We start from the raw sequence: 57,671 nt of genomic DNA on the forward strand, positions 1-57,671 counted from the left end.
CCGATCCGGGAGAGCGGAGTCCTGGAGCTGGCTGCCCACCAGCCGGCGCAGCCTCATCGCATCCGCGCCCGGGTCGAGCCCGAACACCCGGAGCCGGCCGGCGTCCGCCCGCCGCAAGCCCTGAAGGCACTCGACCGTCGTGGTCTTCCCCGAGCCGTTGGGGCCGAGGAGGCCGAAGATCTCGCCGGGCTCGACCTCGAAGGAGACGTCGGCGACCGCCACGGTTCGGCCGTACTCCTTGCGCAGCCCACTGACCTCGACGACAGCCGCCATGGCGCCAGCGTCGCGCCGAGGCGCTCCCCCTGTCCAGAGTCGAAGGTCGCGGCTGATCCGAGTGCGCGAGGGAAGTGTGAGGCGCACTCCGCGCTTGCGTGTCAGGCTGACCCCATGAACGCGCTGGTACGTCGTCCCTGCCGCCGCCGCGCCCGCGTGGTCGTCTCTCTCGTGGCGCTGATGGTGGCGCTCGCGGCCTGCTCCGACGGCGGCGGCGGGTCCGACGACACTCCAGAGGAGGTGCTCGCGGCGGCGAAGGAGGCCCTTGACGAGACCATCGGAGTGACGCTGTCGCTGAGCACCGAGGAGCTCCCCGACGATGTCGACGGCGTCCTGGACGCGACAGGTGTCGCAACGCACGCACCGGCCTTCGACGGTGACCTGACCATCACGGTCAACGGGCTGGACGTGGATGTGCCTGTGGTCTCGGTCGACGGCAAGGTCTACGCCAAGCTGCCCTTCACGCGCTCCTTCGCCGAGGTGAACCCCGCGGACTACGGCGCCCCGGACCCGGCCCAGCTCATGGACCCGGACACCGGCCTCTCCACCTGGCTCACGGGCGTGAGTGGCCTCGAGGAGGGCGACAGGGTCCGCGACGGCGAGACCGTGCTGAGCTCCTACACCGGCTCGCTGCCGGGAGAGGCGATCATCGCATCGATCCCGAGCGCGGACGCGGACGCGGAGTTCCCCACCACATTCCAGATCGACGAGGACGGTCGGCTCCGCTCCGTGAGGATCTCCGGTCCGTTCTACGGCTCGAAGGGCACGGTCGACTACACCGTCAGCGTGGACGACTACGGGACCGACACGGACATCAAGAAGCCGTGACCGGGCCCGACACCGCGCAGCATACGGTCGACCGGAGCGGCAAGCTCCTGCTCGGCCTGGCAGCGGTCGCGGTCGGGTTCGCGGCGGCGGACAACTACGTCGTCGTGCTCGCGCTGCCCGACATGATGGGGTCGGCCGGCCTGTCGGCGGAGGACCTGCAGAAGGCCGCGCCGATCATCTCCGGGTTCCTGCTCGGCTACATCGCGATGCTGCCGCTCATCGGGCGCATCGCCGACATCCGCGGCCGAGTCCCGGTGCTCGTCGGCGCGCTCGTCGTCTTCGGGCTCGGCTCGCTGGTGACGGCGGCGGCCTACGACCTGCCCAGCGTGGTGGTCGGCCGCCTCCTCCAGGGCGTGGGAGCCGGTGGGCTGCTGCCCCCGACGCTCGCCCTGGTGGCCGATCTGTACCCGCCCCGGCGCCGTGGGGTGCCGCTCGGCGTGGTCGGCGCCGTGCAGGAGCTCGGGAACGTCGTGGGGCCGGTCTACGGCGCGGTGGTGCTCGCGTTCGGGAGCTGGCGCACGATCTTCTGGATCAACCTGGCCGTCGGTCTCGTCCTGGCCGCGGTCATCCGGCAGCGGGCGGCCGGCACCGACGTCGAACCCGCTCCGCCCCGACGAGTCGACTGGCCGGGCCTGGTCCTTGCGGCCGCGGCGCTCGGTTGCCTGCTGCTGGTGATGGTTCAACCCGGGAGGCTGCTGGCGGACGTCACGGCAGGGCTCGCGTTCCTCCCGGTCGCCGGCAGCAGCCGGTGGCTGTCACCGTTGGCGCTGGCCTGCTTCGCACTGACGCTGCTGTTGGTGCTCCGGTGCCTGACGGCACGCCGTCCGTTGCTCGATCTCCGGTCCTGGCGGGGCACCCTGGGCAAGGTCGACGTGCTGAGTGCCGTCCTGCTCTCGGTGGTGCTCTCCGGTGTGATCCTCGCCTTCGCGACCGCCGACCCGGAGGTGCAGGTGTTCTCGCCCGCCGGCCCGTGGCTGCTGGTGCTGAGCGCGGCCGCCGCCGCGCTCTTCTGGCTCCGCAACCGGTCGGTCTCGAACCCTCTGGTGCCACCGCACGCGGTGTCCGCGACGCCAGCGTGGGGAGCACTGGTCGTCAGCTTCTTCGTCGGCGCGGCGGTGATCGCCGCCCTGGTGGACATCCCGATCTTCGCCCGGCTAACGGTCTACAACGACTCCCAGCTGATGGCCGCGTTGGTGCTGGTGCGGTTCCTCGTCGGTCTCCCCGTCGGGGCGTTCCTCGGCGGATGGCTGACCCACCGCATGAACGCCGGGGTGTTGACGGCCCTCGGGATGGCCGTCTCCGCGGCCGGCTTCGGGTGGATGTCGCAGTGGCCATTCGAGGCACTCGAGAGCCCGCTGGCCACGGTGCCGCTGGTCGCCGCGGGGTTGGGCGTCGGCCTGGCGATGGCTCCGGTGAACGCCGCGCTGCTGTCGGCCACCGAGCCTGCGGTCCACGGCCTGGCGAGCGCCCTGCTCATCGTGGCGCGCACAGTGGGCAAGCTCGTCGGCATCAGCGTGCTGACCACCATCGGGCTGCGCCGCTACTTCGCCGAGCAAGCCGACCTCCCCGAGCCGATGGAGGTGTGCGGGCAAGGGGACAGCCGGTGCGCCGAGTTCAGCCGGATCCTCCAGGACGCCGGGCTCGTCCAGCTGCACACGATCTTCCTGGGCGCGGCCGCCTGTTGCGTCGTCGCCGGGCTGGTCGCCCTGGCTGTGTTCTGCCACGCCGACACCCGCGAGGTGCGCACCTCCGCCCTCGAGTCGGGGATCGGTTGATCTCTCGGCCCCGTTCACGAGCGGATCAGAGGATCGAGAGGGGAGACCCCGGCAGCGTCAGCTGCCCTCGAGGGCCTCGCGCAGCGCGATGACCTCCGCGAGTGCCTGCTCGGCGGTCTCCGTCGCGATGCTCAGGGCCTTGATCAGCGTCGCGATGTCGACCTTCTGGCGTTGGCTGGGGCTGCGCTTCGCCTCATCCAGATCGAGGCCGAGATCCCCGACGGCGTGCAGTTGCTCCTTGAGCTCCCGGAGACTCCGATGGCCGCTTCGAGCTCCGATCTTCAGATCCCGTTCTGCCTGCGCCTGCGGACTTCTACTGATCTTGAAGAGACCCATGCGGCTCCCCCTCTCGGTCGGTGGTGCCCCGAAGGTCGGGAATGGGCAGCATAGGTGCTCACCCGGGGATCACCTCTCCAGTGAGCGGGGCGGCCCACGCCATCAGCTGAGCAGCAGGCCGTCCAGCCGGCGGCGTACGACCCAGAGCCCGGCGACCCCCATCACCACCAGGTAGACCACGGAGACGAGCGACGCGCTCGACACCGCTCCGGTGGTGAGCTCGCGACACAGCACGACACCGCGATAGAGCGGCGTGCACTCCACCACCCAGCGCAGCCAGCCGTCGAACGCCGTGATCGGGAAGAACGTCGCGGAGAACAGGAACAGCGGCAGCTGCACCAAGGTCACCTTGTCGAAGTCCTGCCAGCTGGTGAACCAGGTCGTGATCGCCATGAAGACCGCGGAGAACGCGAAGCCGAGCAGCAGCGCGGCGGGCAGGGCGAGCACCGCCCACCAGGTGTCCACGAGCCCCATCGCCGCCATCACGACGAGGAACATCGCGGAGTAGCTGGCCCCGCGGATCAGCCCCCAGGCGATCTCGCCCCGGGCGATGTCGGAGGTCGAGAGCGGCGTGGCGAGCATCTGGTCGTAGAGCTTGTTGTACTTCAGCTTGAAGAAGACGTTGAAGGTGCTGTCCATCATCGCGCCGTTCATCGCGGAGGCGGCGAGCATCCCGGGCGCCACGAACTCCGCGTAGGGGATCGGCTCGCCGTTGAACTCGAAGGTGTCGATGAGCTGCCCCACCCCGACACCGATCGAGAGCAGGTAGAAGAACGGCTCGAGGAACCCGGTGAGGAAGAGCTTCCACGCCTGGCGGTAGACCACGTAGTTGCGCAGCACCAGCAGGCGCGTGGCCCGCCAGGGACCGAGGGGCGCCGGCGGGGGGCCGGGGGCGAACTCCAGCATCAGCTCACCAACCTTCGGCTCAGCCCTGTCACCGAGAGCCGCCACCCCACGGCCGTGACCAGGCCCAGCACCACCACGTGGACCGCCGCGAGGGTCCAGTCCACCTGGTCGAAGGTCAGCATCCGCGAGAGGTTGACGCCGTGCCACAGCGGCGTGAGGCGGGCGACCCACTCCAGGGCACTGCCCAGGTTGGCGATCGGGAAGAACGCACCGGAGAACAGGAACAGCGGGAAGACCCCGAGTCGATAGATCAGGCCGTAGCCCTCCTCCGAGCGCATCCGCACGCTCAGCGCGTAGACCACCGTCGCGAAGGCCATGCCCACCAGCACCTGCGCGCCGAGCGCCAGCACCGCGCCCCACCAGGTGGCGAACACCCCGAACGGCACCAGCACGAGCAGGTAGACCAGACAGGTCGTCAGCAGCCGGAAGAACACGAACAGCTGGTGCCCCGCGACCAGGTCGCGCGGCTGCAGGGGCGTGGCGAGCATCGAGTCGTAGACCTTCTGCCACTTCAGCATCGACATCACCGGGTAGGTGACCTCGCCCACCGCCGTCTGCATGGCGTGGCTGGCCACCAGCCCCGGCACCACGAAGGCGAGGTACGACGTGGCGCCCTCGAGCCGGTCGGGATCCCCCTCGATGAAGTCCCCGAGCAGCACCCCCATCGCGACGACGTAGAACATCGGCGCCACGAAGGACGAGATGACCGAGCCCTTCCAGGTCCGCCGATAGACGGTGAACCAGTAGTCCGCCTGACGCGCGATGGCCTCGCGTCTGCTGAGCGTCTCCATCAGTCCACCAGCGTCCGTCCGGTCATCCGCAGGAACACGTCCTCGAGAGTCGACCGACGGACCAGGACCGCGACCGGCTGCAGCCCGCGCTCGTGCACCTTGGCGACGACCTCCTCGCCGTCCTCGGTGTAGACGAGCAGCCGGTCGGGCAGCACCTCGATCCGCTCCCCCAGGTCGGCGACCTTCTCGGTCAGCTGCTCGTGCTCGCCGATGCCGAAGCGCAGCTCGGCGACCTCGCGCGTCGAGTGGTCGCGGATCAGCGCCAGCGGCGCGCCCTCGGCGACGATCCGGCCCTTGTCCATCACGACCAGGCGGTCGCACAGCTGCTCGGCCTCGTCCATGTAGTGGGTCGTGAGCACCAGCGTCACGCCCGCCTGCTTGAGCCGGAAGAGCCGGTCCCACAGCACGTGACGGGCCTGGGGGTCGAGCCCGGTGGTGGGTTCGTCGAGCAGCAGCAGGTCGGGTCGGTTGATCAGCGAGCGCGCGATCGTGAGCCGCCGCTTCATCCCGCCCGAGAGGTCCTCGACCTTGCTCTTGGCCTTCTCGGTCAGCTGGACGAACTCCAACAGCTCGTCGGCCCGCTCCCGGACCTCGGCGCGCGGCAGGCCGAAGTAGCGCCCGTAGATGACCAGGTTGTCGCGGACGTTGAGCTCGGTGTCGAGCGTGTCCTCCTGAGGGCACACCCCGAGCCGAGCGCGCACCGAGGGGCCGTGGGTGGTCGGGTCGAGTCCCAGGATGCGCAGCGTCCCGCTCGTCGGCGGCGACACCGCGGCGATCATCCGCATCGTCGACGACTTGCCCGCGCCGTTGGGTCCGAGGAAGCCGAACGCCTCGCCGCGTCGTACGTCGACATCGACGCCGCGCACCGCCTCGAAGTCGCCGAACGACTTGCGCAGGTCACGCGCGTGGATCATCGACTCTGGGAGATCTGCCACGTCGCGTGACCCTAGTCCTCGGCACCGACAGCCCGGCAAGGGGTTTGTCCGGCCGGGCGGTCCGGCCCAGAGCACAAGCATCAGTGTCGGTGCCGTCCGGCAGGATGGTGGCGTGCCCGACGTACTCGACCGGTTCAGCGAACCGACCCGCACCTGGTTCGCCGCCGCCTTCGCCGAGCCCACGGCCGCGCAGGCGGGCGCGTGGGAGGCGATCGGCGCCGGTCGGCACGCCCTGGTGGTGGCGCCCACCGGGTCGGGCAAGACTCTGTCGGCGTTCCTGTGGTCGCTGGACCGGCTGATGACCGGTCCGCCGCCCGCCGACAAGCAGCACCGCTGCCGGGTGCTCTACGTCTCGCCGCTCAAGGCCCTTGCCGTCGACGTGGAGCGCAACCTGCGCGCGCCGCTGACGGGGATCCGGCACACGGCCGATCGCCTCGGCACGCCGGTGCCCGACGTGACGGTCGGCGTGCGCTCTGGCGACACCCCCGCCGCCGAGCGGCGCCGACTGGCCACGGCCCCGCCCGACATCATGATCACGACCCCGGAGTCGCTGTTCCTGATGCTGACCTCGCAGGCGCGGGAGTCGCTGCGCGGTGTGGAGACCGTGATCGTCGACGAGGTCCACGCGGTCGCCGGCACGAAGCGCGGCGCGCACCTCGCCGTCTCCCTGGAGCGCCTCGACGCGCTGCTGGAGCGTCCCGCCCAGCGGATCGGCCTGTCGGCGACGGTGCGCCCGCTCGAGGAGGTCGCCCGCTTCCTGGGCGGCTCCGCACCGGTCGAGATCGTCGCGCCCCCCTCGGAGAAGCGGTGGGACCTGAAGGTCGTCGTGCCGGTGGAGGACATGACCGCGCCCGACGAGTACGACGAGGAGTCCGGGGACCCGCAGCGGAGCAACTCGCTGTGGCCCCACGTCGAGGAGCGGGTCGTCGACCTCGTCGAGCAGCATCGCTCCACGATCGTCTTCGCCAACTCACGACGGCTGGCCGAGCGGCTGACGGCTCGGCTCAACGAGATCGCGGCGGAGCGGGCGGGGGGCGACGGCGCCGAGGGGGTGCCCGCTCAGGTCATGGGACAGGCGGGGGTTTCGAGACGTTTGCCAGAGCAACCTCCTCAACCGGCTGGGTCCGCGGGGGGTCCTGAGGTCGGGGTGATCGCGAAGGCGCACCACGGCTCGGTGTCCAAGGAGCAGCGGGCGCTGATCGAGGACGACCTGAAGCGCGGGCGGCTGCCCTGCGTGGTGGCCACCAGCAGCCTCGAGCTCGGCATCGACATGGGAGCGGTCGACCTGGTCATCCAGATCGAGTCCCCGCCCTCGGTGGCCAGCGCGCTCCAGCGGGTCGGAAGGGCCGGGCACCAGGTCGGGGAGGTGTCGCGCGGGGTGCTCTTCCCCAAGCACCGTGGCGACCTGGCCCAGACGGCCGTGGCGGTGGAGCGGATGCGGAGCGGGGCCATCGAGTCCCTGCACGTGCCGGCCAACCCCCTCGACGTGCTCGCCCAGCAGGTGGTCGCTGCCACCGCGCTCGAGGCGTGGGACGTCGAGGAGCTGTTCGAGCTGTTCCGGCGCAGCGCCGCGTTCACCGGACTGCCGCGCAGCGCCTACGACGCGACCCTCGACCTGCTCAGCGGCCGCTATCCCTCCGACGAGTTCGCCGAGCTGCGTCCGCGCATCGTCTGGGACCGGGTGACCGGCCAGCTCACCGGCCGGCCCGGCGCCCAGCGGCTGGCGGTGACCAGCGGCGGCACCATCCCCGACCGGGGCCTGTACGGCGTGTTCCTGGTCGGTGGCGAGGGCCCGGGACGACGCGTGGGCGAGCTCGACGAGGAGATGGTCTACGAGTCTCGGGTGGGCGACGTCTTCGCGCTCGGAGCCACCAGCTGGCGCATCGAGGACATCACCCACGACCGGGTCCTGGTCACGCCCGCTCCGGGCATCCCCGGCCGGCTGCCGTTCTGGAAGGGCGACGCCCTCGGGCGCCCGGCCGAGCTCGGGGAGGCGATCGGCGCGTTCACCCGCGAGCTGGCATCGATGTCCCCGGACGGCGCGACCAAGCGGGCCCGCGAGGGCGGGCTCGACGAGTGGGCCGCGGGCAACCTGGTCGCCTACCTCGCCGAGCAGCAGGAGGCGGTCAACACGCTGCCCAGCGACCGCGCCCTGGTCGTCGAGCGCTTCCGCGACGAGCTCGGTGACTGGCGTCTGGTCGTGCACTCCCCCTACGGCACCCCGGTCCACGCTCCGTGGGCCCTGGCGATCAATGCGCGCCTGCGGGAGCGCTACGGCGTCGACGGCCAGGCGATGGCCTCCGACGACGGCATCGTGATCCGCATCCCCGACACCGACGCCGAGCCACCGTCGGGCGACCTCATCGTCTTCGCCCCCGACGAGATCGAGGACCTCGTCACCAGCGAGGTCGGCGGGTCCGCACTCTTCGCCGCCCGCTTCCGCGAGTGCGCGGCCCGGGCCCTGCTGCTGCCCCGGCGCGACCCTGGCCGACGCTCACCGCTGTGGCAGCAGCGCCAGCGCTCGGCCCAGCTGCTCGAGGTGGCCGTGCGCTACCCGAGCTTCCCGATCGTGCTCGAGGCGGTCCGCGAGTGCCTGCAGGACGTCTACGACCTGCCCTCCCTCGTAGGCCTGATGCGACGCGTGGACCGGCGCGAGGTCGTGGTGTCCGACGTGGCCACGACGTCTCCCTCGCCGTTCGCCCGCACACTGCTCTTCGGCTACGTCGCGCAGTTCCTCTACGAGGGCGACTCCCCCATCGCCGAGCGCCGGGCCGCCGCGCTCTCTCTCGACCAGGGCCTGCTCGCGGAGCTGCTCGGCCGAGCGGAGCTGCGCGAGCTGCTCGATCCGGAGGTGCTCGAGGAGGTCGAGGCCGAGCTGCAGCGGCTGGCTCCCGACCGCCGTGCCCGCGACGCCGAGGGCGTGGCCGACCTGCTGCGCCTGCTCGGCCCGCTCACGACCGCTGAGATCGCCGAGCGAGCTGTCGCCGACGACGTTGCGCCGTGGCTCACCGACCTCCACGCCGTACGCCGTGTGGTCGAGGTGCGCGTGGCCGGCGAGGAGCGCTGGGCCGCGATCGAGGACGTGGCCCGGCTGCGCGACGGCCTCGGGGTTCCGGTGCCGCCCGGGACGCCCGACGTCTTCGCGGATCCGGTCGAGGATCCGCTGGGCGACCTGGTCTCGCGCTATGCCCGCAGCCACGGCCCGTTCACCGTCGAGGAGCTCGCAACCCGCTATGCCCTCGGGGTGGCGGTCGTGCGCCACACCCTGCAGCGGCTCTCCGCGGCGGGCCGGATCCTGGACGGCGAGTTCCGCCCGTCGGGATCGGGCACCGAGTGGTGCGACGCCGAGGTGCTGCGCAAGATCCGTCGCCGTTCCCTGGCCCGGCTGCGCAAGGAGGTCGAGCCGGTCGAGCCCGAGGCGCTGGGGCGCTTCCTGGTCGCCTGGCAGCACGTGAGCCCGGTGACCCGCGGTGCGCTGCGCGGCGTCGACGGGGTGCTCGCCGCGATCGACCAGCTCGCCGGCTGCGCCATCCCCGCCTCGGCGCTGGAGCCGCTGGTCCTGGCCGCCCGGGTGAGGGACTACGAGCCGTCCTACCTCGACGAGCTCACCGCCTCGGGCGAGGTGCTCTGGGCCGGCCACGGACCGCTGCCCGGCGCCGACGGCTGGGTCTCGCTGCACCTCGCCGACCAGGCCCACCTGACCCTGCCCGCGCCGGAGCCGTTGGAGGAGACGCCGCTGCACCGCTCCGTCCTGGAGGCCCTCTCTCCGGGGGGCGCGTGGTTCTTCCGCCAGCTGTCCGACGCCGTCTCCTCGACCGACGACAAGGCGCTCGCCGCCGCGCTCTGGGACCTGGTCTGGGCCGGGCACGTCAGCAACGACACTCTCACCCCGCTGCGTGCGCTGACACGAGCCGGCACACCGGCGCACCGCTCGCGGCGTCCCCCCGCACGAGCACGAATGGCCGGGCGCGGTGGCGCCAGCCGACTGCCGTCGCGGACCGGTCCTCCGGAGACCGCCGGCCGGTGGGCGCTGCTGCCCGACGTCGACGCCGACCCCACCCGACGTGCCCACGCCACGGCCGAGCACCTCCTCGATCGTCATGGCGTGGTCATCCGGGGAGCGGTGATGAGCGAGCGCGTTCCCGGCGCCTTCGCCGGGGTCTACAAGGTCCTCTCCGCGTTCGAGGAGCAGGGCCGTTGCCGTCGCGGCTACTTCGTGAGCGGACTCGGTGCCGCCCAGTTCGGCACCGCCGGCGCCATCGACCGGCTGCGCACCTTCTCCGAGCTCCCGTCGGGCGCGGTCCCGGTCGCCGTCGCGCTCGCTGCGACCGATCCCGCGAACCCGTACGGCGCCGCGCTGCCGTGGCCGGAGCGCGAGAGCGCCGCCGAGGGCGGCTCCGGCCATCGCCCCGGGCGCAAGGCAGGGGCCCTGGTGGTGCTCGTCGACGGCGCCCTCGTGCTGTACGTCGAGCGCGGCGGCCGCACGCTGCTCACCTGGTCCGACGACGTCGAGGTGCTCACCCCTGCCGTCCAGGCGCTCGCCGAGGCGACCCGTCGCGGGACACTGGGCAAGCTGACCGTCGAGAAGGCCGATGGCGCCGCCCTCCTGGGCTCCGGCCCGACGCCGCTGCGGGAGGCCTTGAAGAGCGCGGGCTTCGTCTCGACCCCGAAGGGACTGAGGATCCGTGCCTGAGGGCGACACCGTCTTCCGGGCCGCCCGGCGCCTGGATCAGGCGCTGGCCGGCCAGCGGCTGCTCAGCTCCGACCTGCGAGTGCCTCAGCACGCCACCGCCGATCTGTCGGGTGCGACGGTGCGCGAGACCATAGCGCGGGGCAAGCACCTGCTGACCCGCATCGACGGGGATGAGGAGTGGACGCTGCACACCCATCTCAAGATGGAGGGCAGCTGGCACGTCTACCGCGCCGGGGAGCGCTGGCGCCGCCCGGCGCACCAGGCCCGAGTGGTCCTCACTGTGCCGCGCTCGGTGGCGGTGGGCTTCTCGCTGGGCGTGGTCGAGCTGATGCCGCGCTCCACTGAGGAGGAGGCGGTCGGCCATCTGGGCCCCGACCTGCTCGGCCCCGACTGGGACGAGGACGAGGCGCTGCGCCGCCTGGGCGCGGACCCGGAGCGTCAGCTGGTCGAGGCGCTCCTGGATCAACGCAACCTCGCCGGCATCGGGAACATGTATGCCGCCGAGCTCTGCTTCGTCTCCGGTCTGAATCCCCACGTCGGCGTCGGCCAGGCCTCCGGCCTGCCCCGACTGGTGCGGCGGGCCCGACAGATGCTCCAGCTCAACGCCGAGCGCCCCACCCAGTCCACGACCGGCTCCCTGCGCAACGGAGAGCGGATGTGGGTCTATCGGCGCGACCAGCAGCCGTGTCGGCGCTGCGGCACGACGATCGCCGTGGAGATGCGGGGCGAGCCCGGCCGCGAGCGCGCGTCGTACTGGTGTCCGAGCTGCCAGCCCGCCACTACGGACTGAGTCAGGCTGGTTGGATCAAGCTGCGGAGGCCACGACATCGCCGCTGCGGCCGCGACGCGCGCCGACCGGTACGGCCGGGATCTCCAGGCGAGCGGTCTCCAGGGCGATCGCAGCCTCCTCGAGGGCGATGGCGTCACTGACGTCACGCAGCACCTCGGAGAGGGGCAGATCGAGTGCCGAGCACAGCGAGGCGAGGAGCTCCGAGGAGGCTTCCTTGTGACCGCGCTCGATCTCGGAGATATAGCCCAGACTGACCCGAGCCTCCGCGGAGACCTCGCGCAGGGTCATGCCGCGCTGCATCCGCTGAGTGCGGAGCACGTCGCCGAGCAGTCGACGAAACAGCACCATGAGCGCACATCCTCTCCGTGTCAGTGTGGCAACGCTACCCGAGGGGGGTTGATTCCCACTCAGTCGGTCGCCGCTTCCAGCAGCATGGCAGACAGCGCCGACAGCGCGGCGGCACAGGTGCCCTCGCGGATGGCGTGGCGGTCCCCATCGAGCGTGAGCGCGTCGACCGTGGTGCCGTTCGGTGCGGCGACGGCCACGAAGACGGTCCCGACGTCCTTGTCCTCCTGCTTGGTGGGACCGGCGACACCGGTCGTGGCCAGGGCGTAGGTCGAGCCGGTGATCCGTCGGGCGCCGTCGGCCATCGCGCTCGCGCACTCGGCGGAGACGACGCCGTGCTCGTCGACGATCTCCTGCGGCACGCCGAGAAGCCGCTCCTTCAGCTCGGTCGCGTAGGAGACCACGCCGCCGAGGTAGACCACCGAGGCCCCGGGGGCGTCGGTCAACAGGGAGGCGAGGAGTCCGCCGGTCAGCGACTCGGCCGTGGACAGGGTCTCCTCCCTGTCCTGGAGGAGCACGTGGAGGTTGGTCGCCAGGTCCGCGATGGCGACGTCGCGGGGTCCGTCGGAGTTGCTGCTCATGGCGCGCACAGTAGCCAGCCATCCCCGGTCGCAAACCATCGACTCCGACAGACGCAACAGAGGGCCGCCCCGAAGGACGACCCTCTGTCAGGAGCATCTGCTACTTGCGCACCACGCGGAAGGTGAACGACTTCTCGCTCCCGCCGGTGAACGAGTCACCGAGGTAGGTGACGGTCACCTGCTTGCGACCGGGCAGCTTGAACTTGCCCAACTTGAGGGTCCCCCGGCCATCGCGCAGGTTCAGCATGCGGACGCCCTGCCCGCTCACCTTGACCTTGACCTGGCCGGTCGGGGCAACACCGTCCGCAGCGACGGTGACGGCCAGGACCGCCCGGGTCTTGTTGCGCTTGACCTTCTGCTGACGGATCTTGGCACCCGTGGTCGACACGGCCTTGCCCACGGTGACGGTGAGGCTGGTGCTCTTCTCCGCGGTGGCGGCGTCGCCCGAGTAGTCGATGGTCAGCGTGTGAGTCCCCGGAGTGAGGCTCTTCGCAGCCAGCACCACCTCAGCCGCACCGGCGACCAGCGTGGCCCCGCCGAGCTCGGTGTCGCCGTTGAGCACGGTGACAGTCCCGGTCGGGACCTCCCCGTCTGCCTCGCCCGAGACGGTCACGGAGACCGAGCCGGCCGTTCCGTAGACGAGGCTCGAAGTGATGGCCTCCAGCGACGGCTCCTGGACAGGGTCCGGGGTCGGCTCGGGGTCCGGGGTCGGCTCCGGGTCCGGGGTCGGCTCCGGGTCGGGAGTCGGCTCCGGGTCGGGCACTGTCGGGGTCACCAGGTCGAGACCCAGGATCACCGGGTCGTGGTCGGAGGACCGGTACGGCGTGGGCTCGTGGAAGTCCGTGCCGTGGTAGTTGTACCGGCTGTACTCCAGCGCCAAGGACTCACCCGAGTTGATGTTCCAGATGTCGGCGCCCGTGGCCAGGTTCATGGCCGCTGTGTTCGCCAGGATGTGGTCCAGTGATCCTGAGAGTCCGGAGTACGAGTAGGAGTACTCGTCGTCGCCGAACTCCTGCTCGACGTTCCTGAACCCTGCCTCGTAGAGCACCTGCACCGGGTCCTCCATCGCGTAGGCGTTGAAGTCGCCCGCCAGCAGCATTGCCTGGACGCCGGTCACGGTCTGCACGCTGGGGATCCAGTCCCGCAACGCCTCAGCCTGCGCGACGCGGTCAGGGTTGGCGTTGCCCTGGCCGGTGCCGTCATCGGCGCCCGAGCCCTTGGACTTGAAGTGGTTGACCACGAAGAGGAACGCGGTCCCACCGCTCTTGGGAGTGAAGGCCTGCGCGATCGGCTCGCGGGCGTTGTCGAAGGCCTGCCCGGTGGCGCTCAAGTGGCCGAGCGCGTGGGCCTGGCCGAGGCGGTCCACCTTGGCCCGCTTGTAGATGATCGCGTTGGAGATCACGTCCATGTCGGCCGGGACTGGAAGATCGGCGGACGACGGGTTCGCCGCCCAGACATCGCCACCGGCGTCGGCGTTGAGCGCAGCCACCAGGGTCTCGGTGGCCTCGTCGGGCGTCTCGCCGAGAGCCGCGGAGTTCTCGATCTCCATCAGGCCCACGACGTCGGCGTCCAGGGCGTTGATGGCCTCCACGATCTTGGTCTGCTGACGCTGCAGGTCCTCGGGATCCCAGGCGCCGCGAGAGTCGCAGCCGGTCTGCACCGTCACGCCGTCGCCGGCGCGGTCGGTGTAGGGGCTGCAGGTTCCATCGGCGACACCGTCGTCGTCGGCGTCACCCAGGGTGGTGAAGTAGTTCAGCACGTTGAACGAGGCAACCTTGATGTCCGAGGTGCCCCGAGCGTCGATCCGGGCCTGGTCGGGCGCGGCTGTGCGGGTGTTGGCGAACACCGCCGGTGAGGCGGCGTTGTCCGGGCCGAGCACCGGTGCCAGAGGCTGGAACCGGTAGGTCGGGGCGGAGGTGGAGCCACCCTGGGTGAAGATGACGTCGGCGCCGAAGGTGGCCTTCGCGCCCACGCGCACCGGCTCGGTGTTGGAGATGTACGGCGGGGTGAGGTCGCCGTTGGTCAGGCACGGCGTCGGCCGGGTGCCACAGACGGTGGTGCTCGTCGAGGTGGCCGTGTAGTTGGTCGACGCAGCGTCGTCGAGGACGATCGCCCGGGCCAGGTTGTCGGCCGTCACCTCAGCGATCGCGGCAGCGTCCTGCGCGTCGGCGACCTGGGTGGGCTGGATCAGCGGCTTGTTCCCGCGGGCCAGGCCGACCTCGCCGTACTGGTTGGTGGAGTAGGTGTTGGAGACCGTGAAGTCGCCGCTCGGGGTGTAGAGCATCCCCTCGAGGGACTCCTTCTCCGCCACCGTGTCCGGCCAGTCCGTGACGACCGGCGCCACCGGCGCAGCCGGGTCCGTCAGCACTGTGACGTCCGCCGCGGCCACGCGCAGCTGGGTCTGTCCGGCGTACTCGGAGACAGCGCCCGTGACCTCGACGTACTGACCTGGCGTCACCGCGAGGGCGCCGCTCGGCTGGTACACGAAGATGCCGTCGGAGGCGGTGTGGGTGGCGAGGTCAAGCGCGCCACCGGTGCCCGGAGTCTGCAAGTAGTAGCCGTAGAAGCCGCCGGTGGGGTAGGCCGCGGTCACGACGCCTCGCGTGATGACGCTCTTGCCGGCCTCAGGAGAGACGAGGCCGGTGCCCTGGATCTCGGCGATCGTGCGGTTCTCCGGCGGCGGCGGCGGCGCGTAGACCGCGCCGGGCGTCGGCAGAGAGGCGACGAAGTCGGCGGCGTTGTTGTCGGTGTCCTTGTTGGCGACGCCGCCGACGGTCTGGCGCTGCAGGCTCGCCGCGACCGCGTTGCCGGTGGCGACGGCGGTCTCCGGCGCGTTGCTGGTGCCCCACCCGACGAGATCAACGATGGCACCGCCGGCATCCGCAGGATCGGGGTCGACCGCTCCGGTGGTGGACGCGAGGAACATCGTTCCGCCCCCGCTGCCGGGGTTGATCGCCGTGGAGGACTGGTCGGCCGACGGGAGGGCGGCCCCGTTGGCTCCGTTAGTGCCGCCCTGGATCACGAAATGACCCTTGGCCGGCACGGAGCCGGCAAGCGTCACCCGGTTGGGTGCCGTCGCCGTCTGCGTCGGAGGTCGGTACTGCAGCGACATCGTCGACAGGTCCACAGCGGTGTCACCCGGGTTGTAGATCTCGACGAACTTGTGGGTGTAGGTGGCGCCGGCAGACCCACCGTTGATGTACACCTCGCTGATGACGAGGTCGGTACCTGCTGGGTTGGCCGAGGCCGCGGGGGCCACGAGACCGGTGGCTGCGACACCGAGGGCGATGGCCCAGGTGAATCGCTTCCGGGATGAGGACATGAATGAGCCCTTCGGGAGATGGAGCGAGAGGGAGATGGTGCGGACAGCGCGGTGCAGGGAGTGCGTGCGCTGCCGAGTCACGTGGGGGCCCACCGTGATGGGCCCCCACGTGAGGTTCAGCGTCGGACGAAGATCTGGGCGATCTTCCGGCTCGACTTGGTCATCGCGTTTCCGGTGTACCGGATGACGACGCGCTTGACGCCGCGCGTGGCGTACGGGCCCACCTTGAGGGTGGCGACACCGTCCACGACGCGACGGACGTACTGGTTTCCACCCGTGCGCACCTTGACCCAGCCGGTGACCTGCTCGCCCTCGGCGGAGACCTGCACCTTCATGGTCGGGCGTGTCTTCTTGGCGTAGACCTTCTTCGGCGACCTGGTCACCTTCACCACCGAGGTGAGCTTGGGCATCCACTTGGTGGCGATCGGGATCTCCACCTTGGTGCCCGTCTTGGCTCCGACCACGGTCACGGAGTCGGGGTCACCGGCGTAGCGCGGAAGGACGGCCTCGATCGAGGCAGTGCCGTGCTCGTCGAACTGCGCGGTACCGATCGTGTTGTCGACCGCGAAGGTGCCGAGGGACTTGCCCTGGAGCAGTACCTCGACCGCGTCGTCGCGGACGTCGGCGGGACCGGTGAAGGCGAGCGAGGAGAGGTCGAACGCGACCGTGTCGCCGGGGCTGTACGACGCGGGCGCCTCGGCCGGGAAGCTCACGCCCACGGCGTGCTGGGCGTAGTCGACCGGCAGCGGAGTCTCGCTGGCGAAGGTGTCCATGTAGTCGACGACGGCGCTCAGGTCGATCCGTCCGGTGTCCTTGGGGTTGGAGCCCTCGGCGAGCGTCGCGAAGTTGTCACCGCCGGAGGCAAGGAACGAGTTCACGGTGACCGAGTAGGTCACGTCATCCTGCACGGGCGTGCCGTTGAGCCACATCCCCGTGATCTCCTGGGCGGCCGCGTCGTAGGTGTACTCGAAGCCCTTCGAGGTGCCCAGCTTGAGGAACGGACGCGACGAGCCCGCGGGCTGCCACTGCTCCTCGAGCACGGACTCGATCTGCGCACCAGTCAGCCCCATGTTGACCAGCGTGTTCGCGAACGGCTGCGCCGTCGCGGCCTGCTTGTAGGTCAACGTCGCCGGGAACTCCAGAGGAGTCGCGGGGTCGCTGTCCTGGAGGCCCACCATGTCCTCGCGGAGGCCACCGGGGTTCATGAACGCGATCTGCGCGCCCCCGAAGGTCGGGGCCTCGGTGGCCCAGCGCTGGATCTCGGCGACCAGGTTGCCGACAGTCGACTCGCCACCGCGGCTCACCGTGCCGTCAGCGACACGCGCCAGGTAGAGCGGACCGGCCAGCTCGCCGAGCGGCTCGGCTCCGAGCACATCGGCCTCGGCCTTGGCCTCGGCGACGAGCGTCTCGACATCGGCGTCGGCGGGGTAGGCCCCGGCGCCGCCGGCTACCAGCGGCAGGATGTTCTGCTCCAGCGAGACGAGGTCGCCCGTGGCCGGGTCGACGTCGAAGAGGAGCTGGTTGAGGTTCATGCCGTACTGGCCGGCGGAGACCACCGGACGCGTAGTGACCGCGCGACCCTCGGTGACCCAGGCGGGGACCGGCACGGCGTGGTTGTACGCCTTGTGGGTGTGACCCGAGATGATCGCGTCGACGTCGGTGTTCACGCCGTTGACGATCTTGCCGAACTTGGACGCCGCGTCCGTCGCCGAGGCGAGGCTGGTGTCCGTGGCGCCCTCGTGGACGAGCAGGACGATGATCTCGACCCCGTCGGCCGCAAGCGCGGTGGCCTCGGCGTTGACCGCCGCGACGATGTCGGTGACCTGGAGGTCCTCGATGCCGGCCGGGGAGACCAGTGAGGGCAGGTCCTCGGTGACGGCGCCGACGAAGCCGACGTCCACTGCGCTCTCACCGGTCCCGAAGGTCTGCACGTAGGTCGGGTCGAGCGCGGGGTTGCCGCTCGCCTTCATCTTGACGTTGGCCGCGATGTACTCCCAGTTCGCGCCGCCGTAGGGGTTCTCCGCCGACTCGGGAGCCATCACGCGGTTGATCAGGTCGTCGTAGCCCTGGTCGAACTCGTGGTTGCCCGCGGCCGACACGTCCAGACCGGCCGCGTTGAGGGCGTCGATGGTCGGCTTGTCCTGGGCGATGAAGGACTCGAACGTCGAGGCCCCGATCAGGTCGCCGGCAGCAGCGAACACCGAGTTGGGGTGCTCGCTCTCCAGCTGGTCGACCGCTCCCGCGAGAACAGCGGCGCCCCCTTCCAGGTTGCGGCTGCCGAAGTTCGGCAGGATCCGGCCGTGGAAGTCATTGATGCCGAGAACCTGGATCTCGACGGGGTCGGCCGCCTGAGCAGGCGCGACGACGAGCGTCAGCGGAGCGGCGACGAGGCTGAGCCCCACCCCCGCAGTCAGGACCCTCAGGCCCCGTCGTACCGGGGAGACCCCGGGTGATGTGTGGCTGGGATACAAGGCACATACCTTTCGGAAGGACTGTTCGCGAAGGTGGAGCCGGGTCACCATAACTCCGCCCGACCGACAGAGAAGGGCGTTTCTTGTGACGATTGAATGACGGAAATCTCGGGCCATTCGTTTCGCGGACGCGCCGAAATCCCGGGGGGCGCAGGCCCTTCCGGGAGACATCCGAAGACATCACGAATCGCTCACCCAGTGGAGCAATTCGCACCGGGACACCCCAGGGCCGAAAGACCCTCGCCGTACGACGTGCACAGCGGTCGGCGTCGGTCGAAGGACTCGCCTCAGCGGGTGCGGATCGCGTCCCGCTGACGCCACACGTCGCGGAAGAACTCGTAGCCGGACCACAGGGTCATCGCGACGGCGCCGGCCAGGCACACCTGGAACCCGTAGAACAGCACCTCGCCGACCGTATCGAGCGAGCCGTCGACCTGCAGGAGCGGCAGCGAGAGCCCGCCGAGGGCGATGGCCTGCAGCGTCGTCTTGATCTTGCCGCTCTGCTTGGCGGCGATGACCACGGACTTGAGCACCGAGAGGCGCAGGAGCGTCACGCTCCACTCGCGCAGCAGCACGACGATGGTCACCCACCACCACACCTCGCCGACGATCGAGAGGGCGATGAGGGCCATCCCGGTGATCGCCTTGTCGGCGATGGGGTCCGCGATCTTGCCGAAGTCGGTGACGATGTTGCGAGCGCGCGCGATGTCCCCGTCGATCTTGTCGGTGATCATCGCCAGCCCGAACAGGACGAAGGCGACAGTGCGCCACAGCACCGAGTCACCGCCGTCGACGAGCAGCGCCCAGCCGAAGAAGGGCACCATCACGATGCGCAGGGTGGTGAGAGCGTTCGGCAGGTTCCAGTTGCTGGTCCCGCTGCTGACCTCGCTGCTGGGCGTCACGAGACGGCTCCGTCCGCCTCGGCGATGAGGTCGACCCCCTCGGTCCCGATCACCGTGCCGGTCACCAGGTCGCCGATGCGCACGCCACTCGGCACGCCCTCCACGAGCGTGGTCCCGTCGACCTCGGGGCCCTGGTGGGCGGCCCGTCCCTCGACAGCTCCGTCCTCCAGCGACTCCACGAGCACCATGACCCGCTCGCCGATGCGCTCCTCGGCCCGCTGGGCGTTGAGCTCCTCGACGAGACCCGTCACGTGCTCGGTGCGAGCGCGGACCTCGTCCTCGTCCAGCTTCGCGTCGTACGTCGCGGCCTCGGTGCCGTCCTCGTCGGAATAGCCGAACACGCCCGTCACGTCGAGGCGCGCCGCCTCGAGGAAGTCGCACAGCGTCTGCAGCTCGTCCTCGGTCTCGCCGGGGAAGCCCACGATGACGTTGGAGCGGATGCCCGCCTCGGGAGCGAGCGCACGGATCTGCTCGAGCAGGCCGAGGAAGCTGTCGGGGTCGCCGAAGCGGCGCATGCGTCGCAGCACCGTCGCACTCGCGTGCTGGAAGGAGAGGTCGAAGTAGGGCACCACGCCGGGCGTCGTCGCGATCGCCTCGATCAGGCCCGGCCTGGTCTCCGCCGGCTGCAGGTAGGACACCCGCACCCGGGCGATGCCCTCGATGGCCGCGAGCTCGGGCAGCATCGTCTCGAGCAGACGCAGGTCGCCCAGGTCCTTGCCGTAGGACGTGGAGTTCTCACTCACCAGGAACAGCTCGCGCACGTCCTGGGTGGCCAGCCACTGCGCCTCCTGCAGCACGTCGCTGGGCCGACGGCTCACGAACGAGCCCCGGAAGCTCGGGATCGCGCAGAACGTGCACCGGCGGTCGCAGCCGCTGGCCAGCTTGAGCGGCGCCATCGGGCCACCGTCGAGGCGGCGGCGGACGGTGCGCGGACCACTCACCGGAGCGACGCCGGCGGGTAGGTCGGCGACGCCGTGACCGGGGACGCTCAGCGTGCTGGCGTCGCGCTCCACCGGCGAGATCGGCAGCAGGCGCCGACGGTCCTGCGGCGTGTGCGCGTGATGGGTCTCCCCCGCCACGATCGAGCGCAGGCGGGCGGCGATGTCGGGGTAGTCGTCGAAGCCGAGCACGGCGTCGGCCTCGGGCAGCGACTCGGCGAGCTCGTTGCCGTAGCGCTCGGCCAGGCAGCCGACGGCGACGACCGCCTGGGTGCGTCCGGTCTCCTTGAGGTCGGCCGCCTCGAGGAGCGTGTCGACGGAGTCCTTCTTGGCGGCCTCGACGAAGCCACACGTGTTGACGATCACCGTGTCGGCCTCGGACGGGTCCTCGACCAGGCGGAAGCCGTCGGCCTCCAGCCGGCCGGCCATCTCCTCGGAGTCGACCTCGTTGCGGGCGCAGCCCAGGGTCACCATCGCGACCGACAGCAGCGGTCGGGCCGGCACTTCGGCATCGCCGGCGGAGAGCTGGTCGGAGGAGGGCACGGGGAGGGCGGTCGCTTCAGTCGTCATAGTCGCCTCCGAGTATGACGGTCGGGCGCGGCCGCGTCGAAACGCGCGCCGCACCCGACCGTGTGACAGGTGTCGCGTCGTCTACGGACGGACGACGAACACGCCCTCGCCCGACTGCCCGGGCTTGCCCAGGGTGCCGCGCCTCTCACCGTCGACGAGGACCGAGATGGCGCCCGCGTCGGACGCCTCGATCCGCACGGGCGGGGCCACCCGCAGTCGCTTGCTCTCCCCCATCGCCAGGTCGTTCTCCCACACGATCGCGCCGCCGGCGCCGGTGACCTTGAGGTGAGCGCCTCCCTTGGTGGCGCGCAGCACCACCGGGACGGCCGGGACCGAGGCCGGTCCCGTGCCCTCGACGGAGCCGATGGAGCCGTTGAGCCCGGGCGCCTGCTGCAGCTCGACCGGGGTGTCCATCACCAGGCGGGCGATCGACCAGGCCAGCACGACCACCATGATCGCGGCGATCAGCACCGACCAGTTCGGACCGCCGCGCGTGCCCCGGATGGAACCGTGGGCCCCGGTGGCCAGCTCGGCCTCGAAGACCCGGCGTGCGTTGATCGGGGCGTCGGCGTAGCGCTCGTCGTACGTCGCGAGCAGCGGCGTCACGTCCACCCCGAGCACCCGGGCCAGCGTGCGGAGGTGACCGCGGGCATAGAAGTCGCCACCGCAGGGGGCGAAGTCGTCGACCTCGATCGACTCGATGACGTGCGGGCGGATCCGGGTGCGCTCGGCGAGCTGGTCGACGCTCAGCGACAGCCGGGTGCGAGCCGCACACAGCTCGGGCCCGATGACAGGGTCCGCGGCCGGCTCGACGGCGAAGTCGTCGATGACCAGGGGCTCGACGGAGTCGCCGCCGGTGGCGATGGGGCGGACCCGGTCGCCCCAGACCTGCGTCTCCTCGACCAGGTTGACGCTGCCGTTGCGCCGCAGCTCGCGGGCCTCGGGCAGCTCGGCGGCCGTGGACGTGGCGACCTCGTGGCGGATCTCGGCGCGCGCGCCCGAGCGCGTCTCGCGCAGCGGGGCCGGCGTGGCGCTGGCCGTCAGGGGTGACGTCTCCTGGACGTCGTCGACGGCGGCCGCCTCGGCGGGCTCGTCGCTCGGCTCGTCGTCGTACTCGACCTCCGAGTCGGTGCGGGCGGGCAGCTTCGGGAGCCGTGAGGCCACCAGCGTGATGCCGTGCGCCACGACCGGGCCGACCCGTCGCCAGCGCGGGAGCGGCGCGTCGCCGTCCTCGACATCCAGATCCTCAGGCAGCTCTTCGGTGGACTCGGCCTCGACGGCCGACCACTCCTCGGCCGACCGCTCGTCGGCGGTGTCGTCGCTGTCCGGCACCACGACCTCGGGCACCAGCTCGACGACGTTGACCGACGCGCCGGCGAGACGCTCGAGGGCGACGGTCAGGTCGCCGTCGGCGCCGACGACGCGCGTCGCGAGGCCGAGGGGTACGGCGAACGGCGCGCCGTGCAGCCGGGTCGCCACCCGGGTCTGGCGCCGTCCGGCGGCGTCGAGCTCGCCGAGGAAGCGCTCGGGGTTGCGGGCGACCAGCGCGAGCCGGCCGTCGCGCAGGATCCCGCGCCGGGGCGAGTGCTCGACGCGGTCCAGCGCACCCCACGGAAGCCCGCGCCAGGTGCGGCCGAGCCGGATCCGCACGCCGTGCGCGTCCGCGACCAGCAACGGCGTGCGTGAGTCGACGAGGTTCCACAGGTGGACGGAGCCCAGGGCGCCCATCAGCGCCACCAGTGCCCAGTCGAGCCAGGCGCCGGTCTGGGCGGCCCGGCCGAGGTAGGCGATCGCCACGGCGGAGGCGGTCGCCCCGACGAGTGCGGAGACGCCGGCGTTGCGTCGTACCTCCACGATGGCGGGAGCCTCGCCATGTCCGAGCACGGGAGTCTGGTCGGTCACGTCGTCGGAGTCGGAGTGGGGGCGACCGTCGACGGCCACCAGCGGCTCCGGGACGAAGACGCGGTCGCTCCGGTTTGACGGTCGGTGGTCACGGGCCTGCGCTGCACTCACTGTTCCCCCTGGATGATGGCGATGACGCCGTCGATCTCGTCGGGCTTGACCAGCACGTCGCGTGCCTTCGAGCCCTCGCTCGGTCCGACGACGCCTCGGCTCTCGAGGATGTCCATCAGACGACCGGCCTTGGCGAAGCCCACGCGCAGCTTGCGCTGGAGCATCGAGGTGGATCCGAACTGGGTGGAGACGACGAGCTCGATGGCCTGGATCACCAGGTCCATGTCGTCGCCGATGTCGTCCTCGAGGTCGCGCTTGGCCGCGGCCGGGGCGGTGACGTCCTCGCGGTAGCTCGGCTCGAGCTGCCCGCGCACGTGCTTGACGACCTGCGCGATCTCGGCCTCGCTGACCCAGGAGCCCTGGACGCGCACCGGCTTGGAGGCGCCCATCGGCAGGAAGAGGCCGTCACCCTGGCCGACGAGCTTCTCCGCGCCCGGCTGGTCGAGGATGACCCGGCTGTCGGTGACCGACGAGGTGGCGAAGGCCAGCCGCGAGGGCACGTTGGCCTTGATCAGACCGGTGACGACGTCCACGGAGGGCCGCTGCGTCGCGAGGACCAGGTGGATGCCGGCCGCACGGGCGAGCTGGGTGATCCGGACGACCGCGTCCTCGACGTCGCGCGGGGCGACCATCATCAGGTCGGCGAGCTCGTCGACGACCACCACGAGATAGGGGTACGGCGCGAGCTCGCGCTCGCTGCCCGGCGGCAGCTCGACCTTCCCCGCACGGACGGCCTTGTTGAAGTCGTCCACGTGGCGGAAGCCGAAGTTGGCCAGGTCGTCGTAGCGCAGGTCCATCTCGCGCACGACCCAGGCCAGCGCCTCGGCGGCCTTCTTGGGGTTGGTGATGATCGGCGTGATCAGGTGCGGGATGCCCTCGTAGATGTTGAGCTCGACCCGCTTGGGGTCGACGAGGATCATCCGCACCTCGTCGGGCGTCGAGCGCATCAGCAGCGAGGTGATCATCGAGTTGATGAACGACGACTTGCCGGAGCCGGTGGCGCCGGCGACGAGCATGTGCGGCATCTTCGCGAGGTTGGCGACGACGAACCCGCCCTCGACGTCCTTGCCGAGCCCGACCACCATCGGGTGGTGGTCGCTGCGCGCGGTGTTGGAGCGCAGCACGTCGCCGAGGGTGACGATCTCCTTGTCGCGGTTGGGGATCTCGATGCCGATCGCCGACTTGCCGGGGATCGGGCTCAGGATCCGCACGTCCGCGGAGGCGACGGCGTAGGCGATGTTCTTCGACAGCGCGGTGACCTTCTCGACCTTCACCGCCGGGCCGACCTCGACCTCGTAGCGGGTGACTGTCGGGCCGCGGGTGTAGCCGGTCACCTGGGCGTCGATGCCGAACTCCTCGAACACCGCGGTGAGGCGGTCGACCACCTCGTCGCTGGCCTTGGAGCGCGGCTTGTGCGGCGAGCCGGGAGCGAGGACGTCGTTGCCGGGCAGCGAGTAGGCGATGTCGCCGGAGAGCGAGAGCTGCTCGACGCGGGCCGGCAGCGGCGAGTGCGGCGGCGGGACGAGGTCGTGCTTGTCCTCGACCAACGGCGTCTCCGGAGCATGGGGAGCGGGCGTGTCCGCGGTGAAGCCCGCCGGTGTGGCCATCACGTCGACGGCCGGGTCGGGACCCGTGCCCTCGGCGAGGGCCACGTCCAGGGCGTCCTTCTTGCGGCGGCGCTTCTTGACCTCGCGGTCCTCGAGCACCGGGGTGTCGTAGGCCGGGTCGCCGCGCTCGGGATCGATCTCGTCGTCCCCGTGCGCGCGCATCAGCTGCGTGGGGTGGTCGTCCTCGTCGTCGTGGGTGATGCCGAAGAGGCGGTCGCGAGACTCGCGGAGCCGGGCAGGCACCTGATAGACGGGCGTTGCTGTGATGACCAGGATCCCGAACACCGCGAGCAGCACCAGCAGCGGCACCACGACGTACGGCGTGCGGAGCAGGTCGAGCAGCAGGCTGGAGACGACGAAGCCCACCGCTCCCCCGGCCTCCTGCAGCGAGCTCGCGTCGCCGCGGACCGGCTGCGGGCTGCCGTTGGCGATGTGCACGATGCCGAGCACACCGAAGGCAAGGGCGGTCCAGCCGATGACCTGGCGACCCGCCGGGCCGTTGTGCACGGGGTCGCGCATGTTGCGCCAGCCGACGTAGACGAGCATCAGCGGGACCAGCCAGCCGACCTTGCCGACCGAGCCGGCGACGATCGTGCGGATGAACTCCATGAAGCCGCCGGGCGGCTGGAACCACACCGCGGCGGCCGCGACGAGCGCGAGGGCGACGAGCAGCAGCCCGACGCCGTCGCGCCGGTGCTCGGGCTCCAGGTCGCGTGCGCTGCGGCCGATGCCGCGGGCGACTGCTCCCACACCGTGGGCGACACCGAGCCAGGCGGCTGCGATCGCACGGGCGAGCGCGCTGAAGAGCCGGGCCACGGGGCCCGGCCCATTGCGCACCGCTCGGGGCGCTGGACGCGCCGGGGCGCGCTTGGTGGTCGCGCGGGGCTTGCCGCGCGACGCGGTGGATCGGGTGCTTCCGGTACTCCGGGATCGGGTGCTCGAGCTGCCCTTGGCGGCACTCTTGCTGCTGCCTCGAGACGTGTTCGAGCTCCGCGACCCCGGCGGGGAAGACGTACGGGTCGCCATGCTCTGACCCTAGGTGAAAGTCACACCTGCATCACGCTTCACATGGAGCGTGTCGCCCACGACCTGCCCCAGAGACCCCGCGACCCGTCACTGCCTCGACCAGACACGCCGTACGACGTGGAGGCAGTGACGGTTCGGCGCCTCAGGTCAGGGCAGCGAGCCAGGGCGTGACGATGAACGCGGTCGGAAGCGCCAGCACCGCGACCGCCAGTACGACGAGCGCAGCGGCCTGCAGGCGGTGCGGCCGCCCATCCGCCAGCAGCCGCACCCGGACGACCAGGCCCGCGGAGGCCGCCCCGAGCGCGGCGGTGGGCACCCGCCCCTCGGCCAGCGCGACGAGGGCCCGCGCAAGCGCCCGCGCACCGCACACCCGCGCCGCCGCCCGGTCGGCGAGCACCTCGACCAGCAGCTCGACCTCCCGCAGCGCCGAGGCGCTGGAGACCCAACGGGGGAAGGCCCGGTGCAGGACGCTGAACGCCTCGAGCACCAGGTCGTGGCGCGCCGCGAGGTGGGCCCGCTCGTGAGCCAGGACCGCCTCGACCTCGTCCGGGGCCAGCCGGTGCAGCGCCCCCGCCGAGAGCACCACGCGAGCACCGGTCACCCCGGGGAGGCAGTAGGCCACCGGCACGGCGTCCTCAAGGACCCGCATCCCCGGCTGCTCGCGACTCAGGTCCCGGCGCGCGACCAGGTCGAGGACCTCCCGGTGGCGGCGACGCAGCGCCCGCAGGCCGCGCCCCACCCGATGGCCACTGAGCAGCAGTCGGCCGAGCACCAGCAGCGTCACCACGAGCGCCAGACCCGCCGCTGCCCAGCCGGCCGGACCGGCCTCGGGACGCCAGGAGCGCCCGGTGGCCAACGACTCGGTGACCAGGGACAGCCCCGCCCCCAGCGCCGCCAGCACGGCCGAGAGCGCCACGCTCTGCCACAGCAGCATCGCCGCACGCGGCGTACGACGCAGCGCGGGCAGGCGGGCCAGCACGCCCGGCACCGGCCCGGCCAGGGCCATGGCGAGCAGGCCCAGCAGCAGGGGCGTCACCTCAGCGGTCGAGCGCGGCCAGCGCCTCACGCAGCGCGGCCAGGTCCTCGGGGCGCGCGTCGTCCACGAACGCGACCAGGGCGCGGCCCCGGTCCTCGGAGCTGAACCCGTCGAGAGCCTCGCGCATCAGGTCGGCGGTCAGCTCCCCGCGCGAGAAGGACGCGCGGTAGCGGTAGGCACGACCGGCCCGCTCCTGGGCGACCATGCCCTTGCGCGCCAGCCGGTCCATGACGGTCATCACCGTGGTGTAGGCGGCCGTGCGCGAGGCGGCGAGGACGCCGTGCACCTCACGCACCGTCAGCCAGGCCTCATCCTCGGCGTCCCACAGGACGTCCATGACGCTGCGCTCGAGCTCACCCAGTCGGGACGTTCGACCCATGAGGACGAGTCTAGGGGCCCTGCCAGAAAGTTACTACCGACCGTAGTATCTACTACCGCTTGTAGTAATTTACAGCCAGTCAGTTCCGCACGGGCCTGTCCCGCTCCCGAAAGTAGAAGCGCCTTGGACGTCCTCGAGATTGCCCGGTGGCAGTTCGGCATCATCACCGTCTATCACTTCCTCTTCGTGCCGATCACCATCGGACTCTCGGCGATCGTGGCGTCGTTCGAGACGATGTGGGTCGTCAAGAAGCGGCCTGAGTACCTGCGCCTCACGAAGTTCTTCGGGACGCTGTTCCTGATCAACTTCGCGCTCGGCCTGGTGACCGGCATCGTGCAGGAGTTCCAGTTCGGGATGAACTGGTCCGACTACAGCCGGTTCGTGGGCGACATCTTCGGCGCCCCGCTGGCCATCGAGGGTCTGCTGGCCTTCTTCCTGGAGTCGACGTTCCTGGGGCTGTGGATCTTCGGCTGGGACAAGCTCCCCCGCGGACTGCACGCCGCGACGATGTGGCTGGCCCACCTCGGCACCGTGTTCAGCGCCTACTTCATCCTCTCGGCCAACTCCTGGATGCAGCACCCGGTCGGCTACGAGTACAACCCCGAGAACGGCCGCGCCGAGCTCGTCGACTTCTGGGCCGTGATGTTCAACAAGGTCCAGCTGGTGACCTTCCCGCACGTGATGACCGCGGCCTACATGACCGGTGGCGCGTTCGTCCTCGGTGTCAGCGCCTGGCTCTACCTGCGCCGCAAGACCGCCGAGGGCGACCGACCGATGTACAAGATGGGCATCCGCGCCGGCGCGCTCGTGACGCTGGTCGCCGGGCTCGGCGTCGCCATCACCGGCGACCTCCAGGGCAAGGTGATGACCGAGGTCCAGCCGATGAAGATGGCGGCAGCCGAGGGGCTCTACGAGAGCGCGGACAGCTGCGCGCCGTTCTCGATCTTCACCGTCGGCACCCCCGACGGCAAGGAGGAGAAGTTCTCGGTCACGGTCCCCTGCCTGCTCTCCTACCTCGGGACGGGCAGCTTCGACGGCGAGGTCAAGGGCATCGACGAGCTGCGCGAGACCTACGCCGAGGAGTACGGCCAGGACCCGGGCGCGGCCTACTACCACGCGAGCGACTACGTGCCGGTGATCCCGGTGACCTACTGGAGCTTCCGCTTCATGATCGGTCTCGGCCTCTTCGCCGCGGCCGGCGCCGCCCTGATCCTGTGGGTGACACGCAAGGGCGCCGTGCCCGCGAGCGTGTGGTGGCTGCGCCTGGCCATCGCGCTGCCGCTGGCCGTGGTGTTCGCCAACTCGTGGGGTTGGCTCTTCACCGAGATCGGCCGCCAGCCGTGGGTGGTCTACGGGCTGATGACCGTCGGCAACGCCGTGTCGCCGGGAGTCAGCACCACCGAGGCCTGGATCTCGCTGCTCTCGCTGTCGCTGGTCTACGCGGTGCTCATGGTCATCGAGGTGGGGCTCACGCTGAAGTACGTGAAGGCGGGTGCCCCTGAGTTCCAGGAGCCGCCGGACCCCGGCAACACCCCGGCCGACGACGACGCTCCCCTGACCTTCGCCTACTGAGGACATCGCCATGGAACTCACCACTGTCTGGTTCATCCTCATCGCCGTCCTGTGGATCGGCTACTTCACCCTCGAGGGCTTCGACTTCGGAGTCGGCATGCTGCTCCCGGTGCTCGCCAAGAACGACACCGAGCGCCGCGTCATGATCAACACCATCGGCCCGCTCTGGGACGGCAACGAGGTCTGGGTGCTGGTCGCCGGCGGCGCGACGTTCGCGGCCTTCCCGGAGTGGTACGCCACGCTCTTCAGCGGGTTCTACCTGCCGCTGCTGCTCATCCTGCTCGCACTGATCGTGCGCAACCTGGGCTTCGAGTACCGCCACAAGCGCTCGGAGAAGCAGTGGCAGGGGCGCTGGGACGCGGCCATCATCGTCGGCTCGTTCCTGCCCGCCGTGCTGTGGGGCGTCGCGTTCGCCAACATCGTCGGCGGGGTCCCGATCGACGCCGACAAGGAGTTCACCGGCACGCTCTTCACGCTGCTGAACCCCTACGGCCTGCTCGGCGGCATCGTCACCCTGCTGCTGTTCCTCACCCACGGCGCGATGTTCATCGCTCTCAAGACCGACGGCGACATCCGGCACCGGGCACGCGCCCTCGCAGTCAAGCTCGGAGTCGCGGCCGCCGTGGTCGCGGTGGTCTTCATGGTCTGGACCCAGGCCGAGACGGGATCCGTCGCCTCCGCGGTCGCCTTCGTCGTCGCCGCCCTCGCCCTGGTGGGCGGGATCGTCTCGGCGCTCGCCGGCCGCGAGGGCTGGGGCTTCATCGGGACCTTCGCCACGATCGGGCTGGCCGTCGCCGGACTCTTCCTGGCGCTCTTCCCCGACGTGATGCCCTCGACGACCGACGTCGCGTTCTCGCTGACCACGACGAACGCCGCCGCCACGTCGTACACCCTCACGGTGATGACCTGGGTCGCGGCGATCTTCACCCCGGTCGTGCTGGGCTACCAGGCCTGGACCTACTGGGTGTTCCGCAAGCGCATCTCGACGCACCACATCCCCACCGCCGAGCTGGCGGCCAGCGGCAAGTGACGACGTCGGCGCCGTCCGCGGGTGGACCCCGCGGGCGGCGCCGCCTGTCACGCTGGCCCCAGACCGGACCTCGACAGACCAGGACCGCTGCGTGAAGCCCCTCGACCCCCGTGTCCTCCCCCACCTGCGCCCCGCGCGGACCTCCCTCGCCGTCGTCGTGGTGGGCAACCTGCTCTCCGGCGTGCTGCTCGTCGCCCAGGCCTTCGCGCTCGCGATGCTCGTGACCCGCCTGGTCACCGGCCCATCCGACGGGGGCGCCGGCGTCGGCTTCGACGACTGGCGCGGGCCGGCTCTCGCGCTCGTCGCCATCACCCTGGGGCGCGGGGTGCTCGGCGCACTCGTCGACGCCGCGGCCTCCCGCGCGGCCGGGCAGGTGGCCACCCACCTGCGTCGTACCGTCCTGCGCCGCGCGCTCGACCTCGACGCGGTCACCCTCGCCGAGCACCGCACCGGCGAGCTCGGACTCCTCGCGACCCGAGGCGTCGCGGCGGTCGAGCCCTACCTCACGCGCTATCTGCCCACGCTGGTGCTCGCGGGGGTCCTGCCCGCGCTGACGGTGCTGGCCATCGCCACGCAGGACTGGCTCTCCGCGCTGGTGGTGGTCCTGACGCTGCCGCTGATCCCGGTGTTCGCGATCCTGATCGGACTGAGCACGAAGGACCGCGCCGACAAGGAGTGGCGCATCCTCAGCCAGCTCTCCGGACACTTCGTCGACGTCGTGCGCGGGCTGCCCACGCTCGTCGCGCACCGCCGGGCCCGGGCCCAGGCCCCGCGGATCCGGTCGATCACCGACCGCTACCGCCGCGCGAACGCCGACGTGCTCAAGCTCGCGTTCGCCTCCTCGGCGGCGCTGGAGCTGATCGCGACGATCTCGGTGGCGCTGGTCGCCGTACTGGTCGGTCTGCGACTGGCCGCCGACGGCATGGAGCTGCAGACCGCGTTGACCGTCCTGCTGCTGGCGCCGGAGGCCTACTGGCCGCTGCGACGCGTGGGTGCGGAGTTCCACTCCGCGGCCGAGGGCTCCGCGACGTTCGAGGCCATCCACGACCTGACCTCCGCTCCCCTGCCCGGGCGCGGCTCGGAGCCGGCGCCCTCCGGGCCGGTCCCGCTGCGCATCGACCACCTGAGCGTCCGCTGGCCCGGGCGCGAGGTCGCCGCCCTGGACGCCCTCGACGCCAACATCCCCGCTCGGGGGCTGACCGTCGTCACCGGGCCGTCGGGCTGTGGCAAGAGCACGCTGCTCGCGGCCCTCATGCAGGAGGTGCCCCTCGCCGGTGGCCTCGTCCGCGTCGGCGGCGTCGACCTCGCCACCATCGACGTCGACTCCTGGCGCTCGCGCATCGCCCACGTGTCCCAGCGCCCCTGGCTCACCGACGGCACCCTCGCCGACAACGTGCGCATCGGCCGCCCCGACGCCGACGACGCCGCGGTCCACGACGCCCTGGCCCGGGTCGACCTGCTCGACGCGGTGACGCTGCTGCCCCAGGGGGTCGACACCCCGCTCGGCGAGGACGGTGCGGGACTCTCCGCCGGCCAGCGCGCCCGCCTGGCCCTGGCCCGGGTGATCGTCTCCGAGCGGCCGTTCGTGTTCCTCGACGAGCCCACCGCCCACCTCGACGCCACCACCGAGGAGGTGCTGCTGCGCACCCTGCGCGACCTCGCCCGCGACCGCTGCGTCCTCGCCGTCGCCCACAGCCAGGCCCTCGTCGACGCCGCCGACTCCGTGGTGGCGTTGGGTGCGTCGCACGAGTCCCACGCGCCCCTGGTTTCCCCGGTCCACACACGAAACCCGCACTTCCCACGTGAAGGATCGCGTGGGAAGTGCGGGAAGCGTGAGTTGACCGGGGAAACCGACAGCCCCGACCCCGCCCCCAACCACCCCCGCGCCCGCTTCGCGCTGGCGACGCTCCTGGGCGTCCTGGCGTCCACGTCGGGGATCGCGCTGACGGCGACGGCGGGGTGGCTGATCGTGCGGGCCGCCGAGCACCCGCCGGTGCTGATGCTGATGGTGGCGATCGTGGGGGTGCGCACGTTCGGGCTCGCGCGGCCGGCGCTGCGGTACGCCGAGCGGCTGGCGTCGCACGACGTGGCGCTGCGTGAGCTCGCCGAGCGGCGGGCCAGCGTGTACGACGCGCTGGTGCCGCTCGTGCCCGGGCGGCTCGGTCGGCACCGCGGCGACCTGCTGGCCTCCGTGGTCGACGACGTGGACGCGCTGCTCGACGACCGACTGCGGGTCCGGATGCCGCTGGCCACCTGGCTGGGCGCCGGCGCCGTGACGACGCTGGTCGCCGCCTGGTTCCTGCCCGCCGCCGGACTTCTCGTCGCCGGACTGGTGCTCGTCACCGGCTCGCTGGCGTGGGCCACCGCGCGCCTCGGTACGACGCGACACGCGGCGCAGCGGATCGAGGCGCGCGCCGAGCTGTCACGACGCAGCCTCTCGCTGCTGACCAGCGCGCGCGACCTCGTGCAGTGGCAGGCGGGCGAGCGCGCGCTGACCCACGTGCAGGAGGCAGGCACGGCGCTGGCCCGCGCCACCGACCGGATCACCCGCTGGCTCGCCCTCGCCCGGATGTGGCCGATGCTGGCCGCGGGTGGCGGCGTCCTGGCGATGGCCGCGCTCGGCGGCCGCGCCTTGAACGAGGGCACCGTCTCCGGCCCGGTCGTGGCGCTGCTGGTGCTGCTCCCCCTCGCGCTGGTCGACATCCTCAGCCCCGTCGCGGACGCCGGGGCCCTGCAGGTCTCCACCCGTGCGGCCACCCGACGCCTCGCCGAGCTGACCGCCATGGACCCGGCGGTCACCGACCCCGTCACTCCCACGCCCCTGCCTGCCCGCCTCGCCCCCGAGGACGTGGCGGTCGCGCTCCACGGCGTCACCGCCGCCTGGGAGGACCGCGACGTGCTCGGTCCCGTCAGCCTCGACCTGCCCGCCGGCCGCCGGATCGGCCTGGTCGGCCCCTCTGGCTGTGGCAAGTCCACGCTGGCGGCCGTGCTGGTGCGCTTCCTGACCCCGACGGCCGGACGCCACGAGGTCGGCGGGCGCGACGTGCGGGCCCTCGCCGCCGACGACGTACGACGCGTGGTCGGCCTGCTGGACGACGACCCCTATCTGTTCGGCTCCACGCTGGTCGAGAACGTCCGCCTGGCCCGGCCCGACGCCGACGACGACCAGGTCGAGGAGGCGCTGCGGGCCGCGCGGCTCGGCGACTGGCTCGATGCTCTCCCCTCCGGTCTGCAGACCCGGCTCGGCGACGGTGGAGCCTCCGTCTCCGGCGGTGAGCGGGCCCGGATCGGGCTGGCCCGGATGCTCCTGGCCGACCACCGGGTGCTCGTGCTCGACGAGCCCACGGCCCACCTCGACACGCCGACCGCACGCGCGGTGGCGGCCGAGCTGCTCGCGGTCACCAGCGACCGCTCGGTCGTCTGGATCACGCACGGCACCGTGGGGCTGGACGAGATGGACGCGGTCCTCCGCCTCGGCGAGGACGACCGGGTCAGGACTCCACGACGACCGGGATGATCATCGGGCGGCGGTTGTGGGTGCGGCTGACCCAGCGCCCCACGACGCGTCGTACGGTCTGCTGCAGCTGGTAGGAGTCGGTAGCGCCCTCGGCGACCGCACGGTCGAGGGCGTCGACGATCGGCTGCTTGATCTCGTCGAAGGTCGAGTCGTCCTCGGCGAAGCCGCGGGCGTGGATCTCGGGCCCGGCGGCCACCTTGCCGGTGACCGAGTCGACGACCACGATCACCGAGATGAAGCCCTCCTCGCCGAGGATCCGGCGGTCCTTGAGCGAGGACTCGGTGACGCCGCCGATGTTGGCGCCGTCGACGAAGACATAGCCGCACTCGACCTTGCCCGCGATCGAGGCGACCCCGTCGACCAGGTCGACGACCACCCCGTCCTCGGCGATCACCACGCGCTCGGGCGGCACGCCGGTGGCCCGCGCCAGCGCCGCGTTGGCCTGCATGTGCCGGATCTCGCCGTGCACCGGCAGCACGTTGCGCGGCCTGACGATGTTGTAGCAGTAGAGCAGCTCACCGGCGCTCGCGTGGCCGCTGACGTGCACCAGGGCGTTGCCCTTGTGCACCACGCGGGCGCCCCAGCGCGACAGGCCGTTGATCACCCGGTAGACGGCGTTCTCGTTGCCCGGGATCAGCGAGCTCGCGAGGATGACGGTGTCGCCCTCCTCGAGGTGCACGAAGTGGTGGTTGCGCTGCGCGATCCGGCTCAGCGCCGACAGCGGCTCGCCCTGGGACCCGGTCGAGATCAGCACCTGGCGCTCCGGGGCGAGCTGGGCCAGCTCCTTGGCGTCGACCAGCACCCCGGGCGGCACGTGGAGATAGCCGCGCTCGGTGGCGATCGCCATGTTGCGCACCATCGAGCGCCCGACATAGGCGACCTTGCGCCCGTGCGCGACCGCCGCGTCGAGCACCTGCTGGACCCGGTGCACGTGGGAGGCGAAGCAGGCCACGATGATCCGCTGCGTGCTCTGGTGGAACGTCCGGTCCAGGACCGGGCTGATCTCCTGCTCCGAGGTCGTGAAGCCGGGCACCTCGGCGTTGGTCGAGTCGGTGAGGAAGAGGTCGACCCCCTCCTCCCCCAGCCGCGCGAACGCGCGCAGGTCGGTGATCCGCCCGTCGAGCGGCAGCTGGTCCATCTTGAAGTCGCCGGTGTGCAGCACCATCCCGGCGCCGGTGCGGATCGCGACCGCCAGCGCGTCGGGGATGGAGTGGTTGACCGCGACGAACTCCAGGTCGAACGGGCCGAACGCGATCCGGTCGCCCTCGCGCACGACGTGGTGCACGGTCTCGCGCAGCCGGTGCTCGCGCAGCTTGGAGCCGAGCAGCGCGAGCGTCAGCTCAGAGCCGACCAGCGGGATGTCACCGCGCTCGCGCAGGAGGTACGGCGTGGCGCCGATGTGGTCCTCGTGGCCGTGGGTGAGGACCAGCGCCTCCACCCGGTCGAGCCGGTCCCGGATCGCCGCGAAGTCGGGCAGGATCAGGTCCACGCCCGGGTGGTGGTCCTCGGGGAAGAGCACCCCGCAGTCGACGATCAGCAGCCGGTCGTCGTACTCGAAGACCGTCATGTTGCGTCCGACCTCGCCCAGGCCGCCGAGCGGGATCACCCGCAGACCTCCCGGGGCGAGGGGCTCAGGCGCGGTCAGCTCCGGGTGCGGGTGGCTCATGGGACTCCTCAGTCGATCAGGCCCGATGCGGCGAGCCCGGCGCGCAGCGCGGCGACCTCGTCGTCGTCGAGGGCGACCAGCGGGCTGCGCACGTTGCGGTTGTCCAGCACCCCGAGCAGCTGCATCGTCGCCTTGGCCGTGGTCGCGCCGTAGTTGGGCACGCCCATCACCGCGTCGATGGCCGGGAGCAGACGGGTGTGGATCGCGAGCGCTCCGGCCGGGTCGCCTGCGCGGAACGCCTCCGACATCGCCTTGAGCTCCTTGCCGGCCGCGTGCCCGACGACCGAGACCAGCCCGGCCGCGCCGTGCGCGAGCCAGCTCAGGTTGGCGATGTCGTCGCCGGAGTAGACGGCGTAGCCGAGCTGGGTGAGGCGCACCCCGCGGGCGAAATCGCCGACGGCGTCCTTGACCGCGACGACGTTCTCGAGCTTGATCGCGGCCTCGTAGGTCTCCAGCGCGATCGTGGTCCCGGTGCGACCCGGCACGTCGTAGAGCATCACCGGCACGTCGGCGGACTCCACGACCTGGGTGAAGTGGTGCAGCACGCCCTTCTGCGAGGGCTTGTTGTAGTAGGGCGTGACCAGCAGCAGCCCGTCGGCCCCGGCCTTCTCGGCCTGCTGGGCCAGCTCGACGGAGTGGACGGTCGTGTTGGTGCCGACGCCGGCCACGATCGTGGCGCGCTCACCGACGGCGCTCTTGACCGCGCGCAGGATCTCGCCGTCCTCGGGCACGGTGGTCGTGGGCGACTCGCCCGTGGTGCCGGACACCACGAGGCCGTCGTGGCCGTTGTCGACGAGGTACGACGCGATGCGGGCGGTCGCGTCCAGGTCGACGGAGCCGTCGTCGTGGAAGGCGGTCGCCATCGCGGTCAGCACACGGCCGAACGGCGCCTCGGGGGCGTGGGAGCTCATAGGGGCAACATTATCGGGCGGAGCCGACAATCCTGACCATCGCCTCACACGTGCGGCATCACCTGCTCGGCCACCAGCGCGAGGTGGTCGAGGTCGGAGAGGTCCAGCACCTGCAGGTAGACGCGCTGCGCGCCGAGCTCGCGGTAGCGACCGATCTTGTCCACGACCTCGGCGGGGGTGCCGGCCAGGCCGTTCTCCCGCAGCTCCGCCTTGTCCCGGCCGATCGCCTGGGCACGTCGGTCGATCTCGGCCTCGTCGGCGCCGCAGCAGAGCACGAGCGCGTTCGACCAGACCAGGTCAGCGGGGTCGCGATCGGCGCTCTCGCAGGCCGCGCGCACGCGGCCGAACTGCTCGGTGGTCACCTCCTCGGAGACGAACGGGAGGTTGAACTCGTCGGCGTAGCGGGCCGCGAGCGCCGGCGTACGCCGCTTGCCGAGGCCGCCGATGAGGATCGGCGGACCCGACGGGCGGGTCGCCTTCGGCAGCGCGGGGCTGTCGGTGAGCTGGTAGTGCTCCCCGGTGTGGCTGAACGTCTCCCCCACCGGCGTGCGCCACAGGCCCGTGACGATCGCGAGCTGCTCCTCGAAGCGGTCGAAGCGCTCCCCGGTGTCAGGGAACGGGATGCCGTAGGCGCTGTGCTCCTGGGTGAACCAGCCGGCGCCGAGCCCCAGCTCGACGCGGCCGCCGCTCATCTGGTCGACCTGCGCCACCTGGATGGCCAGCGGGCCGGGGTAGCGGAACGTCGCCGACGTCATCAGCGTGCCGAGCCGGATCGTGCTGGTCTCCCGCGCGATGCCGGCCAGCGTCGTCCACGCGTCGGTCGGCCCGGGCAGCCCGTCGCCGCCCATCGCGAGGTAGTGGTCGGAGCGGAAGAACGCTCCGTAGCCGAGTCGCTCGGCCTCCTGGGCGACCCTGAGGAGGTCGTCGTAGGTGGCGCCCTGCTGGGGTTCGGTGAAGATGCGCAGCTCCATGCCCACACCCTGCCATCCCCGCGGTTGCTCGCTAGCCGCGGCGCTCCAGCCAGACCACGCGATAGCCCTCACGCTGCTCGCTGCGGGTCTCGGTCCACTGGCTCTCGTCGTACGGCGGGTAGAGCGTGTCGCCCTGCGGGGACAGCGGGACCCGCGTGAGCACCTGCTCGTCGGCGATCGGCATCGTCGCCGCATAGATCTGGGCGCCGCCGGCGACCATCACGTCCCCGTCGTACGACGCGGCGAGCGCGAGCGCCTCGTCGACCGAGTGGGCCACGACGACCCCCTCGTGGGACCACTCCGGGTCGCGGGTGACGACGATCGTCGTGCGTCCGGGCAGCGGCCGGCCGATGGAGTCGAAGGTCGCCCGACCCATCAGCAGCACGTGGCCCAGCGTGGTGGCCTTGAAGTGGGCCATCTCCCCGGGGATCCGCCACGGGATGTCGCCGGCGTTGCCGATCACGCCGTTCTCGGCGACCGCGACGACGTGGACGACGCGCTTGCCGGCTGCCGTGGTCATGAGGGGCTGGTCATACGGCGATCGGCGCCTTGATCAGCGGGTGCGGGTCGTAGCCCTCGAGGGCGATGTGCTCGAGCTCGAACTCGTCCAGCGCGGTCACCGACGGGTCCAGGCGCAGGGTCGGCAGCAGGCGTGGCTCGCGGGTCAGCTGGAGCCGGGCCTGGTCGAAGTGGTTGAGGTAGAGGTGCGCGTCGCCGAAGGTGTGCACGAAGTCGCCGACCCGCAGTCCGGTGACCTGGGCGACCATGTGCGTCAGCAGCGCGTAGGAGGCGATGTTGAACGGCACGCCGAGGAACACGTCGGCGCTGCGCTGGTAGAGCTGGCAGCTCAGCCGGCCCGGCCCGCCGTCGGCCGAGGGCGCGACGTAGAACTGGAACATCGTGTGGCACGGCGCGAGCGCCATCTTGTCGATGTCGGCGACGTTCCACGCGCTGACGATGTGGCGCCGGGAGTCGGGGTCGCGACGGATCTGCTCGACCACCTGCGCGAGCTGGTCGATGTGCCGCCCGTCGGGGGCCGGCCACGAGCGCCACTGGTGACCGTAGATCGGACCCAGGTCGCCGTCCTCGCCGGCCCACTCGTCCCAGATCGTGACGCCGCGCTCCTGCAGCCAGGCCACGTTGGTGTCACCGCGCAGGAACCACAGCAGCTCGGCGAAGATGCTGCGCGTGTGCACCTTCTTGGTGGTCACCAGCGGGAAGCCGGCGGCCAGGTCGAAGCGCATCTGGTGGCCGAACACGCTCAGCGTGCCGGTGCCGGTGCGATCGCCCTTCTCCACGCCGTCGTCGAGGATGCGCTGGAGGAGGTCGAGGTAGGGCTGCACGAGGGTGAGCCTAACGCCGTCCGGCGACTCCCTGCTCGACCACGTACGTCGTGAACGCAGCCGTGTCGCGCCCGCGAGCGCACGGGTCGTCGGCGAACTCGTCGGGCCCGCCCTCGCGCACCCGCAGCGCCTCGCGCAGCACCCGGGAGAACTGCTCGGGATAGAAGCCCAGCCCCCAGCGCCCGGCGCCGGACTTGGTCGTCAGCTCGCCCGTGACGAGCAGGTGGTGCAGCCGGGCGACCCCGAGCACGCACCAGCAGCAGGCGTCCTCGCGGGCGCCCTCAGCAGGCTGGGCGGCGAGCGCCGCGGCGGTGGCGCGCCAGTAGGTGTCGAGGTTGTCGCGCGTGAAGGCCTCGAGCGCCGCGGGGTCTGTCCGGATCCCGAGCGTCGCCACGTCCGGACCGCGCACGGTGACGCCGCGCTCGGCCAGCTCGTGCCAGGTCACCGGGTTGACGTCGTGGGTGGCCTCGGCCTCGAAGTGGTGGTGCAGCACGCACGGCACGTCCGGACACTGCGCCGGGGGCCGGGTGAGGTCGTCGGCCAGCAGGTGCAGACCGTCGAAGGGGACGCCGGGCAGGTCGTCCGCCAGCGACGCGTGCGAGTCCTCGAGCGCGTCCACGTCCGCGTCGCCGGGGCGGCGGCTCAGCGTCGCGACGAAGTCGACGTCGCTGCGTCCCTCCACCCACTCGCCGAACGCCAGCCCGCCGCGCAGGTAGAGCCCCTCGACCAAACCAGGCGCCCGAGCGTCGATGGCGGCGAGCCAGCCGTCGCAGACCCCTCGGACCGGCGCCGGCAGGTCGGCCGGCTGCACGTCAGGAGGCGTGCAGCGACATCGGGCCGTAGACCATCCGGTCGAGCTCGAAGAGCGTCACCGCGTCGACGCCGTGCTCGGCGAGGTCGGCCCAGATCTCACCGACCCACGACTCCGCGTCTCCCTGGCTCTCGAAGCGGGCACCGGCCAGCTCGTCGGGGACGGGGACCTCGTCGCCGGCGGCGTTCTCCATCCGCCACCACCAGGGCTGCTCCGCGGGGGCGGGCTGACGGAAGGTCGGGGGCTGCTCGGGAAGGTTCACCATGGCCCGAGCATAGGGCGGCCCGAGCACAGGGCGGCCCGGGGACAGTGCCGGCGAGCATAAGGTTCACGGGTGACCGTCCGCCTCCTGGGCACGGGCGCAGCCGACGGCTGGCCCAACCCCTTCTGCACCTGCGCCTCCTGCACCGCCGAGCGCGTGTCCGGTCGCACCCGCGCGCAGACCGCCGCGCTCGTCGACGACGTGCTGCTGATCGACTGCGGACCCGAGACCCCCTCGGCGGCCACCCGGCACGGCGTCGCGCTGGACCGGCTCCGGTTCGTGCTCTTCACCCATCAGCACACCGACCACTGCTCCCCGGCCTTCCTGCTGCACCGCTCCTGGGTGCACGACGGCCCGCTGACCGTCGTCGGCCCGCCGGACGTCATCGAGGCCTGCCGCCCCTGGCTGGCCGACGACACCGAGGTGCGCTTCGTGGCGGTCGCACCGGGCGACACCCTCGACCTGGACGGGTACGACGTGCGCGTGCTGGCGTCGTCCCACGTCACCGGGCTGGGCCGCGACGGGGCGCCGGACGCGGTGCTCTACGCCGTGCGCACGCCCTCGGGACGCAGCCTGCTGCACGCCACCGACACCGGACCGCTGCCCGAGGAGACCGTGGAGGCGCTGCGCGACGCCGCCCTCGAGACGGTCCTGATGGAGCAGACCTTCGGCGACCGCACCGACCTCTCCGGCACCGGCCACCTCGACCTCACGACGTTCCCCGAACAGCTGCGGCGGCTGCGCGAGGTCGGCGCGACCACGACGGCGACCGAGGTCGTGGCCGTGCACCTGTCCCACCACAACCCTCCGACGCCCGAGCTGGCCCGTCGTCTCGCCGACTGGGGGGTGCGGGTCGTCGACGACGGCACGCTGCTCGACCCGGTGACCCGCGCGGCGCCCGACCATCTCGGTCCCCTGCGGACGCTGGTGACCGGCGGCGCCCGCTCCGGCAAGTCCCAGGAGGCCGAGCGCCTGCTGGCCGGCTCGGCGCAGGTGCTCTACGTCGCGACGTCCTACCCGGTGCGCCACGACGGGGACGCGGAGTGGGCCGAGCGGGTCCGCCTGCACCGGGAGCGCCGCCCCGCCCACTGGGAGACCGTGGAGACCCTCGACCTGGCCGGACTGCTGCGCACGCCCGGCGCGCCGCTGCTCGTCGACTGCCTGACCCTGTGGCTCACCCGGGTGATGGACGCGCACGACGCATGGTCGGACGACGCCTGGCCGAGCGCCGAGAAGGCCGTGCTCGCCGAGGTCGACGAGCTCGTCGACGCCTGGCGGAGCACGGCGCGGCGCGTGGTCGCGGTCACCAACGAGGTCGGGCAGGGCGTGGTGCCCGACACCGCTGCCGGGCGGCGCTTCCGGGACCTGATGGGGATCCTCAACGCCCGCGTCGCCGCCGCCACCGAGGACGTGCGCTGGTGCGTCGCGGGCCGGGTCGTGCACCTGTGAGCCGTGACCCGCTCTGGCTCGCCCTCGGGACGCTGACCGCGCTGCCGGTCCCTCCGCCGGGCCGTGTCGACCGCCGTACCGCAGGGCGCGCGATGGCGCTCGCCCCGCTCGCCGGAGTGGTGCTCGGCGTCTTCGTCGTCCTCCCCCTGCTCGCCCTGGAGTGGTGGGGCGAGGCCTCGCCCCTGCTGATGGCCGCCCTGGTCGTGGGCGCGCTCGCCCTCCTCACCAGGGGGATGCACCTCGACGGCCTGGCCGACACCGCCGACGGGCTGGGCAGCGGACGGCGCGGCGAGGACGCGCTGGCGATCATGAAGCGCTCGGACATCGGCCCGTTCGGCGTCGCGACGCTCGTGCTCACCCTGCTCGTGCAGGTGGCGGCGCTCAGCGAGCTCTCCTGGTCGGGCGCGGGGCCGGCCGCCGTGGCGGTGGCGCTGCTGGCGAGCCGGGCCGTGCTGCCCGTGCTGTGCACGGCCCGGTTCGTCTCCGCACGTCCCGACGGGCTGGGCGCGACCGTCGCCGGCACCGTGTCGGCGCGGCTCGCCCTCACCTCGACTCTGCTCGCGGCTCTCCTGGCCGTGCTGAGCGTTGCGCTCCTGCAGCCGGAGGTCCCGCCCGGCGGACTGTTCGTGGCCCTGGCCGTGGCCGCGGTGGCCGGGCCGGTGGCCGGCGTGCTGCTGGCCGTCCACGCCGGCCGGCGGTTCGGGGGTGTGACCGGGGACGTCTACGGCGCGGCGGTGGAGACCGGGTTCACGGCCTGTCTGATGGTCGCCGCCATCGGCTGCTGAGCCCTGTCCGACCACTTCGTGAACACTGTTCTCGTTCGGGGCGTACGATGCCGCCATCCGACCTGTGGGGGCTCCCGTGTTCCGTCTGCGCCATCTCCGTGTGCTCGCGCTCTCGTCCTGCGCAGCGCTCCTCCTGGGCGCCCTCGCCCCGGCGGCACACGCCCATCCCGACGAGGCCGTCGACGCCCCTGCCGCGGAACTCAGCGGCACCGTGCGCGCCGCCGCGGACGACCGGCCCTTGGCGCGCGTCGAGGTGCGCGTGTCCGGGGCGCACACGCTCACCGACGCTGCCGGGCGCTGGGCCCTCGACGTGCCCGACGGCACCCACGTGGTGCAGGTCGCCCCCGATCCAGGGCCTGTCGCAGGGCCGGTGGAGTGGTTCCCGGAGTACTACCCGGACGCGGACAGCCCGGAGCAGGCCATCGCCGTCACCGTCCGCGACGGCGCGCCGGTCGAGGGCCTCGACGTCGCGCTCGATCCGGCCGGGCGGATCTCCGGCGAGGTGAACGGCGGCTGGCCCCCGAACGCACCGCCGCGGGCACCCCGCACCGACCTCGCGCCCGGTTGGGAGCTCTACACGCCCCAGGGCTCCTTGGCGCAGGTCCACCCGTCTCCCGGGGCCGGCTCGAACGACTTCTCGCTCCTGGTCCGCCCCGGCACCTACAGGCTGCTGATGAGCGGCACGACAACGGACGGTCGGGCACGGCGCTACCTCCCCCAGTGGTACTCCGCGGACGACTACGGCACCGACACGATCGAGTCGGCCGCCACGATCACGGTCGCCGCAGGCGAGGCTGTCGAGGGGGTCGACACCGAGGTCGCCTACGGGCTGTGGCCGGTGAACGCGACCTATCCCCAGGTGCTGGGCACCCAGCGCGTCGGTCAGCGGGTGCGGGTGACCCGCGGGGAGTACAACCTGACGACCGACATCCGCCACGTCTATCTCTGGCAGCGCGACGGCCGGACGGTCGGCACCCGGCCCACCTACCGGCTGCGCCGGGCCGATGTCGGCGGTGACCTGACCGTCACCGTGAGCGTGAGCACCCGGGGCCACGCCATGTCCAGCACCCAGGGTGTGACGGCGCAACAGCGCCAGCGTCGGGCCCGCCGCCGCTGACGCTCGCACCGGCGCCCTTGTCGTCGCGGCGTTCGTGTCGCGAGGGTCCGGGGGGCTGCTGGTTTCCCCGGCCGACCGGGGAAAGCGACAACGTCGGCCCGGACTCGTCGTACACCCGTGCGCACCGACTGACGAGCGGGACCGGCGGGACTGAAGTGGTTGTCGAGCAAGGTGAGTTAGTGCGCCCTGTCAATCACTGACGTTGTCGGGCGAAGTTTCGCCGGACAACGTCAGCTTTCCCCGGTCGACCGGGGAAAGCGACACCCCCCCTCAGCGCACGTGCGACTCCACGAACGGCAGCTCCACCAGCTGGAAGATCTCGCGGCGCCCGCGGATGTCGACGCCGAGCTGGGCGTCGGGGGCGACCATCGTGGGGACCAGCGCCAGGCCGATGCCGGTGCGCAGGGTCGGCGAGAAGGTGCCGGAGGTGATCTCGCACAGGGGCACGTCCTTGAGCAGACTCACCGACATCCCCGGTCGGGGGATGCCGCGGCCGACGGCGAGCAGGCCGCGCAGCAGACGCTCGGGGCCGCGCTCCTTCTCGGCGATCAGCGCGTCGCGGCCCCAGAACTCCGGCTTCTTCCAGCCGACGGCGAACCCGAGGCGGGCCTGGACGGGGGTGACGTCGATGCTGATGTCCTGCCCGTGCAGCGGATAGCCCATCTCCGTGCGCAGCGTGTCACGCGCTCCCAGCCCGCACGGCACGACGCCGAGGCTCTCCCCCGCCGAGAGCAGCGCGTCCCACAGGTCGACGGCGACGTCGTTGCCCGCGATCAGCTCATAGCCCCGCTCGCCGGTGTAGCCGGTGCGGCAGACCACGACGCCGCTGCCGGCGTAGTCGGCGACCGTGAACGACATGTAGTCGTGGCCCACAGGCAGGCCCACCGCGGCGAGCAGGGCGTCGGCCTCGGGCCCCTGGATCGCCAGCACCGCGTAGTCCCGGTGGTGGTCGGTGACGCTCACCCCCTCGGGCGCCTCCGCGACCAGCCGACGCACGACCTCGGCGGTGTTGGCGGCGTTGGGGACCAGCAGCACCTTCTCGTCGGAGTGCAGGTAGACGATCAGGTCGTCCACGATGCCGCCGGTCGCGGGGTCGCAGCACAGCGTGTACTGCGCCTGCCCCGGCTCGATCCGACCGAGGTCGTTGCTCAGCGTCCGGTTGACGTACGCCGCGGCGCCGGGGCCGCTGACCATCGCCTTGCCGAGGTGGCTGACGTCGAAGATGCCGACCGCGTCGCGCACGGCGGCGTGCTCCTTGAGCGTCCCGGTGGCGTATTCCAGCGGCATCTCCCAGCCGCCGAACTCCGCCAGCTTCGCCCCGAGGGCGACGTGTCGCTCGTGCAGCGGGGAGGTGAGGAGCGACGGCGGGTTCGTGTGCTCAGCCATGGCCGCAACCTACCCCAGCGAGCCGCTCGTTATCCTGCCTCGGTGACGTCCTACAACCTGCGCAGTGCCAGCCCCGCCAAGACCCGTGCCGACGCCGTGGTGGCGGGGGTGGTGCAGACCGCGAAGGGGCCGCGGCTCGTTCCCGCCGCTCAGGACGTCGCCGACGCCTACGGCCGCAAGCTGCGCCCCCTGCTTGCCACCCTCGGCGTGACCGGCAAGGCCGGCGAGGCGGTCAAGGTCGTGACGGCCGGGATCATCGCCTCGCCGCTGCTGGTGCTCGTCGGCCTCGGCCAGGAGGATGCCCTCGACCCCGTCGCCGTACGACGCGCGGCGGGCGCCGCCGCCCGCGCCGTACCCAACGCCGCCTCGGTCGCCCTCGCACTGCCCGCCGACTCCCCCGAGCTGGTCCGCGCGGTCACGGAGGGACACCTGCTCGGCGCCTACACGTTCACCACCTACAAGCAGGACACCGCGGCCGACCCGAGCGACGCCGGGACCGTGGTGGTGCTGAGCCCCATCGCCCGCCGTGACGAGGCGAGCGAGGCGTTCGAGGCCGCGCAGAAGGTCGCTGCCGCCGTCGCCGGCGTGCGCGACTGGGTCAACACCCCGCCCGGGGACCTCACTCCCCCGAAGTTCGCCGACGCCGTCGCCGAGGCCCACGCCACGCTGACCAAGGGCCGCGGCGCCCCCAAGGTGGGCCTGACCGTCCTGGACGAGGAGCGTCTCGCCGAGCTCGGCTGCGGCGGCATCCTCGGTGTCGGCGGCGGATCTGACGCCCCGCCGCGCCTGGTCGAGCTGACCTGGGAGCCGAAGGACGCCGTCGCCCACGTGGCGCTGGTGGGCAAGGGGATCACCTTCGACTCCGGCGGGCTGACGATCAAGCCCGGCTCCAGCATGGCGACGATGAAGAGCGACATGGCCGGCGCCGCCTCGGTCATCCAGGCGACGTTCGCGATCGCGGCGCTGGGTCTGCCCGTGCGTGTCTCGGCGTTCGCGCCGATGGCCGAGAACATGGTCTCCGGCGACTCGATGCGCCCCGGCGACGTCCTCACGATGTACGGCGGGCGGACCGTCGAGGTCACCAACACCGACGCCGAGGGCCGCCTCGTGCTGGCCGACGCGCTGGGCCGGGCAGGAGAGGTCGAGCCCGACGTCATCATCGACATCGCCACCCTCACCGGCCACATGGTGCTGGCCCTCGGCGACAAGGTCGCCGGAGTGCTGGGCGACGACGACGTCGTCGCGGCGGTGGTCGACGCGGGCGAGCGGGCCGGCGAGGCGATGTGGCCGATGCCGATCCCCGAGGAAATGAGCGAGCGGATCCGCAGCAGCAAGGTCGCGGACCTCGCCCAGCACGACTGGGTGCGCTGGGGAGGCGGGCTCTTCGCCGGCGCGTTCCTGCGCGAGTTCACCGGCGGCCTGCCGTGGGCCCACATCGACATCGCCGGCCCGTCCTGGAACGGCGGCGGCGCCTGGGGCCACGTGACCGCGGGCGGCACCGGCTTCGGCACCGCCACGCTCGTCGACTACGTGCGCTCGCTGGCCGAGGCCGAGGCCGGGGACCAGGACGAGGACCAGGACCAGGCCGGGGCCTGAGTCAGCGGTTCTTCTGGCGCCGGTTGTAGTCGCGCATCCGCTGCGGGATGCCGACGACGGCCGCGTCGTACGACGGGACCTGGTGCAGGTTCGCGAACTCGTGGGCCCACTTCACCGACGGCACCCGACGGCGCGTCCACTCCCCGTCGTGGGCCACCAGGAGCAGTGTCACATCGCTGACCGCGGTGCGCGGCTCGACGAAGCCCTCCACTCCACGGTGCTGCTTGACGAACTCGAGCAGGTGCACCTGGTCGGCGTTGTCCGACGCGCGCACGGTGGTCGACCCCGTGCGTGTCGCATCGGCAGCCGGACGACGCATGCGAGGGCGCGAGCCACGAAGTCGATCGAACAAACCCATGCCCCCAGTCTGCCCTGTCGCGCCAGAGACCCGGTGTGGAAAGACTGGGTGGAAGTGCAAAGATGGACCGCACTTCGACCAGGCACGACTTCACGTGCCCGAGATCTGGGGGAGGAAAGGACCACGGTGGCCGACGCCGACTTCGACGTACTCATCCTGGGAGCGGGCTCCGGCGGTTATGCCTGCGCCCTCCGCGCGGCGCAGCTGGGTCTCAGCGTCGGGCTGGTCGAGAAGAGCAAGGTCGGTGGCACCTGCCTGCACATCGGCTGCATCCCCACCAAGGCCCTCCTGCACGCCGCTGAGGTCGCCGACTCCGCGAGGGAGGCCGACCAGTTCGGCGTCCGCGCGACGCTGGACGGCATCGACATGGCCGGTGTGAACTCCTACAAGGACGGGGTCGTCGGACGGCTCTTCAAGGGCCTCACCGGCCTGGTCCGCTCGCGCGGCATCACGGTCATCGAGGGCGAGGGCCGGCTCACCGGTCAGCGCGAGGTCACCGTGGACGGCAAGGCCTGGACCGGCCGCCACGTGGTGCTGGCCTCCGGTTCGCGCTCCAAGAGCCTGCCCGGTCTCGACGTCGACGGCGAGCGGGTCCTCACCTCCGACCACGCGCTGTCGCTCGACCGGGTCCCCGGCTCGGTCATCGTGCTGGGCGGCGGGGTCATCGGCTGCGAGTTCGCCAGCGTCTGGCGCAGCTTCGGCGCCGAGGTGACGATCGTCGAGGCACTCCCCCGGCTGGTGGCCGCCGAGGACGAGGCGTCGTCGAAGGCCCTGGAGCGCGCGTTCCGCAAGCGCGGCATCACGATGCGCACCGGCACGCCGTTCCAGAGCTGCGAGCACACCGACTCCGGGGTCGCGGTCACCCTCGAGGGCGGCGACGTCCTGGAGGCCGACCTGCTGCTGGTCGCGGTGGGTCGCGGCCCGGTCACCGAGGGGCTCGGGTACGACGAGCAGGGCGTCGCCATGGACCGCGGGTTCGTGCTCGTCGACGACCGCTGCCGCACAGGCGTCGAGGGCGTCTTCGCCGTCGGCGACATCGTCCCCGGGCTGCAGCTGGCCCACCGCGGCTTCGCCCAGGGGATCCTCGTCGCCGAGGAGATCGCCGGGCTCTCCCCGCGCCCGCTCGACGAGGCCGGCATCCCCCGCGTCACCTACTCGCGTCCCGAGATCGCGTCGGTCGGCCTGACCGAGGCTGCCGCGCGCTCGACGTACGGCGAGGAGGCGGTGGAGACGCTCACCTACGACCTCGGGGGCAACGGCAAGAGCCAGATCCTCAAGACCCAGGGGTTCGTCAAGCTGGTCCGCGAGAAGGACGGCCCCATCGTGGGCATCCATCTCGTCGGGGACCGGGTCGGCGAGCTCATCGGGGAGGCCCAGCTGATCTATGGCTGGGAGGCCCACGCCGAGGACGTCGCCTCGATGCTGCACGCCCACCCGACCCAGAACGAAGCTCTCGGCGAGGCCCACCTCGCCCTCGCCGGGAAGCCGCTGCACGCCCACTCCTGACATCCAGACACGACGACCAGACACACGACGCGAGCGAAGGAACCTTCCATGGCCACCGAAGTCCAACTGCCGGCACTCGGCGAATCCGTCACCGAGGGAACCGTCACCCGCTGGCTCAAGCAGGTCGGTGACACCGTGGCGGTCGACGAGCCGCTGCTCGAGGTCTCCACCGACAAGGTCGACACCGAGATCCCCTCGCCCGTCGCCGGCACGCTCCTGGAGATCCGTGCCGACGAGGACGCCACCATCGAGGTCGGCGAGGTCCTCGCCGTCATCGGTGACGAGGGCGAGGGCGGCGGCGACTCCGGCGGCGGCGAGCAGCAGGAGGAGGCACCCGCGGAGCCCGAGCAGGAGTCGCAGCCCGAGCCCGAGCCGCAGCCCGAGCCGCAGCAGAGCCAGCCCGAGGAGCCCGCGGCCGAGGAGGCCCCGGCCCAGGAGGAGCAGAGCCAGCCCGCCGCCTCCGGCGGCGACAGCGGCGCCTCCGGCACGTCGGTCACCCTGCCGGCACTCGGCGAGTCCGTGACCGAGGGCACCGTCACCCGCTGGCTCAAGCAGGTCGGTGACGACGTCGCGGTCGACGAGCCCCTGCTCGAGGTCTCCACCGACAAGGTCGACACCGAGATCCCCTCCCCCGTCGCCGGCACGCTCCTGGAGATCAAGGTCTCCGAGGACGAGACCGTCGAGGTCGGCGCGGAGCTCGCCATCGTCGGTTCCGGTCAGCCCGCGCCTGCCCAGGAGTCCGCCCCCGAGCCGGAGCCGGAGCCCGAGCCGGAGCCGGAGCCGGAGAAGAAGCCGGAGCCAACCCCCGAGCCCGAGAAGAAGCCCGAGCCCGCCGCGCGCGCCTCGGAGCCTGCTCCCGAGCAGCCCCAGGCCGAGCCGAAGCAGCAGACGGAGTCGTCCGCCTCGGGCGGCGACAGCCGCGCCTACGTCACCCCGCTGGTGCGGAAGATGGCTGCCCAGCACGGCGTCGACCTCGACTCGCTGAGCGGCACGGGCGTCGGCGGCCGGATCCGCAAGCAGGACGTCCTCGACGCGGCGAAGGCCCAGGAGTCGCAGGCCGCTCCCGCTGCGTCCGCGGCTCCGGCCGAGAGCTCGGCCCCGGCCGCCGCGCCGGTCTCCCCCTCGCCGCTGCGCGGCAAGACAGAGAAGATGAGCCGACTGCGCAAGATCATCGCGCAGCGGATGGTCGAGTCGCTGCAGACCGCGGCCCAGCTCACCACGGTCGTCGAGGTCGACGTCACCAACATCTCCCGGCTCCGCGACCAGGCCAAGGCCGACTTCGCGGCGCGCGAGGGCGTGAAGCTCTCGTTCATGCCGTTCTTCGCCAAGGCCGCGATCGACGCGCTCAAGCAGCACCCGTCGCTCAACGCCGGCGTGGACATGGAGAAGGGCGAGGTCACCTACTACGACCGCGAGAACCTCTCGATCGCGGTCGACACCGAGAAGGGCCTGCTGACGCCGGTCATCAAGGACGCGGGCGACCTGTCCATCGCGGGCCTTGCCCGCAAGATCTCCGACGTCGCCGAGCGGACCCGGACCAACAAGATCACCCCCGACGAGCTGTCCGGCGGCACGTTCACGCTGACCAACACCGGCAGCCGCGGGGCGCTCTTCGACACCCCGATCATCAACCAGCCGCAGGTGGCGATCCTCGGCACGGGCACGGTCGTCAAGCGCCCGGTCGTGATCGACGACGCCAACCTCGGCGAGACGATCGCAGTGCGCAACATGGTCTACCTCGCCCTGACCTACGACCACCGGATCGTGGACGGCGCCGACGCCGCCCGCTTCCTCTCCGAGGTCAAGGAGCGTCTCGAGGCGGGCCAGTTCGAGGTCTGATCACCCGAACCACCCAGCACCACCACCGCCCGGTGGTCCTCCGATCCTGGAGGGCCATCGGGCGTCGTGTGTCACGCTGGCGGCATGCATGTCGTCGTCGCCGGCTCGTCCGGGTTCCTGGGATCCCACCTCGTCAGCGAGCTGCGCAGCCGCGGCCACCGGGTGACCCGACTCGTACGACGTGCGACGGGCGTGCCGGACGAGTCCGTCTGGGACCCCTACGCCGGTGAGATCGACGGCGACCTGATCGCCTCGGCCGACGTCGTCATCAACCTGGCGGGCTCCCCCACCGCCGGCAACCCGCACTCGAAGTCGTGGGCCGAGCAGCTGCGCACGAGCCGGGTGACCACCACCCGGCTGCTGGCCGAGACGATCGCCCAGTCCGGTGCCCAGACCGGCGACCAGACCGGCGACCAGACCGGCGCCCGGTTGCCCGCCTTCCTCGCGGGCAACGGGATCTCCTTCTACGGCGACCACGGCGCCGAGGAGCTCACCGAGCGGTCCGACAGCCGCGGCGAGGCGCTGCTGACCAGCGTGACCCGGGACTGGGAGGCCGCCGCGCAGCCTGCGGTGGATGCGGGATCGCGGGTCTGCATCCTGCGCACCGCCCCTGTGCTGGACCGGGCCAGCGCTCCCCTGCAGCCTTTGCTGCCACTCTTCAAGCTCGGCCTCGGCACCCGGCTGGGCAACGGCCGGCAGCACTTCCCGGTGATCTCGCTGCGCGACTGGGTGGGTGCCGTCGCGTTCCTGGCCGAGCATCCGGAGGCGTCCGGCCCGTTCAACCTGTGCTGCCCCGAGACCCCGACCAACGCGGAGTTCACCGACGCTCTCGCCGGTGCCGTGTCACGCCGCGCCTTCCTCGCCGTACCGTCGCCGCTGTTGCGCCGGGCCGCCGGGGCGATGGCCCCCGAGGTGCTGGGCTCCGTCAACGCCCGTCCGGCAGCCCTGACGGACGCGGGCTACACCTTCCACGACCCCGACGTGCGCGCCGTACTCTCAGCCGCCCTCGGGTGACCCGTCGGCACCTGACCGGTCTCCGGGCGCGCCAGGCAGGACCTCCTCGACCAGCCAGCCCTCCGCTGCGCGGACCAGCGTGACGGTGCGGGTCCGAGAGGCACCCTGGGGCAGGGCCAGGTCGGTGCCCTCCCCGACCGCTCGGCCCGAGGCCAGGCGCTCGGTCACGACGAGACGCCACGTCTCGCTGTCGCCCTCCAGCAGCCGCGCGCGGAGGACCTGGGTGCCGAGGTCACGGACGACGAGCCCGCGGGCGGCATAGCGACTCAGCAGGGCCACGTCCCGTCGCCCGGCCCCCGAGCCGGTGACGTAGAGGGCCCCCAGCGCCCCCACGTCGCCCTCCGCGTATGCCGCGGCACGCGCTGCGTCCCACCCTCGCAGCGCGGCGAGCGCCTGCTGCAGGGCCGAGCCGGGCCCCGTCTCCTGGGCCACCACCGTCGGGGCGTGTCGCGCCTCCAGCTTCCACAGCACACCCGTCAGCATCGTCGCCAGCACAGCGAGTGCCACGACGAGCAGGATGGTCCGGCGCACGGTCACCGCTCCAGCATGGCGCGTCGACGCCCGGGACGTCGGCGCTCATCCACAGGCGACCTCCGCAGGCGTAGGCTCGCCGGGTGGTTGACTTCACGATCGCCGGACTCGGACCTGACGCCCTCGACTATCGCGCCGCCTGGGAGCTCCAGCGTGAGGTGCATGCCGCCGTCGCCGACGGGGAGCGGCCCGGCACCGTGCTCCTGCTCGAGCACCCGCCGGTGTTCACCTGCGGCAAGCGCACCGACCCGCACGAGCGTCCCGCCGACCCCGGCACGGCCGACGTCATCGACGTCGACCGGGGCGGCAAGATCACCTTCCACGGCCCCGGCCAGCTGGTCGGCTACCCGATCGTTCGGCTGCCCGACCACGTGCTGGTCGTCGACTACGTGCGCCGGGTCGAGGAGGCGCTGATCGCCGTCTGCGCCGACCTCGGCGTCACCACCGCCCGGGTCCCGGGCCGCAGCGGCGTCTGGCTGGCGGCGGACGACACCGGAGCCGGCAGCCGGCCCGAGCGCAAGATCGCGGCGATCGGCATCCGGGTCAGCCGCGGCGTGGCCATGCACGGGTTCTCCCTCAACTGCGACGTCGACCTCGGCTGGTACGACCGGTTCGTGCCGTGCGGCATCGCCGATGCCGGCGTCACCTCGCTCTCGCACGAGCTCGGCCGGCGGGTGAGCGTCCAGGAGGTGCTGCCCAGCGTCGAGCGGCACTTCGCCGACCTGCTGGCCTGGGGGCCCTACGTGCCCACCCCCGACTACGAGCCCCGCCCCGAGCCGGGCCGCGCCCCGCGCATCGAGATCCTCACCCCCGGCGGCTGACTCCCGGCGGCTGACTCCCGGCGGCTGACTCCGACGGCTGACCGCGCGTCGGTCCCACCACCGCCTGCCGGCACCTGCCACGATCACGGTCCGGCCGCAGCGCGCGGCGGGTGACACGGGGGTGTGCTGGTGCTGGACAGCGTGGCGACGAGCGACGTCTCGGCGGGCGACCTGGTGATCGAGACCCACCAGCTCCGCAAGGAGTTCCGCGGCCGGGCCGGGCGCCGGGTGGCGGTCTCCGACCTGAATCTCGCCGTCCCGGCAGGGGGCGTGCACGGCTTCCTCGGGCCCAACGGATCCGGGAAGACCACGACCATCCGGATGCTGCTGGGACTCGCCTCGGCCACCTCGGGCAGCATGCGACTGTTCGGGACGCCGGTCCCCCAGCGCCTGCCCTCGGTCATCGACCGGATCGGCGCCGTGGTCGAGTCCCCGAAGTTCGCCCCCGGCTTCAGCGGACGGCAGAACCTCACCCTGCTTGCCCGCTCACTCGGAGTGCCGGCCACCCGCGTGGACGCCTCGCTCGAGACCGTCGGTCTGACCGGGCGCGACAAGGACCGCTACAAGGGCTACTCACTCGGCATGAAGCAGCGCCTGGCGATCGCGGCGACCCTGCTCAAGGAGCCCGACCTGCTGATCCTCGACGAGCCCACCAACGGGCTGGATCCAGCCGGCATCCACCAGATCCGGGAGACGATCCGCACGCTCGGCAGCTCCGGTGTCACCGTGCTGCTGAGCTCCCACATCCTCGCCGAGGTCCAGCAGGTGTGCACCTCGGCCACCATCATCGGGCGCGGGCGGATGCTCGCCTCGGGCAAGGTCGACGACCTGCTCGGCACCACCTCGCTGGCTCGTCTCCGCGTGCGTGTCTTTGACCCGGAGACCGCGACGCGGCTGCTGCGCGCGGCCGACTTCACTGTCGAGCCGGACGAAGACCACTCCGACGCGCCCGGCACGGCCCTGCGCATCGACACCGACCGGCCACCGCAGGAGGTCACTCGGGTCCTCGGCGACGGCGGCGTCTGGCTCTCGGAGCTGACGCCGGTGCGCGCCGACCTCGAGAGCGTGTTCCTCGAGCTCACCGCGCAGGACACGCTCGGCCAGGAGACGGTCCGATGATCCGGCTGATCGGCGTCGAGCTCACCCGGCTGCGTTGGCGGCGGGCCGTCCTGGTCCTGCTCGCGGCCGCGTTCGTCGTACCCCTCGTGATCGGTGCAGGTCTCGCCTGGCAGACCCGGCCCGTCAGCGAGGGCGACTACCAGCGCGCCGAGCAGCTGGCGGCCGAGGAGTCCGCGCTGCTCGAGGCCGACCCCTGGTTCATCAAGGAGGTGAACCGCTGCCTGGATCGACGCACCGAGGACGACGCGACGCCCACCCCCGAGGTGGAGAGCGCGTGCCGCGAGCGGCTCCTGCCGAAGGCCGAGTACTTCATCTACCGCTCGAAGCTCACCCTGATCGACCAGAAGCAGGAGACCGGCACCGCCGTCGTCCTGCTGCTCGTGGTGGTCACGATGCTGATCGGTACGACGTTCGCGGGCGCCGACTGGAACAGCGGCTCGATGAGCAACCAGCTCTTGTTCGAGGTGCGCCGCAGCCGCGTCTGGCTGGCCAAGGCGCTGGCCGTGCTGGTCACCACCCTGGTCACCTCGGTGATCGTGCTCACGGCCTACTGGACCGGCCTCTGGGCGGTGGCCGCCTCGCGCGACCAGGCGATCCACGACGACATCGTCGCGATCCTGGCGGGCTTCAGCGGCCGGGGGGTGCTGCTGGCCGGCGCCGCGGCGCTCGGCGCCTACGCGGTCACGATGCTCTTCCGCAGCACCGTGGCCACGCTGGGGTTGCTGTTCGCGGTCGCCGTGGTCGGCTCACTCCTGGTCGGAGTGCTGCCGCTGCCCTCCCCGGAGCGGTGGATGCTGCCCAGCAACGTGCTGGCGGTCCTCTACGACGGGATCCGCTACTGGGACCAGAGCAAGTGCACCGGCGCGACCCCCACCGTGAACTGCGGCGACGCGGTGCTCACCACGGGCCAGGCGAGCCTCTACCTGGGCACGCTGCTCGCGGCGTCCGTCACCGCCTCGCTGCTGGTCTTCCGGCGCCGCGACGTGCCCTGACGGGGGCCGTGGGGCCTGCCCAGCACCGGCGTAGAGTGGGCCAACGTGACCCAAGCTCCCGCCCCTGAAGGCCGCAAGCTCCTCCGTTTGGAGGTGCGCAACGCGGAGACCCCGATCGAGCGCAAGCCCGAGTGGATCAAGACCCGCGCCAAGATGGGTCCGGAATACAAGCACCTCCAGAGCCTGGTGAAGTCCGAGGGACTCCACACCGTGTGCCAGGAGGCGGCCTGCCCCAACATCTACGAGTGCTGGGAGGACCGCGAGGCGACGTTCCTCATCGGCGGCGACCAGTGCACGCGGCGCTGCGACTTCTGCCAGATCGACACCGGCAAGCCGCAGGCACTCGACCGCGACGAGCCGCGCCGGGTGGCGGAGTCGGTCCAGACGATGGGTCTGCGCTACGCCACCATCACCGGCGTCGCCCGCGACGACCTGGAGGACGGCGGCGCCTGGCTCTATGCCGAGACCGTCCGTGCGATCCACGAGCTCAACCCTGAGACCGGCGTCGAGAACCTGATCCCCGACTTCAACGGCAAGCCCGACCTGCTGCGCGAGGTCTTCGAGTCGCGCCCCGAGGTGCTCGCTCACAACGTCGAGACGGTGCCGCGGATCTTCAAGCGGATCCGCCCGGCCTTCCGCTACGAGCGCTCCCTCGACGTGCTGACCCAGGCGCGCGACTTCGGCCTCGTCACCAAGTCCAACCTGATCCTGGGCATGGGCGAGACCCGCGAGGAGGTCTCGCAGGCGCTGCAGGACCTGTACGACGCGGGCTGCGAGCTGGTCACGATCACGCAGTACCTGCGCCCCTCCGTGCGCCACCACCCCGTCGAGCGCTGGGTCAAGCCCGAGGAGTTCGTGGAGCTCAAGGACGAGGCCGACCAGATCGGATTCTCCGGCGTGCTGTCCGGCCCGCTGGTTCGTTCGTCGTACCGGGCCGGTCGGCTGTACCGTCAGGCCATGGACGCGCGCTCGGAGACGGTCGTCACGTCCGTCTGACGTCGCTCCACCGGGCGCCGTCGGCCCCCGTTACGATCACCCGTCACGATCACTCGCACGAAGCAAAGGCACTCGCATGTCGACCCCCGTCGCCCCGGCCAACATGAACCGGCGCCAGCAGTTCGCCCAGACCTACCGGATGACGAAGAAGTCCGACACGCGCATCGGGCTGTGGCTGCTCGGCACCTTCCTCGTCGGTGCCGCGGTCGGCTTCGTGCTCTTCAAGATCCTGCCCGGCAGCGGGATCATCGAGTGGATCATGAGCATCGTCGGCGCGATCATGATCGGCGTCCTCGCGGCGCTCATCGTCTTCGGCCGGCGCGCCCAGCGTGCGGCGTACAACCAGATGGAGGGCCAGCTGGGGGCCGCCGCCGCGGCGCTGCAGATGCTCAAGCGCGGCTGGAAGACCGACCCGGTGGTCGCGTTCACCAAGCAGCAGGACGTCGTGCACCGGGTCGTGGGCCCGCCCGGCATCGTGCTCGTCGGCGAGGGGAACCCCAACCGGGTCCGCTCGCTGATGATCAACGAGCGCCGCAAGCACGCGCGGGTGGTCGCGGACACTCCGATCCACGAGGTCATGCTCGGCAACGACGAGGGCCAGGTGCCGCTGCCCAAGCTGGTGCGTCACATCACCAAGCTCAAGCGCGCCGTGAAGCCGGCCGAGCTCACCGACGTGCTCAGCCGCCTCCGGGCGCTCGACGCCAACCGCTCGAACATCCCGCTGCCCAAGGGGCCGATGCCGACCAACATGAAGGGCATGCGCCAGAACATGCGCGGCCGCTGAGGCTTCGCATCAGCGGCCGCGTCGCTCAGGCGGCGGGGCTGCTCCCCATCTCCACGATCTCGTCCTCCGGCGGGGCCTCGATGCTCACCGGCTCGCCCCAGGCGTCCATCTCCACGGTGACCGAGCCGTTCGCCTCGCCCAGGTCCATCTCGGTGACGCGGGTGCGGCTCTCGTCGTCGAGCCAGATGTCGTAGGTCATCTCCTCGGGGAGGTCGACCTTGGGCTGGCCCGTACCCATCTGGCCCATCATGTCGCCGCCCAGCTCCTTGAGCGCCTCCGGGTCGAGGGTCATCGTGTAGTGGCGCAGCGACTCGCCGTCGACGTCCTCCTCACCGACGAAGACCACCTTCTCGATGCCCTCGGTCAGGCCCTCCATCGTCTTGCGCGGGTCGAGCTGCTCGGTGAAGAGCTGGCCCATCGGGTTGTTGGGGTCGTCGCTGTCCAGGGCGATGAACTTCCCGTTGGTCATCCCGGGCACGGAGGCATAGATGGTGCCGTCGACGAGTCGGATGTCCATCTCCTCCTCCCCCATGGCCGAGTTGGACATCGTCATCGCCATCGCCGGCGGGGTCTCGGTGTAGTCCACGTCGCCCTCGGCGGTCATCTCCATGGTGCCGCCCTCCATGGTCATCGTGAGATGGGCGGTGGTGACGTCGTCGAGCCCCGAGGCGATCTCGTCGGCGAACTCGGCAGGGTCGACCTCCTCGCCCTCCGCGACGTCGGCGACAGGGGCTGCGCCGGCACCGTCGGACTCGCTGGTGGAGGCGGAGGTGTTCGCGGTGTCGTCCGCGTCGTCAGAGCCGCAGGAGGTCAGCGTCACCAGCAGCAGGGGGGTCGCGGCGGCGATGGCCGCACGGCGTACGAGCGTGGTGCGTCGCATGGGTGAGCCTTTCGTGGTCGGCTGCCGAGCTGGCGCCCGGCAGGCTCCTCCAGCGTACGACTCCCCCGCTGACTCCGGCTGAGAGCGAGGTGAGATCTGGCTGTCAGTCAGACTTGCGTCCGCCGCGGGCGACGGCCAGCGGGACGGTCGCCGTACCGGCCACGATGTCGTGCAGGCCGCGGCCGTCCGGGCGGAAGACCAGCGGCGGGATGACCAGAGCCACCATCACCTGGCGCAGCAGCGCCAGCAGCGGCGAGACCGGCAGACCGCTGCCGTCGGTGCGTACGACGCGCAGCCGGGTGGCCAGCTTGCCGAAGGAGCCACCGGCGAGCACCGTCAGGATCGTCGACTCGAGGACGTAGATGGTCAGCGTCAGCAGTCCCGGCACCGGGTCGCCGGGCTCCCCGAAGTAGCCGTCGCCGCCCAGGATGAAGATGGCCACGGCCATCGAGGCGAACCAGTCGACGACCAGCGCGAGCATCCGGTGGATCCAGGACGCGGTCTCGAGGGAGGGGGCATTCACCGGCTCAGGCTATCGAGCGAATGTGAGCGGCTAGACCAGGCCCACCTGTTACATCGGCGAAACAATGTGGATATGGTCCAGAAACTGCCTCTGCGTAGTTTTCAGGCTTGTCTGGTGCAGCGCCGCACCAGAATCTCCCATCGCACTGCATGCCGGCCCGGACTGACCCAGCCGCGGCCAAGGAGGACGAATGTTCGCAAACAGCGACGAGCTGCTGAAGTACATCAAGGACGAGCGCGTCGAGATGGTCGACGTCCGGTTCTGCGACCTGCCGGGCGTGATGCAGCACTTCACGGTCCCCGTCTCGTCGTTCGACCAGTCGGTCTTCGAGGACGGACTGGGCTTCGACGGCTCCTCGATCCGTGGCTTCCAGGCCATCCACGAGTCGGACATGCAGCTGTTCCCGGACCCCAGCACGGCCTACATCGACCCCTTCCGGGTCGCCAAGACGCTGGTCGTGAACTTCTTCATCCACGACCCGATCACGGGTGAGGCCTACTCCCGCGACCCGCGCAACATCGCCCGCAAGGCGATGGCCTACATGGCCAGCACGGGCATCGGCGACACGGCGTACTTCGCCCCCGAGGCCGAGTTCTACGTCTTCGACAACGTGCGCTTCGAGACCAAGGCCAACGCCGGGTACTACCACATCGACTCCGAGGCCGGCGCCTGGAACAGCGGCTCCGAGGACAACAACCGCGGCTACAAGGTCAAGTACAAGGGCGGCTACTTCCCCGTCGCGCCGTACGACCACTTCGGCGAGCTGCGCGACGAGATGGTCATCGAGATGGAGCGCGCGGGTCTCCACGTCGAGCGCGCCCACCACGAGGTCGGCACCGCCGGCCAGGCCGAGATCAACTACAAGTTCGACGAGCTGCTCAAGGCCGCCGACGACGTCATGAAGTTCAAGTACATCGTCAAGAACGTCGCGTGGCGCAACGGCAAGACCGCGACCTTCATGCCGAAGCCGATCTTCGGCGACAACGGCTCGGGCATGCACGTGCACCAGTCGATCTGGAACAACGGCGAGCCGCTGTTCTACGACGAGACCGGCTACGCGGGCCTCTCCGACATGGCGCGCTACTACATCGGCGGCATCCTCAAGCACGCCCCGTCGCTGCTGGCCTTCACCAACCCGACGGTGAACTCCTACCACCGCCTGGTGCCCGGCTTCGAGGCCCCGATCAGCCTGGTCTACAGCCAGCGCAACCGCTCGGCCTGCGTCCGGATCCCGATCACGGGCTCCAACCCCAAGGCCAAGCGCATCGAGTTCCGCTGCCCCGACCCGTCGGCGAACCCCTACCTGGCGTTCTCGGGCCTGCTGCTCGCCGGCATCGACGGCATCAAGAACAAGATCGAGCCGCCGGCCCCCGTA

At 71.5% G+C, this 57,671-nt stretch carries 47 protein-coding genes (2 of these 47 cut by a window edge); 20 read left to right on the forward strand and 27 right to left on the reverse strand.

The annotated features are described in order from the left end of the window. On the reverse strand, positions 1-273 hold the beginning of the coding sequence (locus ACYU7L_RS16965; RefSeq protein ID WP_460799062.1) for an ABC transporter ATP-binding protein. 651 nt of this gene lie to the left of the window's left edge; only the first 273 of its 924 coding nucleotides appear in the window; its start codon is at positions 271-273; its stop codon lies beyond the left edge, outside the window. A 114-nt stretch (positions 274-387) separates the two neighbouring features. On the opposite strand from ACYU7L_RS16965, the gene ACYU7L_RS16970 reads away from it, so the two are divergent. Both ACYU7L_RS16970 and ACYU7L_RS16975 read left to right on the forward strand, forming a co-directional pair. Further along, positions 388-1,101 (forward strand): LppX_LprAFG lipoprotein, encoded by a 714-nt coding sequence (locus ACYU7L_RS16970; protein ID WP_460799064.1) that lies wholly within the window; start codon positions 388-390, stop codon positions 1,099-1,101. Next, positions 1,098-2,876, forward strand: a complete 1,779-nt coding sequence (locus ACYU7L_RS16975) for an MFS transporter (RefSeq protein ID WP_460799066.1) — start codon at positions 1,098-1,100, stop codon at positions 2,874-2,876. Before ACYU7L_RS16970 ends, ACYU7L_RS16975 begins: the two co-directional genes overlap by 4 nt. A gap of 57 nt (positions 2,877-2,933) precedes the next feature. On the opposite strand, the gene ACYU7L_RS16980 is transcribed toward ACYU7L_RS16975, so the two are convergent. From ACYU7L_RS16980 to ACYU7L_RS16995, 4 genes are all read right to left on the reverse strand, one after another. Next, positions 2,934-3,212, reverse strand: coding sequence for a hypothetical protein (locus ACYU7L_RS16980; RefSeq protein WP_460799068.1), 279 nt, complete (start codon positions 3,210-3,212; stop codon positions 2,934-2,936). A gap of 102 nt (positions 3,213-3,314) precedes the next feature. Continuing rightward, on the reverse strand, positions 3,315-4,118 hold the full coding sequence (locus ACYU7L_RS16985) for an ABC transporter permease (protein ID WP_460799070.1): 804 nt from the start codon (positions 4,116-4,118) through the stop codon (positions 3,315-3,317). After that, positions 4,118-4,909, reverse strand: coding sequence for an ABC transporter permease (locus tag ACYU7L_RS16990; protein ID WP_460799072.1), 792 nt, complete (start codon positions 4,907-4,909; stop codon positions 4,118-4,120). The genes ACYU7L_RS16985 and ACYU7L_RS16990 overlap by 1 nt, the downstream gene beginning before the upstream one ends. Beyond that, positions 4,909-5,844, reverse strand: a complete 936-nt coding sequence (locus tag ACYU7L_RS16995; protein ID WP_460799074.1) for an ABC transporter ATP-binding protein — start codon at positions 5,842-5,844, stop codon at positions 4,909-4,911. The genes ACYU7L_RS16990 and ACYU7L_RS16995 overlap by 1 nt, the downstream gene beginning before the upstream one ends. Positions 5,845-5,956: 112 nt before the next feature. Between ACYU7L_RS16995 and ACYU7L_RS17000 the strand changes: the two genes are divergently transcribed. Both ACYU7L_RS17000 and ACYU7L_RS17005 read left to right on the forward strand, forming a co-directional pair. After that, positions 5,957-10,537 (forward strand): ATP-dependent helicase, encoded by a 4,581-nt coding sequence (locus ACYU7L_RS17000; RefSeq protein ID WP_460799076.1) that lies wholly within the window; start codon positions 5,957-5,959, stop codon positions 10,535-10,537. Next, the gene (locus ACYU7L_RS17005) at positions 10,530-11,327 is read left to right on the forward strand and encodes a DNA-formamidopyrimidine glycosylase family protein (protein ID WP_460799078.1); all 798 of its coding nucleotides are present in this window, start codon (positions 10,530-10,532) and stop codon (positions 11,325-11,327) included. The genes ACYU7L_RS17000 and ACYU7L_RS17005 overlap by 8 nt, the downstream gene beginning before the upstream one ends. Before the next feature lie 15 nt (positions 11,328-11,342). Here the strand turns inward: ACYU7L_RS17005 and ACYU7L_RS17010 are convergent, their stop codons facing one another. The 10 genes from ACYU7L_RS17010 to ACYU7L_RS17055 form a co-directional block, all read right to left on the reverse strand. Continuing rightward, the gene (locus ACYU7L_RS17010) at positions 11,343-11,675 is read right to left on the reverse strand and encodes a helix-turn-helix domain-containing protein (RefSeq protein ID WP_460799081.1); all 333 of its coding nucleotides are present in this window, start codon (positions 11,673-11,675) and stop codon (positions 11,343-11,345) included. Between the two features lie 59 nt (positions 11,676-11,734). After that, positions 11,735-12,253, reverse strand: coding sequence for a CinA family protein (locus ACYU7L_RS17015; RefSeq protein ID WP_460799083.1), 519 nt, complete (start codon positions 12,251-12,253; stop codon positions 11,735-11,737). 100 nt (positions 12,254-12,353) lie between these two features. Continuing rightward, complete coding sequence (locus ACYU7L_RS17020; protein ID WP_460799085.1) at positions 12,354-15,575, reverse strand: ExeM/NucH family extracellular endonuclease; 3,222 nt, start codon at positions 15,573-15,575, stop codon at positions 12,354-12,356. Positions 15,576-15,691: 116 nt separating this feature from the next. Further along, positions 15,692-17,977, reverse strand: coding sequence for a bifunctional metallophosphatase/5'-nucleotidase (locus ACYU7L_RS17025; RefSeq protein WP_460799087.1), 2,286 nt, complete (start codon positions 17,975-17,977; stop codon positions 15,692-15,694). 356 nt (positions 17,978-18,333) lie between these two features. Further along, entirely contained in the window at positions 18,334-18,948 is a 615-nt protein-coding gene (pgsA, locus tag ACYU7L_RS17030) for a CDP-diacylglycerol--glycerol-3-phosphate 3-phosphatidyltransferase (protein WP_460799089.1), read from the reverse strand. Further along, positions 18,945-20,360 carry a 30S ribosomal protein S12 methylthiotransferase RimO gene (gene rimO / locus ACYU7L_RS17035; RefSeq protein ID WP_460799836.1) on the reverse strand — a complete coding sequence of 472 codons (1,416 nt, stop codon included), beginning with the start codon at positions 20,358-20,360 and terminating at the stop codon, positions 18,945-18,947. The genes pgsA and rimO overlap by 4 nt, the downstream gene beginning before the upstream one ends. Before the next feature lie 177 nt (positions 20,361-20,537). Further along, positions 20,538-22,469, reverse strand: coding sequence for a RodZ domain-containing protein (locus tag ACYU7L_RS17040; RefSeq protein WP_460799091.1), 1,932 nt, complete (start codon positions 22,467-22,469; stop codon positions 20,538-20,540). Next, complete coding sequence (locus tag ACYU7L_RS17045) at positions 22,466-25,102, reverse strand: DNA translocase FtsK (RefSeq protein WP_460799093.1); 2,637 nt, start codon at positions 25,100-25,102, stop codon at positions 22,466-22,468. Before ACYU7L_RS17045 ends, ACYU7L_RS17040 begins: the two co-directional genes overlap by 4 nt. 142 nt (positions 25,103-25,244) lie before the next feature. After that, positions 25,245-26,138 (reverse strand): M56 family metallopeptidase, encoded by an 894-nt coding sequence (locus ACYU7L_RS17050; RefSeq protein WP_460799095.1) that lies wholly within the window; start codon positions 26,136-26,138, stop codon positions 25,245-25,247. 1 nt (position 26,139) lies between these two features. Further along, positions 26,140-26,517, reverse strand: coding sequence for a BlaI/MecI/CopY family transcriptional regulator (locus ACYU7L_RS17055; protein ID WP_460799097.1), 378 nt, complete (start codon positions 26,515-26,517; stop codon positions 26,140-26,142). Between the two features lie 123 nt (positions 26,518-26,640). Between ACYU7L_RS17055 and ACYU7L_RS17060 the strand changes: the two genes are divergently transcribed. The 3 genes from ACYU7L_RS17060 to cydD all read left to right on the forward strand — a co-directional run bounded on the left by ACYU7L_RS17060 (position 26,641) and on the right by cydD (position 32,636). Beyond that, positions 26,641-28,089: a cytochrome ubiquinol oxidase subunit I gene (locus tag ACYU7L_RS17060; RefSeq protein WP_460799099.1), complete on the forward strand. Its 1,449-nt coding sequence runs from the start codon at positions 26,641-26,643 to the stop codon at positions 28,087-28,089. Positions 28,090-28,099: 10 nt separating this feature from the next. Next, positions 28,100-29,119, forward strand: coding sequence for a cytochrome d ubiquinol oxidase subunit II (cydB, locus tag ACYU7L_RS17065; RefSeq protein ID WP_460799102.1), 1,020 nt, complete (start codon positions 28,100-28,102; stop codon positions 29,117-29,119). 91 nt (positions 29,120-29,210) lie between these two features. Beyond that, positions 29,211-32,636 carry a thiol reductant ABC exporter subunit CydD gene (gene cydD / locus ACYU7L_RS17070; protein ID WP_460799104.1) on the forward strand — a complete coding sequence of 1,142 codons (3,426 nt, stop codon included), beginning with the start codon at positions 29,211-29,213 and terminating at the stop codon, positions 32,634-32,636. Here the strand turns inward: cydD and ACYU7L_RS17075 are convergent. The 7 genes from ACYU7L_RS17075 to ACYU7L_RS17105 are packed head-to-tail and all read right to left on the reverse strand — an operon-like array spanning position 32,611 to position 38,603. Beyond that, a complete protein-coding gene (locus tag ACYU7L_RS17075) occupies positions 32,611-34,302 on the reverse strand; it encodes a ribonuclease J (protein WP_460799106.1) in 1,692 nt (563 codons plus the stop codon). The two genes, cydD and ACYU7L_RS17075, sit on opposite strands and share 26 nt — an antisense overlap. An 8-nt stretch (positions 34,303-34,310) precedes the next feature. Next, complete coding sequence (dapA, locus tag ACYU7L_RS17080; RefSeq protein ID WP_460799108.1) at positions 34,311-35,213, reverse strand: 4-hydroxy-tetrahydrodipicolinate synthase; 903 nt, start codon at positions 35,211-35,213, stop codon at positions 34,311-34,313. Between the two features lie 44 nt (positions 35,214-35,257). Next, the gene (locus ACYU7L_RS17085) at positions 35,258-36,184 is read right to left on the reverse strand and encodes an LLM class F420-dependent oxidoreductase (RefSeq protein WP_460799110.1); all 927 of its coding nucleotides are present in this window, start codon (positions 36,182-36,184) and stop codon (positions 35,258-35,260) included. Between the two features lie 31 nt (positions 36,185-36,215). Then, positions 36,216-36,704 carry a dihydrofolate reductase gene (locus tag ACYU7L_RS17090; RefSeq protein WP_460799113.1) on the reverse strand — a complete coding sequence of 163 codons (489 nt, stop codon included), beginning with the start codon at positions 36,702-36,704 and terminating at the stop codon, positions 36,216-36,218. 10 nt (positions 36,705-36,714) lie between these two features. Next, complete coding sequence (locus tag ACYU7L_RS17095) at positions 36,715-37,527, reverse strand: thymidylate synthase (RefSeq protein WP_460799115.1); 813 nt, start codon at positions 37,525-37,527, stop codon at positions 36,715-36,717. Between the two features lie 10 nt (positions 37,528-37,537). Beyond that, on the reverse strand, positions 37,538-38,338 hold the full coding sequence (locus tag ACYU7L_RS17100) for an aminoglycoside adenylyltransferase domain-containing protein (RefSeq protein WP_460799117.1): 801 nt from the start codon (positions 38,336-38,338) through the stop codon (positions 37,538-37,540). A 1-nt stretch (position 38,339) separates the two neighbouring features. Further along, entirely contained in the window at positions 38,340-38,603 is a 264-nt protein-coding gene (locus tag ACYU7L_RS17105; protein WP_460799119.1) for a hypothetical protein, read from the reverse strand. A 69-nt stretch (positions 38,604-38,672) separates the two neighbouring features. Here ACYU7L_RS17105 and ACYU7L_RS17110 point away from each other — a divergent pair, with 69 nt between their 5' ends. The 3 genes from ACYU7L_RS17110 (at position 38,673) to ACYU7L_RS17120 (ending at position 41,951) form a co-directional block, all read left to right on the forward strand. Continuing rightward, on the forward strand, positions 38,673-40,049 hold the full coding sequence (locus ACYU7L_RS17110) for a bifunctional adenosylcobinamide kinase/adenosylcobinamide-phosphate guanylyltransferase (protein ID WP_460799121.1): 1,377 nt from the start codon (positions 38,673-38,675) through the stop codon (positions 40,047-40,049). After that, entirely contained in the window at positions 40,046-40,834 is a 789-nt protein-coding gene (cobS, locus tag ACYU7L_RS17115; protein WP_460799123.1) for an adenosylcobinamide-GDP ribazoletransferase, read from the forward strand. Before ACYU7L_RS17110 ends, cobS begins: the two co-directional genes overlap by 4 nt. A 76-nt stretch (positions 40,835-40,910) precedes the next feature. Next, the gene (locus tag ACYU7L_RS17120) at positions 40,911-41,951 is read left to right on the forward strand and encodes a peptidase associated/transthyretin-like domain-containing protein (RefSeq protein ID WP_460799125.1); all 1,041 of its coding nucleotides are present in this window, start codon (positions 40,911-40,913) and stop codon (positions 41,949-41,951) included. A gap of 270 nt (positions 41,952-42,221) precedes the next feature. Here the strand turns inward: ACYU7L_RS17120 and gcvT are convergent, their stop codons facing one another. Further along, positions 42,222-43,337, reverse strand: coding sequence for a glycine cleavage system aminomethyltransferase GcvT (gene gcvT, locus ACYU7L_RS17125; RefSeq protein WP_460799127.1), 1,116 nt, complete (start codon positions 43,335-43,337; stop codon positions 42,222-42,224). A gap of 42 nt (positions 43,338-43,379) precedes the next feature. Between gcvT and ACYU7L_RS17130 the strand changes: the two genes are divergently transcribed. Beyond that, positions 43,380-44,933, forward strand: coding sequence for a leucyl aminopeptidase (locus ACYU7L_RS17130; RefSeq protein ID WP_460799129.1), 1,554 nt, complete (start codon positions 43,380-43,382; stop codon positions 44,931-44,933). Position 44,934: 1 nt separating this feature from the next. Here the strand turns inward: ACYU7L_RS17130 and ACYU7L_RS17135 are convergent, their stop codons facing one another. Beyond that, positions 44,935-45,207 carry a hypothetical protein gene (locus tag ACYU7L_RS17135; protein ID WP_460799131.1) on the reverse strand — a complete coding sequence of 91 codons (273 nt, stop codon included), beginning with the start codon at positions 45,205-45,207 and terminating at the stop codon, positions 44,935-44,937. A 210-nt stretch (positions 45,208-45,417) separates the two neighbouring features. Between ACYU7L_RS17135 and lpdA the strand changes: the two genes are divergently transcribed. From lpdA to ACYU7L_RS17150, 3 genes are all read left to right on the forward strand, one after another. Then, positions 45,418-46,797, forward strand: coding sequence for a dihydrolipoyl dehydrogenase (lpdA, locus tag ACYU7L_RS17140; RefSeq protein WP_460799133.1), 1,380 nt, complete (start codon positions 45,418-45,420; stop codon positions 46,795-46,797). Positions 46,798-46,845: 48 nt separating this feature from the next. Next, a complete protein-coding gene (gene sucB, locus ACYU7L_RS17145; RefSeq protein ID WP_460799135.1) occupies positions 46,846-48,636 on the forward strand; it encodes a 2-oxoglutarate dehydrogenase, E2 component, dihydrolipoamide succinyltransferase in 1,791 nt (596 codons plus the stop codon). 84 nt (positions 48,637-48,720) lie between these two features. Then, positions 48,721-49,650 carry a TIGR01777 family oxidoreductase gene (locus ACYU7L_RS17150; protein WP_460799138.1) on the forward strand — a complete coding sequence of 310 codons (930 nt, stop codon included), beginning with the start codon at positions 48,721-48,723 and terminating at the stop codon, positions 49,648-49,650. Here ACYU7L_RS17150 and ACYU7L_RS17155 read toward each other — a convergent pair. After that, the gene (locus tag ACYU7L_RS17155) at positions 49,633-50,187 is read right to left on the reverse strand and encodes a hypothetical protein (RefSeq protein ID WP_460799140.1); all 555 of its coding nucleotides are present in this window, start codon (positions 50,185-50,187) and stop codon (positions 49,633-49,635) included. The genes ACYU7L_RS17150 and ACYU7L_RS17155 overlap by 18 nt on opposite strands. A gap of 77 nt (positions 50,188-50,264) precedes the next feature. On the opposite strand from ACYU7L_RS17155, the gene lipB reads away from it, so the two are divergent. From lipB to ACYU7L_RS17180, 5 genes are all read left to right on the forward strand, one after another. Next, positions 50,265-51,002 (forward strand): lipoyl(octanoyl) transferase LipB, encoded by a 738-nt coding sequence (lipB, locus tag ACYU7L_RS17160; protein ID WP_460799143.1) that lies wholly within the window; start codon positions 50,265-50,267, stop codon positions 51,000-51,002. 129 nt (positions 51,003-51,131) lie between these two features. After that, positions 51,132-52,121, forward strand: coding sequence for an ABC transporter ATP-binding protein (locus tag ACYU7L_RS17165; protein ID WP_460799146.1), 990 nt, complete (start codon positions 51,132-51,134; stop codon positions 52,119-52,121). After that, positions 52,118-53,113, forward strand: coding sequence for a hypothetical protein (locus tag ACYU7L_RS17170; protein WP_460799148.1), 996 nt, complete (start codon positions 52,118-52,120; stop codon positions 53,111-53,113). Before ACYU7L_RS17165 ends, ACYU7L_RS17170 begins: the two co-directional genes overlap by 4 nt. Positions 53,114-53,158: 45 nt before the next feature. Next, a complete protein-coding gene (gene lipA, locus ACYU7L_RS17175) occupies positions 53,159-54,109 on the forward strand; it encodes a lipoyl synthase (protein ID WP_460799151.1) in 951 nt (316 codons plus the stop codon). Between the two features lie 76 nt (positions 54,110-54,185). Continuing rightward, positions 54,186-54,893 (forward strand): DUF4191 domain-containing protein, encoded by a 708-nt coding sequence (locus tag ACYU7L_RS17180; RefSeq protein WP_460799153.1) that lies wholly within the window; start codon positions 54,186-54,188, stop codon positions 54,891-54,893. Between the two features lie 25 nt (positions 54,894-54,918). Here ACYU7L_RS17180 and ACYU7L_RS17185 read toward each other — a convergent pair whose 3' ends face one another. Beyond that, a complete protein-coding gene (locus ACYU7L_RS17185) occupies positions 54,919-55,773 on the reverse strand; it encodes an LppX_LprAFG lipoprotein (RefSeq protein WP_460799155.1) in 855 nt (284 codons plus the stop codon). 103 nt (positions 55,774-55,876) lie between these two features. Continuing rightward, positions 55,877-56,296, reverse strand: coding sequence for an RDD family protein (locus tag ACYU7L_RS17190; protein ID WP_460799157.1), 420 nt, complete (start codon positions 56,294-56,296; stop codon positions 55,877-55,879). 190 nt (positions 56,297-56,486) lie between these two features. Between ACYU7L_RS17190 and glnA the strand changes: the two genes are divergently transcribed. Further along, on the forward strand, positions 56,487-57,671 hold the 5' portion of the coding sequence (glnA, locus tag ACYU7L_RS17195; protein WP_460799160.1) for a type I glutamate--ammonia ligase. 234 nt of this gene lie beyond the right edge of the window; the window shows 1,185 of its 1,419 coding nt (coding positions 1-1,185); the start codon lies at positions 56,487-56,489; the stop codon falls past the right edge of the window.

This window comes from Nocardioides pacificus (assembly GCF_054775955.1).

Excerpts from the sequence above, each read along its gene's own strand:
- cydB (WP_460799102.1), top strand. The coding sequence starts at position 28,100 with ATGGAACTCACCACTGTCTGGTTCATCCTCATCGCCGTCCTGTGGATC.
- rimO (WP_460799836.1), bottom strand. The coding sequence starts at position 20,360 with ATGGTGACCCTGGGCTGCGCCCGCAACGAGGTCGACTCCGAGGAGATG.
- ACYU7L_RS17075 (WP_460799106.1), bottom strand. The coding sequence starts at position 34,302 with ATGAGCCACCCGCACCCGGAGCTGACCGCGCCTGAGCCCCTCGCCCCG.
- ACYU7L_RS17090 (WP_460799113.1), bottom strand. The coding sequence starts at position 36,704 with ATGACCACGGCAGCCGGCAAGCGCGTCGTCCACGTCGTCGCGGTCGCC.
- ACYU7L_RS16970 (WP_460799064.1), top strand. The coding sequence starts at position 388 with ATGAACGCGCTGGTACGTCGTCCCTGCCGCCGCCGCGCCCGCGTGGTC.
- ACYU7L_RS16980 (WP_460799068.1), bottom strand. The coding sequence starts at position 3,212 with ATGGGTCTCTTCAAGATCAGTAGAAGTCCGCAGGCGCAGGCAGAACGG.
- ACYU7L_RS17170 (WP_460799148.1), top strand. The coding sequence starts at position 52,118 with ATGATCCGGCTGATCGGCGTCGAGCTCACCCGGCTGCGTTGGCGGCGG.
- gcvT (WP_460799127.1), bottom strand. The coding sequence starts at position 43,337 with ATGGCTGAGCACACGAACCCGCCGTCGCTCCTCACCTCCCCGCTGCAC.
- ACYU7L_RS17055 (WP_460799097.1), bottom strand. The coding sequence starts at position 26,517 with ATGGGTCGAACGTCCCGACTGGGTGAGCTCGAGCGCAGCGTCATGGAC.
- ACYU7L_RS17150 (WP_460799138.1), top strand. The coding sequence starts at position 48,721 with ATGCATGTCGTCGTCGCCGGCTCGTCCGGGTTCCTGGGATCCCACCTC.
- ACYU7L_RS16990 (WP_460799072.1), bottom strand. The coding sequence starts at position 4,909 with ATGGAGACGCTCAGCAGACGCGAGGCCATCGCGCGTCAGGCGGACTAC.
- ACYU7L_RS17010 (WP_460799081.1), bottom strand. The coding sequence starts at position 11,675 with ATGGTGCTGTTTCGTCGACTGCTCGGCGACGTGCTCCGCACTCAGCGG.
- sucB (WP_460799135.1), top strand. The coding sequence starts at position 46,846 with ATGGCCACCGAAGTCCAACTGCCGGCACTCGGCGAATCCGTCACCGAG.
- ACYU7L_RS17015 (WP_460799083.1), bottom strand. The coding sequence starts at position 12,253 with ATGAGCAGCAACTCCGACGGACCCCGCGACGTCGCCATCGCGGACCTG.
- ACYU7L_RS17105 (WP_460799119.1), bottom strand. The coding sequence starts at position 38,603 with ATGGTGAACCTTCCCGAGCAGCCCCCGACCTTCCGTCAGCCCGCCCCC.
- dapA (WP_460799108.1), bottom strand. The coding sequence starts at position 35,213 with ATGAGCTCCCACGCCCCCGAGGCGCCGTTCGGCCGTGTGCTGACCGCG.
- ACYU7L_RS17020 (WP_460799085.1), bottom strand. The coding sequence starts at position 15,575 with ATGTCCTCATCCCGGAAGCGATTCACCTGGGCCATCGCCCTCGGTGTC.
- ACYU7L_RS17085 (WP_460799110.1), bottom strand. The coding sequence starts at position 36,184 with ATGGAGCTGCGCATCTTCACCGAACCCCAGCAGGGCGCCACCTACGAC.
- ACYU7L_RS16985 (WP_460799070.1), bottom strand. The coding sequence starts at position 4,118 with ATGCTGGAGTTCGCCCCCGGCCCCCCGCCGGCGCCCCTCGGTCCCTGG.
- ACYU7L_RS17185 (WP_460799155.1), bottom strand. The coding sequence starts at position 55,773 with ATGCGACGCACCACGCTCGTACGCCGTGCGGCCATCGCCGCCGCGACC.
- ACYU7L_RS17045 (WP_460799093.1), bottom strand. The coding sequence starts at position 25,102 with ATGGCGACCCGTACGTCTTCCCCGCCGGGGTCGCGGAGCTCGAACACG.
- ACYU7L_RS17180 (WP_460799153.1), top strand. The coding sequence starts at position 54,186 with ATGTCGACCCCCGTCGCCCCGGCCAACATGAACCGGCGCCAGCAGTTC.